This is a genomic window from Merdibacter massiliensis (assembly GCF_900155395.1).
Taxonomy (GTDB): domain Bacteria; phylum Bacillota_I; class Bacilli_A; order Erysipelotrichales; family Erysipelotrichaceae; genus Merdibacter; species Merdibacter massiliensis.
Genome location: NZ_LT699717.1, coordinates 115,343 through 173,013, shown reverse-complemented (window position 1 = coordinate 173,013; position 57,671 = coordinate 115,343). Strand labels below are relative to the sequence as shown.

Sequence of the window (57,671 nt, the reverse complement as noted above, 5' to 3'; positions counted from 1 at the left end):
CGCAACACCAGTCATGGAACAATATATCTTCTTTGAAGAAGTAGCAAAGATCCTGGATGAAAAAGGAATCAAGATCTATAAGTCATATGTAGGAAACTATTTCACATCATTAGAGATGAACGGAGTGACATTGACGATGATGAAGCTGGATGATGAGTTAAAAGAATGCATCGATGAAGAAGTAGAAACGATGGGACTAACACAGTTTGGAGGAAAATGATATGCAATATGTAGAAAATCAAGGAAACGCTGGCATTGTGATCAAAATCATTGAAGCGATCCATGAAAATGCGGCATATTTAAGTGAGATCGATGGTGCAACAGGGGATGGTGACCATGGTGTCAATATGAACAAAGGGTTCATGATGGCAAAAGACCGCATAGAAGAAAATGTTAGTTTTAGCGAGGCTTTAAAAATCTTGGGTAGAACACTTGTCATGGATATAGGAGGAAGCATGGGGCCTATCTATGGGACGATGTTTTCCAAGTTGAGCCGTTCTACAAAAAATGAAGAACAAATAACAGCGGAAGTATTTGCGACAGCTTTGCTGAATGCAAAAGAAGGTCTGATGGATCTGGCAGGAGCAAAAGAGGGAGACAAAACATTAGTGGATACGATTGCTCCAGCACAACGTCAGTTTAAAGAAGCATTAGATGCTGGCAAGAGTTTTTCAGAATGTCTGGAAGCAATGAAACAGGGAGCAGAAACTGGAAAAGAACATACAAAAGATCTAGTTGCAAAAATTGGCCGTGCAGCTCGTTTAGGAGAAAGAAGCAAAGGACATCTGGATGCAGGAGCTACTTCTTGTTGCATCATCTTAACAACGATGGCGGATGCCATGCTTGCTGTTATGAAAGAATAGAAACTATCATTGAATTAGATTGTATAATGAACCTGTCAGAAGACAGGTTCATTTTTATAAAAAAACAACTTCCATTGATAGGAAGTTGCTTTCTATATATCAGATCCATCCAAAGTGCTGACATGCTTTTTGAATACCATCATCAACATTTGCGGCTGTGACATAAGTGGCTTTTTCTTTTAACGCATCACAAGCATTTCCCATTGCAATGCTTGTCCAACGCGGGTCAAACATGATCATGTCATTGTAATCATCTCCGAAAACAACCACATCAGAGACGGGAGCATGCAGATGCTCCATCATTTGTTCGATGCCTTTATCTTTTTTATCATACTGGAACATTAAGTAATCTTTGACAAAACGCAGATGTCCAACTGTATCTTTTAACGTCAATAGATGTTCATCTTCTTGTGAAATAGAAACATACACTTTATAAATGGCTGGCAGTGTATCATAATCTAAACTTGGATCAATGATATACTCTGTAGGCTCTTTGCGTTCACCGACCTGCTCTCGAAATAAATCATTCTTGCTGTATACACGGATAGAATCATCTAACATTAGTAAGAGGCCGTATCCCAATGCTTCTGCCTGATGACAGATTGCTTTTGCTTTTTCTAAAGGCAGCGGTATATTATCTACCAATTGATCATCGATGACCAATGCGCCTCCGCCACTGGCAACCATATTATGCAAGCCTACTTCATCCATGAATGCACGAGCTTTATAGTGAGCACGACCTGTTGCTATCGCAACAAAATGACCATTTTCTTGTAATTTATGCAATGTATCTAAAGCAGAAGGAACAATTTTTTTGGTCTTCATATCTGTCAACGTTCCGTCGATGTCAAAAAAGAAATATTTCTTTTCCATGTGATTACCTCCAAACAATCGAATATATCTCTTCTATTATTTTAATGCAACGAAAAGTCCTTCGTCTAGGGGATTTCTCTCATATAACGGATTGAATATGTACAAGAAATGCACGAGCAAAACGTGCATAAAAATGAATATAAGAAAGGCTATCAGATCAAACTGATAGCCTAGACTATTAGATCTTAAATGCAACTGCAGCAGCCTCTTCAGTTGCTTTGTTGGCCTGTCCTGCTTTTGAAGCATCACCGATGACATATACTTCCTTCACACAATCTTTGATTTCTTTTTCTAAAGGATTATAAGATTTAGAACCAAGTGCAATAACGATGCTGTCAAATCCAGTAGCTTCTTTTTCTTCGCCGTTTTGTGTATATTTTACTCCATCTGGAGTGAATTCCTGGATACTGGCACCCATGATATACTGGGTATTATTTGAATCCAATCTTTGATGCAAATGTGTACCAACACCCAGCACACCATAATCTGGTGCAGGCAACATATCGATGATCGTACTGGTACGTCCGCCTCTTTCTCTTAAGAAGTCAGCTGTCTCAAGTCCGACTAATCCAGCACCGGCAATCAAAACATTTCTACCAACCTTTACTTTTCCTTCAATGACATCATTTGCCATGAATACATTTTCCATATCAATACCTTTGATTGGCGGTTTGGACTGTTTTGCACCTGTTGCTAAAATAACGACATCTGGTTTCTTCTCTTCAACGAGCTCTTTGGTTACAGCAGTGTTTAATACATATTGTACACCATTTTTCTTTCCTTCCTGGATCCAGAAACGAAGAGGTCCGGTTAACAAAGATTTAGCAGGAGGCAATGCAGCAATTCTAAATTGTCCTCCCAGTTTATCCTGTGCTTCATAAACGGTTACGTGATGTCCGCGCTTGCTGGCCACATATGCTGCATACAGACCGGCAGGACCAGAACCAACGATCATAACATTTTTACTTGTTTGTGCAGGATCAAAAGTATATTCTGCTTCATGGCCAACACGCGGATTGACCAAACAACAAGCCTGCAAATGATTTGGATCTGTCATATAGCCCATGCAGGATTGCAGACAATTGATACATGGAGTAATTTCAGAGATTTTTCCTTCTTTTGTTTTATTTGGAAATTCAGGTTCTGCCAGAGACTGACGAGAAATGGAAACAAAATCAGCTTTGCCTGTTTCTAAGATGTCCTCTGCAATTTCTGGCGTGTTGATTCGGTCAATGGAAATCACTGGAATGGAAACACCTTCTTTGATCTGTTTTGCATTATAAGCATTGAAACCCATTGGAACATCTTCAGGCGCACTCATCCAATCGAGGGAAGCATAGGTACAGATCGTAGCTTCAATTGCATCATAGCCGGCATCCTCAAAATACTTGGCGAAGATTTTGGTATCCGAAATCGTTAAACCTCCTGGTACTTTTTCTTCACTTGACAATTTAATGATTACTGGGAAATCATCACCACATTTGCGTTTGATATCTTTGCAGATCTCACAAGCAAATCTTGCACGATTTTCTAGTGAACCGCCAAATTCATCAAAACGTCGATTTGTAAATTGAGATAAGAATTGTTGAACAAGGTATCCATGCCCGGCATGTACTTCTACACCATCAAAGCCAGCTTTTTTCGCGCGTAGAGCGGCATCGCCAAATAAATGAATATTATCCCAGACTTCTTCTGTAGTTAACTCATGTGGAGTCTCATCAAATACAGGGCAAGCTAGAGGAGATGGAGCAGAAACTTCATGCCCTAGAATCGCTTTTGTATACTGTCTTCCAGGTTGATGCAGCTGCGGGAAGATATAGGCCCCTTCTGCATGAACAGCATCGGTCACTTTTTTCCATGCCGGAATATGCTTGTCATCTCCTAGGGATGGTTCGTAAGGTGTGCAGAATTCACTATCCTGTACACGAGTGACTTCTGTAATGATCAAAGCAAAACCACCTTTTGCTCTTGCTTTGTAATAGGCAACGGTACGATCAGTTGGAGTTCCTCCTAATTCAGCAAATCCAACACCCATTGCGCCGACGATAAAACGGTTTTTTAGAGTAAGTTTACCTATTTTTCCAGGTTCAAATAATTTGTTGTACTTCATGAATAAACCTCCTTGTATCCTTTCTATCCAACATTATAATAAAATTGATAAATTATTCACAATGTCAAAAAAGATAAAAACATGTTATGATGGTTGTGCAATATGCACAACATGGAAAGAAGGGAATAGTCATGGAGGATATCGGTATCCTTTTTCGCTTGATGACCCAAGGATCATCGATCAATAAGACAGTTTCGACATTGAAAGAACAATTTTTTCATAATCCGGTCATGATCACTAATCGTTATTTTCGCGTAATCGCAATGAATGATGAAATAGATTTTGACGATGCAGTATGGAATTATGCAAAACAATATCATTGTTGTTCGAAAGAGTCTATTGAAGCATTTCAAGTAGATGATGCTTCTAAAAAGTTATTTCATCATGGAACTTCCTTTTTATACAATACAAATTTAGGAGAAAAGATTCCTCGGATATTAGGAAGGATCATGCATAAAGGGGTCGTATACGGCTATTTGATCGTCTTTCAAGTGATGCATGTCTTTTCAAAAGAGGAAACTAAACGTGCAGATATGGTATGTGATGCGCTTGGTGTTTTGCTTGCCGATACAGTTGGCAGCATGCATCCATCTTATTCAAGGAAAGAGTATTTTTATCGTGAATTATTAGATATGACCTTGGAAAACCATTTAGATATTGAAAATGAGATCATGCAATTTAAATGGGAATTTCAACCAATGTATAAAGTATTGTCTTTAAAGGAACAGGATCAAAAAGGAAAAGCTTATGCGAATTATATCTGCAATTTGATCAATGATTTGTCCAAAGATACTACAGCGTTTGTTACGGAGAATCAAATATTGGTTGTCTGTAATTATGCAAGGGAAGAGCAGATCCAGGCAACGGTTGATCAAATTGAGAAAATATGTGTGCAATACGCGTATTCTTGTGGAATCAGCCGCTTATTTTTTGATTTATCTAAATTACGTCTTTATGCAAAACAGGCTTTGCAAGCCAGAGAAATTGGAAGGATCGTTGATCATGGACAGCCTATTTTTCCGTTTTCAAAATATGCTTTCTACGCATTGCTGCAGAGATATGATCAGGAAGAATTAAAAACGCTGATATGCAATGAATATGTTCGTTTAAAAGAGTATGATCGCAGAAAAAATACGGAACTGGTACAAACATGTCTGCAGTTTTATCAGCAAGGGCTTAACATATCTTTAACTGCTGAGAAATTACATGTGCATCGAAATACACTTTTTTATCGTTTAAACCAGATTGAAGAAATTGCACAATGCAATATACATGATATAGAATGCCTGGATCAAATATATCATTCTTCCATGATCGATCATTGGCGGAATAAATTGTTTTTTTAAATGAGAAAGGATGATTGTATGAAAAAAGTTTTGATTACCGGTGGAAATGGCGGGATTGGAAAATGCTTATGTGAAGGTTTTGCTAAAGCAGGTTATGAAGTATTTTCTTTGGATCTTGCATCAGGAGAGTTTGGTGATCCATGTATTCATTGCTATCAAGTGGATCTGAGAGATGAAAGGGAAGTACAGGAGTGTTTTTTATCGATTCAACAGCAATATGGAGTGTTGGATGTACTGATCAATAATGGTGGAATCAGTCAATTTCAAAAATCAATCCAAGAAATTACCATAGATGAATTTGATGATGTCATCAAAACAAATTTACGAGGTGCTTTTCTTTGTGCAAAAGCATATATTGCACAATCTTCAGTACGTACATATGGACGAATCATTAATATCGCATCTACCCGTTTCCATCAAAACGAACCACATTGGGAAGCATATGGCGCATCTAAAGGAGGAATCGTATCTTTTACAAACAGTTTGTGTGTTTCTCTAAGCAATACGCATATCACGGTCAATACTATTACACCGGGATGGATAGAAACAAAGCAATATGACAGCTTAACAAAAGAAGACCATGAACAGCATCCTTGCGGCAGGGTAGGAAAGCCACAGGATATATTACAGCTTTGCTTGTTTTTATGTGAAGAAGAAAATGATTTTATTGATGGAGCAAATATTGTTGTTGATGGAGGAATGAGCAAACGAATGATTTATAATGAATAGATTTGTATAACGATATGAAATTGCTAGATAATAAAATAATATTAATTGAATTAACCTATTAATCATTAAAATTAATATATGACTTTAAGGATTCTATAATTAAGGATCCTTTTTATGATAATTTTTCCTGCAAATAATAGCCAACTACATGATAAGCTTTAGCCTCAGAGATAAATACGTTTGGATCGATTGTTTGTACTTGTAGTGTGATGTTTTCAACTTCAAATTGATTACAAATCATAAACAAAATTGTTTTCTGATCTCCAGAGAATACCCCTTTTGCCTTAATTTCAGTTAATCCGTGATTTGCTATTTGAAGAATTAATTCAGATACTTCTTTTGGCTTACTCGTGATGATATGCAGAGAAAATAGTTGATATCTAGTATGAAGATGATTGATGATAAATGTAACAATAAATTGGTAAATAATAGAATAAAAAGAATTTTCAAATCCAAAAGAAAAACCGGCAAGGATCAGAATAATACTATTAAAGATCATGACTTCAGTCCAAGAGGAACGTTGAAACTTTGTAGAAAAAAATATAGCAATAAAATCAGTTCCTCCACTAGATGCATTAGCTTGTAAAGCAAGCCAACAAGAGATTCCGGCAAGAACTCCTCCAAAAATTGATAATAACATAACATCCTTCACTAATTGAAAAGAGGGAAGAATAGCGATGAATATAGATACTAGAAGATACTGCAATATTGAATATAAAATCAGTTTCTTACCAGCTACTTTTAATACTAAAAATGTAGAGAATATGTTTAGAAATAAAAATATTATATTATAAGAAAAAGATAAGTGAAGGTACGTATTTCCTAAATTTGCTAAATACACTGCAACACCCAGAAAACCGGCCGGATATAGATTAGCGGGCTCGACAAAACCTTTTACAGCAAGTGAAGAAAGAAGTGCAGATAAAATGATTAAAAAGATATTTTTTGCTTCTTTTGACATAGATTAACCTCCTCTATTTAAGAAAAGTAAAACATGAATTGCAATAAAAAACAACACGTTAAAGCAAAAAACACAAAACATGATATAACAAGATTAAAAACATGTGATATACTTATGATAGAGGTGATTACTTATGAATGATTATGATATGTTGCAAACCTTTATAGAAGGAAAATCTGTATTTAGTGAAAAATCTTTACCTAAATATATCTCGGCCAACGCAATGTTTTCTATGTTGAAAAAAATGAGAGAAGATGCAGAACAAAAAAAACAAAAAAAGCTAGAACTATTTTGTGCTGCTTATGAACTTGCTTTATTAGAGTCAGATTCACAATTAAAATATATAAAAAAAGATAAAATATGCTTAAATAAAGAAGAATACGAAAAAATACTTGATTTAGTCGAAAAAAGTAAAAAACAATATAAACTATTTGCTTATAAAAACCTATTGATCAGTGCTTTTTTATCAATCATTATCGGTGCGGCATTTTATTTTTTTATGCAATCTTCGTTATGGTTGTCTTTATTTGCCGGAGTACTTGTTTTTCTTGTAGAATTATATGCTGATGGAAAAACTAATGCACCTCGGTATAAGAAAAAATGGATACATTCAGTTGAAAAAGAAATTGATAAAAACTTTTTTATAATAATAACAAAATATTTCCGATAAAAGCATCCATATATTGACAACATGTTATAATAAGTATATCATGTAAGTATAACGAGAAGAAAGGAGAAGGTTACTATGATTATGTATGACGTTCACGGACATATGGGAAAAACAAGTTCTGGTGAACCATATGATGCCCATGCTTTAGTAAAAGATATGGATAAATATGGGATAACCAAAGTTGGAATTAGTAGTTTATCGGGAACAGTAAATCGCGTCCAAAATGATTTGGTTTATGAATGTTATAATCAATATCCAGATCGTATTTTACCATATGCTTTTATTAATCCGAAAGCGCCTGATGCTCATGATGAAATTGATTTATGCTTAGGGGAACGTAAGTACAGAGGTGTGAAGTTTCATTCGTGGAAACATGGATACTATGCAGATAATACACCACAATTAGATGAAATATTAACACACATCGAAAAATACGGAGTACATGTACAGACGCATGTTGGAACGAGTCCATTAAGTACACCATTTGTTTGGATGAGATTAGCAAAAAAACATCCAAAGATCAATTTTCTATTTACACATATGGGATGCAGAGAGTTTGGCTATAGTGTTATTGAAGCTGTAAGAGACATACCTAATATTTATCTAGAAACGTCAGTTATTTATGAAACAGATGTTTTAACGAGAGTAAAGGATTGTGTTGGTGCCAAACGTATCGTGTTTGGAACAGATTGGCCATATAAGTCAGTTGAATGTGAAATTGAAAAAATCTATCATATGGGTTTTACAGATGAAGAATTAGAATATGTTTTTCATAAGAATGCTGCAAAATTATGGAAAGAAGAGGAGGATTAAATGAATATTAATGTATGTCGTATTGATGATCGATTGATTCATGGACAAATTGTAACAAAATGGATCAAAGAAGCCAATGCAAAGATGATATTAGTTGCTGATGACAAAGCAGCAGGGGATAAAATGTTACAAACTATTTTAAAATTAGCTGTCCCTTCAGGTATTTCTTTGGAGATTTTGAATAAGGAAAGTACAATCAAAAGAATTATGGAAGACAATACTAATACTAATGTTTTAATGCTTGTAAGAAACCCAAAAGAGGCGAATGCTTTAGTGGAAATGGGATTGAAAGTCCCAAAAATTATTGTAGGTAATATTAGTAATTCAAAATCAAAAGTAGGACGAACACAATTGTTAGACTATATTTATGTGGAACCAGATGATGTAGAAGCTCTAAAGGCATTACATGAGAAAGGTATTGTTTTGGAAGTAAAAGCAGTTCCAGAAGAACGGGCAAAGGATCCAATGGAATTGATTGCAAAAAAAATTGGATAATATTTGGATAATAAAAAGATAGAAAAAGGAGGTAAAATATGAGTTTATTTCTACAAGCTTTATTAACATCTATCATTGTATGGATTGGTTTTTTGGATAAAGCTTTCTTGCATACATTCTTCTACCGACCTATTGTTATTGGTCCGATGGTTGGACTTGTATTTGGAGATTTAGGGACAGGTTTGGAAGTTGGAGCAGCTGTTGAACTAATGTTTCTTGCTGTAATATTCGTTGGAACGGCTATACCACCTGATGAAACAGTATCTGCTGGCTTAGCAGCTGCGTTGGCTTGTGCGACAGGTAGCGTTGAAGTTGGAATTGCTACAGCATTGCCTATTTCATTCGTAGGTCAGATATTCCGTCAGACCCGTAATTCTACGATATATGAATTTACGCAAAGACAGGTTGATAAAGCAGCAGCAGAGGCGAATCCAAAGAAAGTAGTATTGTGGACATCAATTATTCCTTCAATATTTGAATATTTATTCTTTGGTCTTCCTGTATTTGTTGGTGTATATTTTGGTGCTTCTTATGTACAGTCGTTTATCGATTTTATTCCTAGTTGGTTAATTGATGGTATCGCTGCTGGTACCGGATTATTAGGGGCAGTCGGTGTCGCATTGCTGTTAGGAAGCGTAAAAGATAAAAGTTCTTGGCCTTATTTCATCGTTGGATTTATTTTTGCATCGTATTTAGGCGTAAACATGATTGGTGTAGCACTAGTTGCGATTGTTTGTGTTGCAATGAATTATTATGGTGACAAGAAAAAAATGGATGCGGATACGGTTGAAAATGTGGATGAAGAAGCCAGAAGTTATAGTGTGGTGACAAAGAAAGATCTCTGGAGAACATTCCGATATGCGTTGGCTATTGAAAGTGGAAATAGTACTACTCGACAGGAGGCTGATGGTTTTTTACAAGGTATGATTCCTGTTTTAGATAAAGTATATGAAGATAAAGATGAAAGAGCAGAAGCATATCAGAGACATTGTGAATTATTTTTGACGGAAGGACGTATGGCTTCTTTCTGTATAGGTATATCGTGTGCAATGGAAGAAAGAAATGCAAAAGTAGGCGATATAGATGTTGATTCAATTAATTCAATTAAAGTTGCTTTGATGGGACCATTAGCAGGTGTTGGAGATTCATTGATTCATGGTACATTAAGACCTATTATGGCGGGATTGGCATGTTCCATGGCTGCAGCTAGTAATTATACAAGTGCGATTGGGCCAATTTTATTCTTGGTTGTAATGACAGTTGTTGGTATGACGGTGCGTTATTTAGGTATTTTTAAAGGATATGAAGGTGGTTTAGCATTAGTATCTAATTTGCAACAAGGTGGAATGTTGGATCGCTTGACCAAATATGCAGGAATTGCTGCATTTACAGTTTGCGGTGGCTTTATTTCATCATTGGTTTATGTTACTTTAAACGTCTCTTATACACAAGGAGAAACTGTTGTTGCCTTACAAGAAGTGTTGGATGGATTAATGCCAAATTTGATTCCACTACTTTATACTCTCTTGATGTATTACTTAATTGATAAAAAGAAAGCAAATATTATTTTATTGATGGTATTTACAATCTGTTTAGGTATTCTTGGTGTTTTAGCAGGAATCTTGTAAGGAGATAATTATGATTATTGATTTTCATGCTCACGTAGATCGTGATCCAATTACAAAAAAGTATCATGTAGAAGAATTGCTTCAGGATATGAAAGAAAATGGTATCGAAAAGCGTGTGATATCTACTTTCTTTGGATCTTCTATTGCTTCTGCAAATGATAAAATTATAGAGTTAGTGCGACAGTATCCAGAGCGATTAATAGGTTGTGCAGTGATTAATCCAAAGTTAGATGATGCAGTAGATGAAGTAAAGAGAGTATCTAAATTTTCCGAAATTCGTATGATTGAATTTAATTCTTTGGAACATGGATACCGACCTGAAAAATTCGCTTATAATATTTGCCCTATTTTGAAAGTCTGTGAAGAAAGGCATTTGGTTGTTAAAATGTTTACTGGACAAGGTTTCTATACCATGCCAGAGCAATGGGTATATTACACAAAACAGTTTTCAAATGTAAGATTTGTAATTGAACATTTGGGTGGATCTGATTATGCGTATGGAACTGTAGATCTATGCAAAGAAAAAGAAAATGAAAATTTGATGTTAGAAACGTCTTATGAAACGGAGATACCATCATTAAATAGAGCATTCTCAGAATTATCAGCTGATCGTTTCTTGTATGGCTCTAATTATCCTTCTAATTTTACTAAATTATCTATTATGAAGTTTAATACATTAAACCTTTCTGACGAGTTTAAAAATAAAATGTTTTATGAGAATGCAAAAAAAATATTAAATATTTAGGAGAGCATTCGCTCTCCTTTCGTGTAAAGGAGGTCAAAATGGATACAAAAATGGTAAGAAACCATGTTCCTGCTGTTTGTTTACAAGATTTTGATGATATTGTGACAGGACGTTCATTAGGTGCAAGCAACCATATCCGCATGATTTCTAATATGTTTAGAGAAACCGCTAAGGTGTACCCCATTGATAAAGCAAAAGAGATCATTAAGGAAATTGGAGATTTTTTTAAAGAAACTCGCGGAAACTCAAGTTATGCAATAATAACTGCTTTAAATCGAATTCAAAAGTTAATCGATCGTGGAGTAGAAACAGAATTTGACAAACGCGTTTCTTTAGCTATTGATCAGTACTTTCTAAATTCGGATGAAGATATAGCGCGAATTTTAAAATATACTGACCGTTTATTAAAAAATATTCAAACGATCATGATTTATGACTATTCCAGTACAGTCGAAAAAGCAGTAGCTCACTGTTCACATTTATTAAAAGTGTATATTCCGGAAAGCCGTGTTATTAATGGAGGGTACCCCTTTGTAAAGAAAATTGTTGAGGCAGGGCATCAAGTACACTTTATACCAGACGCTTCCATGCTTTCAGTTTTAAATGAAGTAGAAATGGCTTTCATTGGAGCAGAGACCTTTTATCCAGATGGAACAGCATTTAATACGATTGGTTCAGATATATTAGCAGAGCTTTGTTCATCTCATAATATTCCGTATTATGTTTTGACTCCGTTGTTAAAAAATGATATGCGTGCTCTGTATGGAATTTATAAACCTGTTTTAAAGAAGAATTTGAGTGAAACTATGGCAAAAGAATGGCCTGATGAATTAAAAGAGAAAGTAAGTTTCACCTCTATAGAATTAGTTGGTGTACAGCCAAAATTTATAACTGGATATGTCACTGAAAAAGGAATATTGAGACCAACAGATTTGATGAAGTTTGTGTATGAGGAGGATGCAGATGTTTAAAAAAGAAAATTATCCATTAGCCTTTGTGATGATTCAGCCCTCAGCGATGCCAGGTAGTTATTTAAATGAAGGTGAATCATTTGAAAGTATTACGGATAATGTTTTGAAAGAAGCAGAGATGATTGTTCAAATGGGATTTGATGGATTCATATTGCAAAATATGCATGATGGACCGATTGCGCAACAGGCTAGACCTGAAACTATTGCTTATATGACTTATCTTTCTGCTAAACTAAAGGAACTTTATCCTGATAAAATTTTAGGTATTTTGGTGAATTGGGATGGGGTAGCTTCTTTGGTGGTCGCAGCAGCAACCAAGGCAGATTTTGTTCGTGTCGAGCATTTGTATACAGGGGTTAGTGTGGACACAACAGGTTTTATGTTTGGACAATGTGATAAAATACTATCTATGAAAAAAAGATTAGGAAGTAAAATCCCTGTATTTGCAGATGTACAAGAAGTCAATGCAAATTATTTATGTCCTGATCCTAAACCGTTGGCAGCAAAAAGAATCGTTAAAAGTGCATTTGCGGATGGCATATTCATGAGTGGAAAAAATGCCGAAGAGAGTTTGTATTATGTTCAAGAAACTAGAAAACTTTTACCTGATGTACCAATATTTTTAGGTGGAGGTGCAACAGGTGAAAATGTCGGAGAACTTCTAAAATACTATGATGGTGTATCTGTAGCAACATGGATAAAAGATGGAGATATGCGTAATCCAATAAACCCTGAAAAAGCTAAACAATTTTTAGATGCATGCAAGCAGGCTAAAAAATGGAGATTACAGCAGGAAAAGGAGTAAAAGTATGTTTGGTGTGATTGTATGTACCCATTCTACATTAGCAGAAGGCTTAAAAAATGCTATTGATATGATTGTAGGGCCACAAGAAGATTTTGATGTTTTTTGCTTTATGAATGGGGATGATGTGGAAGAATTGTCAGGAAGATTAAATAAGGCAGTTGATGACTATATAGATAGGAATATTCCTTGCTGTATTATGGTTGATCTGTTTGCAGCAACACCATTTAATGCATCATTAGCAATTTCTATTCAAAAAGGGATTGACGTAATTACTGGTGTTAATTTACCATTATTATTAGAGGTACTATTAAGTCGTACAACGCTTGATTCAAAAGATATTCATGGATTTTTGGAAAAATCATTAAACAGTGTAAAAGAATCTATGAAAGTTTATAACGGTATAGAATTAGAAAGTGAAGGATAAAGGGTACTCTGTTGTTGACCATTATTGCAAATAAGGTCTGATTTGTAATGAGGGAGGTACTGTTATGACAAAACAAAAGCCTTTATATCAAACAATCTATGAAGAACTGTATCATAAAATTTCTTCATCTACCTATGAAGTTGGGAGTTATCTCCCTTCAGAGTCCGAATTGCAGAAGGCGTATGGAGTTTCGCGGATTACTGTGCGAAGAGTGTTAACAGATTTAGAGCAAGACGGATATATAAAAAAAATTAAAGGAAAAGGTTCTGTTGTTTTGCCAAAGAAAAAGTATTCTGATTTATACGAATTAACTGGGTTTAGTGAAGACGCAAAGCGCAATGGCTGCAAACCATCTTCAATTATTTTGAAAAGTGAGATGAGACCAGCTTCTGTAACAGTGGCTGAGTTTCTTCAAATTGAACCAGAAGAAGACGTATTTTATTTAGAAAGGCTTCGTTTGTTAAATGGTCGAATATCAGGTATTTTTATTACCTATATATCGACAAGGTTTCATTTACCTTTAGAAGCGGATCAATTTGACGCAGATACTTCATTATATGATTTTTATGAAAAAAATAATGTGCATTTAGGTGATGCCAGTGAAACTATAGAAGCAATAATGACAACGCCAGAAATTAGAAAATCAATGTTTTTAGATAAAGATGAACCTATTTTTTATCGAGAACGGATTACCTATAATGATATTAATCTCCCAATAGAATATTCTAAAAATTATTATCGAGCAAATGAATACAAATATGTTGTTAGAATGCATCGGGATCGTTAATGTCAAAATATAGAAAAATGTCAAGAAATCCTACTAATGTAGATAAAGTAACTTATTTAGTTTTGTTAAATCTACAGAGGTAGGATTTTATTATTAGATGTATGAATATTAAAAAAATTATGAGCCCACATAAGAGATTAGATCTTATTTTAATAATTTGATTGATGACCGTAGTAAAATGTTTAATAAGGTATCAAATTGATATTATATAGGCAAATAGAAAAGTAATATTTTATATTAAAATAAGCCATCAACATTAGGATAATATGATGGCTAGTTTAGATTCTTAAATTATTTACCATATAGTTTATAAGGAGCATTCATTTTATTCTATTCTTTTATAAATAATTGGTTCGTCAAAGCCAAAGGTACGTTTTCCATTTACTTCCATTGTTTCGCTGACTTCTAAACGATCTGTTGAAAAACGTTCAAATAAGGTGAATTTTACTACAGGAGAGAACATGCTGATGCTGCCTCCTTCCCACACATCTCCTTTTTTTGTATAAAGGGCTGGGGTGAATTTGTTAGATGGATGTAGATCATCATAACTAAGTTGGTGAAGACTCTCGTAGGTAAAGTTAGTTTTATCATATTCGTTTGGCAATTCATAAGAAGTTAACAGAATACCATCTTCCTCTTCTGTAAAAAGAAATAAATGAGGGCTGGCGTGGGTAGAACCGTTATTTGTATAATAGCTTTCTTCCACCATAAATATGCCGGTAAAATTTGCAGGCAGATTTTTTATTTTATCATTACATGCAGTATTTACATGCCGTGCATAAGGAAAATCCAATTGCATAGATTTCTTTTCTTCATATTGCTGTATATTATCAAATTGACCAGTTAATACTTGCATAAATTCTTTTAATTGATTCATCATAAATTACCTCCTTTATCATGGCTCGTTTGATGAACTAAATTATGCAGTTGATCGAGCAATTGCTGTCTTTGTTCTATCGTAAGATGAGATAATATTTGTTCATCCCATTCATAAAATAAATCACGGCTGCTCTCGACCACTTTTTTTCCTTGTTCAGTTAGTTCTAAGACATTTGCGCGCCGATCATTTTCATTCTTTTTTTGAATGATCAGATTTTTTTCGATCAGTTTCGATAATGTACGATTTAACTGTCCGGCATCAAAACGCAAATAAGAACTAATTTCCTTAGGTGCACATTTTTTCTTCTTACTAATATAAATTAAAATAAATAATTGTCCGTTGGTTACACCTAACTGAGCTACTCGATCGCTACAGTAAGATATAAAATATTTACGGAGAACAGCAATGTAAAAAGCAAGCGATTCTTTGTGCAAAATACCACCTCCATTAGTTGACAAAATCAAGTATATAGTTATTAGTTGATTTTGTCAACTAATAACTATATAAAAAGAAAAGCCGAATCATCGGCTTTCTATTAATGACCAAGCGGTTTCTTTTCTAATTTTTCTTTTTCCAGATAAAGATCGGCATATAATAGTTTGATTAGAATGAAGGCAAAGGGAATTAATGTTAACCAGATGGCTTTTCCTAATAGGATATGACAGAAATAAGCGCCAATCATGGCTCCGCATATGAAACAAATCAGCATCTTGGAATGTTGGAATAATTTTTTCCGGTGTGTTTTATTTTCTGTATGGAGATGGCGTACTTCTTTTGCCAGTCCAACGCCGATCTGACGTATATGATTGGTAGCGAATGTCGTTGCCATTGGTGTTCCTTCTGCTTGACGAAATGTATTATATTGCATAGAAGCAATAAAGTTGATCGCTACTTGGGAAATTTGAACAGGCGCAGATTCAGGAAGAAATCCTAAAAAGATGACTACAATGATTTCTAATAAGATTAGTAGTGTATCCCATCGAATTGCCAATGAGTGTTTGATCGGATTTGGCAATATCTCAGAGATAAAAGCACCTAGCAAGTATGCCGTGATAGGAATCAAATAATAAACCCCTTCAGAAATCTTGCCCGATCCAAAAGCAATTCCCATCAGTACGATATTTCCTGTTTGAGCATTGCAGAAAATATTGCCTCTTAAGACATAAGTGTAGGCACCGAAATAACCGGCAATACAGATTAGGATGTAAAAGACCCATTTTCTTTCACAAGTTAGAAATTGATCAGTATTTGTACTTGCTTTCTTCATTTGTAGTCTCCCCTTTATATGTGATTGCAAAGAGTAATGCATTCAAATCCATTTTAGTTTCTTTTCTGTGAATGTCAAATAAAAGTCTTTGTATATAGATAAATCTAAGACTATAGAATTACTGGTGTTTGGAAGGAAATAAGATACGGGTAACTTGTTTGGAAGTGAGACCGACAAATACTGCTGCTGCAGCAGTTCCTTCACGTACTCCCTCGATATTGTGTAGAGCAAAAAGTGAAATGAGAACCGCTAAGATGACCAGTGTACAGTCAAATCCAATTTTGGTTTGCGGAAATGGTCGATGAAATGCTTGGCAGACAGCTAAGACCAAACCTTCACCGGCAAGAGGGACCAATCGTGCATTGACTTCTAAACTGACACCGATACCAACAAATAAGATACCAATTATACAGTAAAGAATGGAGATGAAATAATTGTTTGCCTGTAATGGAGAAATTGCCCATACAGCAAAGTCAGTCATGTAACCAAATAAAAAGGCAATGGGAAGCTGCGCGAGTTGAAGCAGCTGGTAATGTTTTCTTAATAATACGATCTGCAATGTAATTAAGACACAATGCATTGCAATTGTTGCGGTTCCTACTGTTAAAGGGGAAATAAGGCTGATGACATAAGGCAGACTGGATATAGGTGAAGTTCCCAATGCTGCTTTTATTGAAAAAGCTACACCAAATGCCATGATAAAAAGACCGAAACAAAGAATCAAAATACGTTTGATAAGTGAATTAGTCAACGCTGCCACATCCTTTCTGATCATTGATAGATTGACAAAATTTTGTTAATAAACGTTTTAGCTCATCAATTTCCTCTTGTGACATATGTTTGCTGGCTTCTTTTTCACAAGAAGAAAAAATAGTATTCATTTGTATTGCTGCATCCATTCCTTTTTGGGTGAGCTTGACATATAAGGAACGGCGGTCACCTTCACGGTTAAATCGAGAAATAAGACCTTCCTGTTCCATGCGTAAAAGAATGGTTCCCACTGTTGCTTGTTCAATTTCACAATGTTCTGCAATCGCTTTTTGATTGTTTTCGCCGTGTAAAAATAAACATTCCAACACTTTGGGCTGACCGGGTGAAAGCGATATCGAAGCTGCGTTATATAATATTTTTTTATTCAACATCGTATGTGCTTTCATCAATAAATAATGTAACGAATACATTGTATTCACCTCCATATAATAAGTATTCTTATTATAACAATACTTATTTTAATCCGATGTTTTGATCTGTCAAGAACAGAAATAGATGAATTGGAATGACTTGTCTTAGATGACACTTGGATATATAATCTATAAAAAAGGAGAACCAATATGCTTATTCAAGAAGCCAGAGGGAAAGATGCTGCAGAAATTCATGATCTATATAAAGAAGTGATGCAGTATGATTATCCGATCGATGAAATGGAGAAGATGATCGAATTCGTATATCAGGATTTGGATAACTATGTGTTCATTGCAAAAGAACAGAATAAGATCGTTGGGGTAATGGAGATTGTCATAAAGTACAGTATTCATAAACCTTCTTATCTGATCATCAACTGTTTGGCAGTAGCTATGCATTATCAAGGAAAAGGAGTTGGCACACGGCTGGTACAGTATGTGGATCATTTTGCAAAGCAGCGCGGATTAGGGAGCATACAAGTAGGGTCGCAGTTTAAAAGACTGCAGGCACATCATTTTTATAAAAAGAATGGATTTCAAGAAATAAAAGAACATAAGATATTTCAAAAATCATGTCAATAAAAAAGAGCTGTTGTATGTTGATGTACAGATGCTATCTGTCAAAACATCCAGCTCTTTTTTTGTTCAGCGTTTGCTTTTTATTCATGTAAATCATCTGTAAAATGTATCATAGTGTTAAGCAAGTGATTGATAAAACTGCTGAAGGACTTCTGCTAATTGTTGTGGATCTTCTTCATTTACGATATGACCTATGCCTGGAAAAAACTTATATTCTGTTTGTTTGATATGCTCTTGAAAATAACAAAGAGAATGCATGCTGGTTTTATCCTTTTCACCGCATAAAAGCAAAGTGGGACAGGCTATTAGATGCAGTTTTGTGCGGAAATTGAAATCCTTGAGAGATTTCCCCAATGTCAATGTTTGTCTTTTATTAAATGCCATTTGTTGAAAGAAGGATGGCGGCAGTAAGGAAAAAATCAGCTTTTGAAAATAAAATTGAAACGTTGGAATCTGATGAGGTGTTGCAATTATCACAAGACTCTTGACTTTATCCGGATGTTCAATGGTATAATTCAGTGCTAAAATGCCGCCATGAGAAAGATTGCATAAATGGAAAGGGGAGGGAAGAAACGAACAGTAGTTAGAAAACGCATGATAAATATTAGGATAAGCGGCCGGCTTTTCCGCTAATAAATCTGCTAAGGAAGGAAATAAAAAATCTTCTTTATTTTCTATATAAGATAACATTTTATTCCAGCTGTCCGCTTTTTGGCCAGATCCGTGAATCAATACTTTTTTCATATCACTTATTTTTTCTTTTTGTCAAAACATTGCGCAATAACAATCACGCCTGGAAAGAGGACAGCGGCGATCACCCAGATGATCCAGCCATCTTTCCATTCTTTTGTCGGCAGGGTGACTGCTAAGAAAATGGCAGTTGTGGTCAACCAGTAGACGGTAGTAATGACAGTAATGATAGGACTTTTCTCTTTTTTTGCTTTTGTATAGTCGCCTTCTTGCAGCAATTTTTCATAAGTTGCCCAAATGACACCGACTTTTATGAATAAGATGACCGCAATACCGACAATAACAAAGGCGAGACATAAAAGCAGAACCAGTAATACTGCATTAGTCTGATCAAACATTGCACCGGAGAAAAATGGAATCATTGCTAAAATGCAAAGAGTTACCCCTATAATATTATTTTTTGTATAAGTCGAATGAAATTGCTCTTTTTTTTCTTTGACCATTCCAGTCACGCCATATTCAGTTTCGAAAACTTCTTTTTCTAAATACTCATAAGGTGCGCTTTTACTGTGACTGTAAATAAAGATAGCTACGGCAATGGCAACTAAAATCAAAAGTATGATCAGACCGATCATGCCCGCTGTATTTTCACTGATAGCAAATTGTTTTGATTCACTGAGGCTGCCTAATAAAAGCAAGCAGATGGGGGAAATGATACAGAGAAATACACCATAGGCAATCATATGTGCAGTTTCTTGTTTCACTTTAATAAATTGGTTGGCTTCTTCGATCGTGACCTTTCGGATAGCAGTTTCTTCTGTTGCTTGTATTGGTTGAGCTATTTCTTCCATATCTTCTAATTCGTCTTTTAAAAGATAATCCGTGCTTACCCCAAATAATTGAGAAAGGCGAATGATCTTATCCAAATCGGGAATGGATTGTGCACTTTCCCATTTAGATACAGATTGGCGGGATACATTCATCTGTGCAGCCAGCTCTTCTTGTGACCAACCCGCTTTCTTGCGTAATCGTATAAGTTTATCTGCAAAAATCATAATTTATCCTCCTGCTAGTTTACGATGAAATCATACCATTTGAACAAGTTGCATGCTATCAATACAGCTTTTCAATATGTCAACTGGCGGTTGCGATTCTTTAAAGTGTATATTGACCAGTGATTTCTATCACATTTCCATCAGGGTCAAGAACGTTAAAATAGTAGTAAGGATGAAAAATATTTATATACATGATTTCAGACATCTCGCCGATCTGTAATTGCTGGATGCGTTTGTATTCTTTCTTTAGATCCTGTACTACAAAGTTCAATATCATGCAGTTATTCTGTTTGTTTTCTTTACTGCATAACTGGTGTAGGTAAGCTTGATTGAACTGAATTGCAGCCTTCTTTTCTTTTATCAGCTCAATATCATATTTTTCATTGTAAAGAGCGAGTTGATTTCCGCAATCAAATGCAGCCCATCGATCATCATTCATATAGAGAGGCTCTTGTTGCAAGAGCTGTTTATAAAAATTCAGAGATCGTTGCATATCCTTTACACAAATATACGTTGTTGCTAATTTCATTTTCTTACCTCTCTTTTTTTGTTCACAAGAAAACCATACAGGATCAACAAGATGCCGATGATGGCAAATGGAATATAAATACTGTCAGGGATCGGATACAGGAATCGATGAAAACAGGTTAATAAAACATAGATTAGTATGCCGGTACGGATAAACCAATTATTGATCATAACAGCCTCCTTTTTTTGTAAAGCAGTCGTTTTCATTCACTATAACGCTGTTAACCACTTTGTATTGCAACATGATCTATAAGATAGAGATAGGAACAGCCTACAGACTCGTTGCTTATTTATAATGCGAAAATGATCTTTGTTTTATCATTATCTTTTTGTTCAGCAAATTAATGTTGAAAACATCTCTTTTTGAGAGAAGACCGCTTTTGATTGTCAGATAATAAATCGTATTTAGGAGATAAGAAAGTAAATATGTAATTTATATTATAATATAATAGATTATTTATATGATTCCTTTTTATTGCGGGAATTTATTGTTTAGAACAAACTGACAAAATTGATGAACAGCCGGAGGCAGACAGATATTGTTGTCATACACCATGAATAATTCTCGTTCACAAGCAGGAGAATTGATCTGCAGGATCTTAAGGTCAAGTTTCAACAGAAGATCCATATAAGGAACGACTGCAATACCAAATCCCTGCGCAACTAATCCGGCAATGACCTGATCTTCTTCTGTTTCATAGGCAATATGAGGTTCTATTCCAATCTGATCAAACATCTGTTCTACTACTGACCGCATGCCGGAACTTTCATCAAAGAAAATTTGAGGATAAGGGGCTGTCTGAGCTAAGTCAATGGAATGGTTTGAAGATAGCGGATGGTCTTTAGGGACGATTAAAACAAGATCTTGTTTTTGTACCGGAACTGCAGTGAGATTTAATTTAGCAGGTGGTTTTGAGCAAAATACTAGATCGAATTTTTTGGCAATTAATCCCTCTAACAGGTTTTGGGTCACTCCGGTATGAAAGGTAAATTGAATATCGGATCCAACATTTGCATTTAAAAAATCAGCAGCCAACTTTGGAACAAATTCTACACCTAATGTGCGCAGAAATCCCAATCGGATCAAACCTTCTCCCCGGGCACTGCGCTGAATGGAAGCAATTCCTGCATCTAATGTAGATAATGTCTGTTCAGCACAAACTAGAAATTCTTCGCCAAAACGGGTGAGGGTGGTCTTACGTCCGCTCTTTTCAAAAAGAGGAAGCCCTAATTCCTTTTCCATTTGCGAAATAGCATGACTCAAACTGGGCTGGGCAATACATAGTTTTTCGGCTGCTTTTGTATAATGCTGCATATGTGCTAATGTTACGAAGTAACGTAAATAATATAAATTCATTCTATATATCTCCTAATATACCCTTATTATACAGTAAACGATAGATTCAATCTATTATTTCATAAAAAATATTGATTTGCTTATCAGATGTGTTCTGCTTACACTTGAATATGTTATTTATAGTATGAAATGAGCCATTAGGGGGAAATCAATAGATGGAAGAAAAATGTATGGATGGAGAGAAACGTATTTTAAGAGGGGAACTTGCATTGGTCATTGCGGTTATGATCAACAGCTTTGGAGTCGTATTGATGTTATATTCCGGATCTGGGATATCTGCTATTTCCAGTGTACCCTTTGCATTTTCCCAGGTACTTCCGAGACTTTCGCTGGGTACATGGACTTATCTATTTCAAGGGTTGTTAGTCTTAAGTTTGATGCTGCTGCAAAAAAGATTTATTCCACAGTATCTGTTTAGTTTTGTCGTGGGATTCGCATTTGGTGAATTATTAGACATCTATGAGTCATGGATTTACATTTTACCGACCACCTTATGGATGAGAGTCATATATTTTATCATCAGTTATCTGCTGATCAGTTTTGGCATTGCCTTGTCCAATCGCTGCGGTTTGCCGATCATTCCTACTGATTTATTCCCACGGGAACTATCAAAGATCATAAGTGTAACTTATTCCAAAATAAAAATTTCTTTTGATGTGACTTGCTTAGCTGTTACTGCTGTATTAACGTTTGTTTTTTTAGGGTATTTAGATGGCCTTGGCATTGGTACGATCTTAGCAGCATTCACCATGGGAAAGGCTGTTGGCATGATGGGAGAAAGTATGGATCGCCATGTTCAATTTATATCTTTCTTATCTAAAAATAGCATCGATTAGATTTATCATTTAAAACAGAATGTTGTTAAGCAATCAGCAAGCTCTCATATAAGTATGTTAAAAATAGAAAAAGGTTGCAGGGAAATTAAATAAAAAGGAAGCGATGATAGCTTCCATGAAATGAACAAATATATTTATTTTGTATATAAGCGAAGTATGTTTGAAATAAATGTAGTGTCTTTGATCCTCTGATCTACATACTTATTAAAATTTTGAAGATCGATCGTATCGTTCGTTAAAAGATCTTTAAAATGGGGATCATTATTTTCAATTGCTTCACGCGTGACAGAATAAGTGCTGCCGCTGAAATTAAATCGGATATAGTTTAGATTATCTATCAAAGCAAAGGATGTAATGGAATTATATACGAGAGCTTTTTGTATATACATATTTTCATTATTGTACCTGTCAGTATGATGATAATCGATAATGATACCATTGTTTTCGGAATCAATCTCAAATACGAATCCATATTCAGACAGAGGCAGATTTTCTATCAGTTGTCCTGTATTGCTGTTATTGCCAACATATTTGTTTTGATACTGTAAGAGATTTTGTATCCCGCTTTTCTCTAGATTAAAGGGACTTGCCGGAACCGTATCTATTGTATATTGTTTTTCACGATCGATAAGATAATATTCATTTGGAGTATCAGCATTGATTCGATAAACATTGTAAAAAGGATTTTGATATTCGATTCGTTTTGAATCATTATAAATCGCAGTTACTTTATATCGATACGTAGGCGGCTGTTTCAGTTGTATGACCCGTATATAATCGATTATGAAAAACAGAGAGAGAATTAGAAAAAATACAGCAGCGGAAGCGGCTCCTTTTTTCCAATATGACGTAAACGGCAGTTCTCTATAAATCCCGGACACGATCAATAAGAGTCCAATGAGTGAATATATTTGTCCCCAGCTGTTTTCTGATGGCAATACCGCAAAGGCAAAGATACAGATAAAGATACCGCTGCCAATGAGAAAGGCAGATATTTTTTTATGTTCGTGATTGATTTTTTTCTTTGTGTAATCAATGGTCGTTTTGATATTTTGTTCGGAATATTCAATCATTTTTTCCTTTTCAATATATTCACCTGCTAAAAGTTCATTTAAAGATATTCCTAATTCCTTGCTAAGTGGCTCAAGCAAGGACAGGTCCGGCATATAATTGCCGTTTTCCCATCGAGATATGGTTTTATTGCTTACTCCTAATTTTTCTCCTAATTGTTCTTGTGTTAACCCTTTTTTCTTTCGATTTAGTGCAATGAATTTTCCTATTTTTTTGCTGTCCATAATTTTTCTCCTTTATGAGCAAATCGTATTTCTTTTCTTTGTGATTGTACACCTCACAAATAGCGAATTTCTATTTTAAGTACAGATTTCATGAAATCATAGCGATACGTATATTATCATATGAAAAATACAAAAAGAGAATATCACGAGAGAATAAAATAGTATCATTTTTTTGAAAAATGAAATGGGAAATATCATGGAATTATAGTTGCTTGTCCGACAGTGTGAATATACACGAAACATATAAGCAAAATAGGGATAAGGATTCATTTCAATATAAAATATGGTATATTGAAAGAAAGATATAAGGACAGGAGGTAAAAATATGTTAACTGTCGCAACAATTGGTACCAATTTTATCGTAGATGCTTTCTTGAGTGCTGTTGAAGCAAATGAAGGTATTCAGTGTGTGGCTATGTACACGCGAAAAAAGGAGCATGCACTTTCTTTAGCAGAAAAATTTCATATATCGACCATCTACACAGATTTAGATGCCATGTTAGAAGATCCTGCAATCGATATCGTGTATATTGCATCTCCAAATTCGCTGCATTACATTTATGCAAAACAAATTTTAAATAAGGGTAAACATGTCATTTGTGAAAAGCCTTTTACGTCAAATGTCAAACAATGTGAAGAACTGTTTGCATTAGCAGAGAAAAAACATCGCTTCATCTTTGAGGCGATTATTACAGCACATGCACCTAACTATCTGAAAATCAAAGAAGCATTGCCTCAGTTAGGAGAAATTAAGCTGGTTCACTCTAATTTTTCACAGTATTCCAGCCGCTATGATGCGTATGTCAATGGTGAAAATCCGAATGTTTTTAATCCTGCTTTTTCAGGAGGAGCGCTTGCAGATATCGGTATCTACTGCCTGCATTTTATCGTTGGTTTGTTTGGTAAACCAGAAAAGGTACAGTATTATCCAAATATTGGACCAAATGGAATTGATACAAGCGGAACTGCCATTTTGCAATATACAACGTTTGTCGCTTCATTTACATGTGCAAAAGATTGCAACAGTGAGTTGATTACGCAGATTCAGGGAACGAAAGGTACGTTTTCTGTTCACTCGCAGCCAAGCATTGTCGGTCAATTTACTTATCACGATATAAAAACCAAACAAAGCGAAGATTGCTCAGTTGAACAAAGCAGCTACAGTCTTTATCATGAAATTCACGATTTTGTTAAGATCATTGCAAATAATGATATGGAAGAATATCGTCAATTGAAAGAAGAAACTCGTCTGGTGATGCAAGTATTTGAACAGGTAAGGAAAAGTGCAGGCATTCGCTATGGCGATGATGCATAAACAAAAGAATAGTATTCTTTGCAAAAATCAGTGTCATGATTGATATAAAAAGAACCGGAGTCTTGATCAAGATCATCAAATACTCCGGTTCTTTTGGCAGGATTTTTAAATAGTTGATTATTCAGTTATACGGATTACAATATAATACTTATTGTTTTGGATGCTTTTTGCAATGACAGTGACCGCTGCCGCAGCAGCCGTTGCCTTTCAAGTGCCGAATGGCTTGTATGAATGCAAAGCCAAGCAAAAGGATGACGATCAAGAGAATGCATATATCTATCGGCTGCATAGAAACCGCTCCTTTCTATTTTTATCAGTTGTATGATGACAGGAATCAGGAGGAGGAAATAAAACATAGAATCAAGCACATTGCCCATATTCTTTCATCTGTATTTTTGCTGGTCAGATTGGCAGCTGCTGCATCCGCAATGGCTGCATCCGCTGCATCCCATGATCTTTCCCATGCGAGCCGCAAATTTTGCGTTTTTTCTCTGTCTCCATAGAAGATAAATGCAGTAACTAATGACAGCAGCTACAATCAATATATCACTCATAGGATATTCTCCTTTCGTGTTGTTTATTCTCTGACTGCTCTAGGAGCAAATTGCTTTTGATGCTTATATGGATCTGGACGAAACAGCATATATAGCATTCCAAGCAATAACACAAGGGCGATCAAGCTCCATATACCAAATGTTCCTCCCATCAATAAAGAACCGATTTGGTAGACAATCAAACAGATTGCATAAGCAAATAAATTTTGGAATAGAATAGCAAACCAGAACCATTTTTTAGATTGCATCTGCTGGGCCATGGTTGCAATAGCTGCTAGACATGGAGAATCGAGTAGATTAAATAATAAGAAGGAGAAAGCGGCTAAAGATGAGGAGAACCAAGCAGCAACCGCTGGTGCAACGATGACTGGCTGTTCTGCCAGATCCTCAGAAACATTTGCCAATACGCCCATCGTAGATACGATAGCTTCTTTGGCAGTGAAACCGGATAATGAAGCTGCTACAGGCTGCCATTCTCCAAATCCAAGAGGAGCAAAAATAGGAGCAATCGTTGTGCCGATGGCAGCCAATAAGCTGTCGGCACTATCTTCTACCATGCCGAAGCTGCCGTCCGTAAAACCAAAGCCGGACAAAAACCACATGACGACACATGCCAGGAACAGAATGGTTCCTGCTTTGATAATAAAACCTTTTAATCGTTCCCATACATGGAATAAAACAGTTTTTAATGACGGAATGTGATATTGTGGTAGTTCCATAACGAATGGGGCCGGCTTTCCTGCAAAAGGTTTTGTTTTCTTCAGCATGATAGCAGATAATAAAACAGCCAGGATGCCTATAAAATACATTAATGGGGCAATCCATCCGCCAGCTTCATAACTTCCGGTCGTAATATAACTGGTCATGACACCTCCCATCAGTGCAATCACAGGTAATTTTGCACCACATGGAATGAAGGTTGCTGTCATGATAGTTAACCGGCGATCGTTTTCTTGCTCAATGGTCTTGGAAGCCATGATACCTGGAATCCCGCATCCGGAAGAAATTAACAATGGGATAAAACTTTTTCCGGATAAACCAAAATGACGGAAAACACGGTCCATTACAAACGCAATACGTACCATGTAACCACAATCTTCCAAAATGGAAAGAAACAGGAATAAGATTGCCATTTGCGGAACAAACCCCAATACAGCGCCAACGCCACCGATGATACCGTTTACGACAAGGGACTGAATAATCGAACTTGTTCCTAATGTACTTAACCATTCACCTACTGTTGTCTGGATCATGACCACAAACTCATCATTTGTCCAGTCAGTTACCATCGTTCCAACCGTAGTAACGGAAATATAATAGACAACGAACATGACCGCAATAAAAATCGGAATACCTAAAATGCGGTTGGTGACGATACGGTCAATTCGATCAGACACGCTCATCTCATTTTTTGCTTTTTTTACAGCTTGTTTAACAATCTCTTGAATATAACGATACCGTTCATCTGTAATGATGCTTTCCATATCATTATCTGCTTCTTCTTCAAGTGCTTTTCTTTCTTTTTCTAAAGTTGCATTCAATTGAGAAGATATTTCAAGCTTTTCGAATACTTTTTGATCTCTTTCTAATAACTTGATGGCAAACCAGCGCTTTTTTTCTTTTTCAATCACGGAAGGCAGCAGGTCCTCAACTTTTGTAATTGCCGTTTCCAGATGTGAAGAAAAAATACCATGCTGTGTTCTTTTTTTATTTTCTTCCGCCAGTTTTATAGCTGTTTCCATCAGTTGATCTAAACCTTGTCCTTTTAAAGCCGATGTCTCTACGACAGGTACATGCAATAATGAAGCTAAACTGTTTTTATCAATATGGATATTTCTCTTTTCTAACAAGTCTGCCATGTTCAATGCTATGACAACAGGGATACCCATTTCCATCAATTGTGTACTCAAATACAGATTCCGCTCTATATTTGTCGCGTCAACCAAATTGATGATGACATCCGGCTGCTCATGTAATAAATAATCACGACTTACTACTTCTTCCAATGTATAAGGAGATAAAGAGTAAATACCGGGCAGATCGACGACCGTAATATCTTTATTCTTTTTCCACTTACCTTCTTTTTTTTCTACGGTTACGCCAGGCCAGTTTCCAACATACTGATTCGCTCCGGTCATTTGATTAAACATTGTTGTTTTACCGCAGTTTGGATTTCCTGCAAATGCAAATCTCATATGCATTTTTTCACCTTCCTTCTACAATGCTGACAAGTACACTGTCTGCATCCTGTTTTCTTACGGATAATTCATATCCGCGAACGGTTAATTCAATAGGATCACCTAATGGTGCATATTTACGCACATATAACTGTGTCCCTTTTGTGATCCCCATATCCATGATCCGTCGACGAAAAGCTCCGTCACCTTCGATTTTGGTAACAATTACGGTGCTTCCAACAACTGCTTCTCCTAAAGTCATATCGATAGCTCCTTTCTGTCATTCGCTGATTAGAATACATTTTGCCATCTCCTTGTTAATGGCAATACGTGTATTTCGAATATTTATGATCATATTTCCGCTGATCATAGACAAGACGATGATTTTTGTACCAGTTAAAAATCCTAGATTTTCTAAAAACCGTTTTGTTTCTTCGTTTCCATTCACTTTTTGAATCGTGCTTTCTTCTCCGATTTTTGCAAAAATCAGTGGCATCATTTTCATCCCCTCTCTTCTTCTACAATCGATTGTTATGGTGCGTAGTTAGCATAGCACAACTTTACAAACAGGTCAATAGAGTGACGTTAGCATATGCTAACGAATGAGTTGCTTTTCTATCTTTTTATTATCTATAAGTTTTTTTGACTTCTCACTTATCCTTGGCTATAATATATCTGTTTGAATGGACATAATTAAGATAAATGGAATGTCCTTTGTGAAGCATTTTGTCAAACCATCATTCAGATTGATCAGCCAATTATTTTATTCGTCTGCTTATTAAATATTGTTTATTTCATTGCTTAGGTGATTATCATATGAAATATTGACAATACTTTATAAAGAGAACATATTGATATCCTATAACATAATATCTGCCTTCTTAGTTAAATGGATATAACGAGCCCCTCCTAAGGGCTAATTGAGGGTTCGATTCCCCCAGAGGGCGCCATAGAGAAATACCGAAATAGTCGATAAATAAAGGCTATTTCGGTTTTTTGCTTCTTGGGGAGGAATCGGAAATTAGGGCGATTTTTGGGTGGCAACGGGTGGCAAGAGGCAAAAAAAGTGGCAAAATAACTAAGAACTTCAAGGTGTTAGTTATTTTGAGGGTGGGTGGCAGCATTTTTAGTGTTTTGCCACCCAACCAAAAAATAAGACATCAATTTTTGTCACCCAATCTTTCCAAAAAAAAACACCGATTAATTAAATGACAGCAGGGTATTATAGGGACATGAGATCGCATACTACTAAAATCTGTTATTAGTATTTATAATATTCCTGGGGTGGAAATTATGAGCATGTATAATATTATGGCAGCTATAAAAAACGAGGCTGATATGAATAGTATCAGCTACTACTATGAGATAGATAGTATAAGGTTTTCTAGAAAACGATCGGGAATATTTTCTATTGATCCTCCAGTGTTTAAAAAACTTCCTTGTGAAATTAAAGACTATAAAGGCTTTGTTATACAAAAGAATCTTGATTATGAAATAAGATTAATTAGACCTTGTGAAAATCCTTTTAATTTGGATGGACGTGTAGATTTATTTGGAATCATTATTGCAGGGTGCATTATCCACGATTATCAACAAAATGGTGTTATACCGAGAAAATTTTTTCATGTGTCAAATGATATATACAAAAATGATTGGCTCATACAATAAATCTTTTGGGAAAAGGGGAGTTTAAAGTAAATAAACATATAGAGGAGGTAATAAAGATGGTCTCGATATTAAAACTATATGTTTATTTGAGAATTGCAGGTTTAACACTTTATGATGCTTTAATGGTCATTGATCTTTATGAAGCATCAAAGAGTGAAGAATTACAATAACTTTAATAGTTTACAGTAAAAAGTACTCAAGTTTCTTCGATGTAAAACGAGGATCTTGAGTATTTTTTCAAAAACACCTTACGTTTTTGCTTCTCTGTCCATACAAGTGAAGGGAGTAATTTTTAAAACCTTCAGTTGTTATTTGAAAAGTGCATATTCCAGATCATCAAGACATTCTTTTATTGGTGAGCTATCTTAGCAGGTACGCCAAGATATTAAATGATGGAGCGAGAACTCCTGCTATAAATATAAGATCACAACTTGTATCGGCAATGACCCAATAAAAGGATAATGATACTTCTCTACAGAGCTGGCGGTGAAATCTGTAGAAGTGAGATTTCCATGAAGATAGAACCTTTCTGCTTAATAGTTTTCCAAGCCGGTGCGATTTGAACAAATACTGCAAATGAGTATCCTAAGCCAATTAACGATGATTGGTTGTAGCCATATCACGATATGGCTAATGTTGAAAGTAAACAAGAAAGTACTGAAGATTTTAGACGATAATGATGTCACAATGAGATCTTTAATTATTTCTTTTTCTACTTGACTAGGGATATATAAGTGTTGATTTGTGCCTTTATAATTTATTTGTTAATTAATTCCGATGTTATACTAACAAAAAATTCTTTAGACCAAATATTCAATAAATCAGTGTTTTTAATGAACGGGGTAATATCTTTTTTTGCTTCTTCAAAATCAATCTCATTAAAACGCTGAACGATCATTCTCTTTACATCCTCTAAGCAAATTTCAGTATTTGAATCGATAAAATTAGAATCAATCAATTTTTCTCTCAAATGAGGCAGATTAAATTTTGTTTTTCGTGCCAGATAAAAAACATAGTCATATAAATCGCGGCCTTTTACTCTCGATTTCCAAGAACGACAAATAATGGCGTGAATCTTACCGGAAAATAAAGATGATTCGTCATATAGTTTTACACTATACGGTATTGGTAATAATTTATATTTTACCTCATATGTCGCAAAATCCGCCGGCATAGTGTCAATTTCAAATTTTATTTTAACTTTTTCGTTTTTATTAATTCCTTGTACTAAATCATCGGGATAAAACAATAAAAAATGTTCAATTGTGTCCCCCTTTAAAAAAGCGGATTGTATATTAGAATCTTTTGTTTTTGCTTTTAATTCAATTTCAACATTTAATCCAAATGATTTTATGGTTTCTTTTAAAATAGGAAAATACCGTGTCAAATCAAATTCCTTATTTTTAGCTAATAGCGAAAAATCCAAATCTTCGGAAAAACGATCTAAACCATAGAATATTCTTAAAGCTGTACCCCCATAAAATGCTGCATCTTTGAAAAAACCTGCTTTACTAAGTCCGCATAAAACAATTTCTTGCATAACTTCTTTTATGGCATTTCTTTTATCTTCGTTGTTTTTAGTATGATATTCTTCTATCATTTGTTCAAGAATTGTTTTCACAGTAATCACCAATCACTTTCTTTAATATTTTAAGATTTGTACTATGATATAAATCACATAACGTAGATAAAGTTTCAAAATTTAAAGTTTTAAAGACATTTTCTTCTATTCTTAAATCATTAAATAATAAATCATACATACTCTTTTTATTATTCATTGGTTTAAGTGTATATAACTTATCACACAAAGCTTTTTCAGGGGTTGCAATTACATAAGAATAATTGCCCTCGTGAATAATATTCAGTTCGTATGGATAAGCTTTTGGCGGTACATCGCGATATGTAAAAGTGCCTAATGCATTTGTATACTGTTTCTTCTTTTTCTTATTGTATGTAGCACTTGTATAAGTGTATACTGTTTCAGGTATCATGTCATAATAAGCTAATGCATAATCAAATGATAAATAAGATGGAGAATAAATGGCATTCGCTACTAAATAACCGGGGGTATTTAACTCTGACACATATAAATTTTTAGTAAGTTTGATAATTTCACCATTATCGCTCATTCTTTTTATTTTTATATCTGGTGCTTTATATGGACTTAATGAGTTTCTCAATATTTCATAAGTAACTATCATATTATCACCTCTCACTTACATTATATGTTAGTATTCGGTGAAAATCAATGCTTTTATAGAGAAGAGGTGCCTGTTCGTGTTTAGACTGAAAACACTGTATTCTTTACTGGATCACATCTCAAATCCATATGTTGTGAGGAAACAAAAGCTTAAAGAAATGATCCATGGTGTAGAGACTAAGAATCTTAAAGATCGTTCAGCTATGATTATGGAACAGCAATTCTAGAATTTGCTGAGTTCTTTAATGTATCTTTGACCTCTGCCAAGATTACAGCAATTGAATTAGTGTTCACAAAAGCGATAGGGAAATGTAATTTGTCGATGGATAGAGAATACCGCCATTTTCTTTTAATGATCTTGAGATCGTAAAAACAAAACATTCTTGATCGATACTAGGATGTCCTGATGCTGTCGATTAATTATCCCGCTTTAAAAGATGATTTAAATAGTGGTCGATTTATCCATGTTCAAGTTTTTTTTTTGGGGGGGGGGTTCAGTACATTGTGTAGCGGCGGTTTTAATTTTCTGACAGTTTTCAATAAGTTTTTATGGTATTTTGTTGACATAAAAACTAACAAATTTTAGATGTTTTTTTGCCACTAAACTACTTAAAATCACCTAATTTTAATCGATATCAGCAGGTAAAATAATAACACTATAATATAGTGAAAAAGTCGATAAATAGGGCATATTTTAACAACTTAAGGAAAGAAAAAAAACAGGTATTTTTTTGAAAGGTCCGTCGCTCCTAAGGGCTAATTGAGGGTTCGATTCCCCCCCAGAGGGCGCCATAGAAAAAATACCGAAATAGTCGATGAATAAAGGCTATTTCGGGTTTTTTCTTCCTGGGTAAAAGTTGGAGATTAGAAAAGTTTTTGAATAACAAGAGCAAAAAAATTAGGAACTCCGAGTAATTAAGAGAAAGATTTAAATAGAAGGTGTCGGTAATGTATTGTTTTGTGGGAACTTATTTTTATTTGACCAATAAGTCTGGTTTTGGTATAGAGAGGGTAAAGAAAAGAGGGATATATTATGAACAAGGAGTATACGGTAATCCGCCATGTGCGATTGGTGGATGGCAGCGGAAAAGCAGCTGTAGAAGATGCAATAGTCGCTTTTGTCAATGATGTTGATGACATTACTAAGGATCATTTGGTATATTGTGGCAGCAGTGAAAATTTTGATGAGCAGATGCTGCAAGATGGAGAAGTCTTTACTCTGGATTTGGGAGATGATACATATACAATCTTACCAGGTCTGATCAACACACATGTGCACTTGGATTTGAATTTGCCATATTTAGATCATTATGATGATCCATGGGGTGACAGTTATCGGGCAATGGTCACTTATCGCCGTGCCTGTGAAGCATTGTTATGCGGAACGACAACTGTGCGTGGTGTAGGAACAGTCGATGTATCAGAGATTGCAGTACGTAATGCAATTAATAAAGGCATGTTAGGCGGACCGCGCATCATATCTTGTGGTTCTGCACTTTGTCCGCATGCAGGACATGGTCATACTGTACCGCGCAGCGTGCAATGCTCTGGTGCAGATGAATTTATTCGTGGGTTGCGGAGTCAATTAGCACGCGGTGTTGACCAGATCAAATTATTGTATACTGGTGGTTTGGCAGAAGCTTATGAAGGTACGATGGATATCCAGATGACAGAAGCAGAAGTCAAAGCATGCATCGAAGTGGCACACCAAAATTCTAAGAAAGTTACCGCACATCTTTCCAATGATAAAGCAATTGCTCAAGCAGTACGTCTGGGAATGGACGGGGTAGAACATGCTTATACTTTATCGGAAGAAACGTGCGCAATGATGGCAGAAAAAGGCACATATTTAACACCAACCTTGTCGGTATCGCATTGTAATGATTATTTGCGCAAGCATGGTTCACCGCCATGGCAATTACAGAAACAAGAAGCAGCAGCACAGGAGCACATTCGTTCTTGTCGAAAAGCTGTAAAAGCCGGTGTCAAGATTTGTACCGGTACGGATTTATTGCCAAGTGATCCGGTTGATGGTACAACAGCGACGATACGGGAAGTCGAATTGCTGGTTGAAGATGTAGGCATGACACCATTACAAGCTATTCATTCTGCTACTTATAATGGTGCCGAGCTATGTGATGTGTTGGATATAACGGGTACTTTGGAAGCGGGTAAAAGTGGTGATTTTATCATTGTTTCAGGTAAACCGGATCAAAATATTCGCGATTTACGCAATATTCGTTTAATATCAATGGGATGTCGCTTGATTAAAAGTGATCTTCCGATGCTAAACCGCCAAAACTTCAATCCAATGTTGGCTGGGATCTCTTGTGATGGAGGAACTTTCCGTCATTGGTAGAAGCTTGTTAAAAAAGGTCATGAAACAAGAATTTCTGTTTCATGACCTTTTTGTGTGTGCCGGGCATGGCATGAATTCAGTTGGGAATAAACCAACCACAGGTAGTTACCGCCAAGTGTAGTGAACCACAAGCCGTTGGCAGTGATGTCATGGGTGAAGGAAGTGGGGTAGCGATTCTTTCGAGCGTACGAACAGAAACCGGATATAAGGCTAAATGGTGGATAAGGTTGCACAACAAATCGAAGTCCAAAAGGTAAACGTAAAACCAAGACAGTAAATCAGGACGTTGTGAAAGAAATAGGATTCATGAATTACCCCGGGAGGTCTTGTGGACGAGGAAGTCTAGTAAACTTTAAAATCAGTGATAGTACCCTCGGTCGAAAAAGGTTTATCATAAGAAGTCAGATGAAGTCATAGTAGGTAGAAATACTGAAGGACTGAAACGTTTATAGAGTGCAAATCACTATAAGCAATGTCTGGACAGTCCGAATATGAGGATAGCCTAGAACTATGGAGCGTAACCATAGATGGTAAAGGTAATGGGGATGTTTCCAGATAGATTTACAAATGGAGGAGGAGCAGCAAATGAAATTAATGGAAAAGATTTTAAGTCAGGAGAACTTGGAGATAGCTATCAAAAAGGTCAAACAGAACAAAGGCGCACCGGGAGTAGACAAAATGACAGTGCAAGAAATTGAAGAGTGGTTTAAACAATATCAAGAGGAAATTATCTATAAGATAATGAATAAACAGTATCGACCAATGCCAGTCAAAAGAGTCTATATACCAAAGCCTAATGGTAAGCGAAGAGCATTAGGCATTCCAACGGTTGTAGACCGAGTTATACAACAAGCCATAGCACAAGTAATAGGTCAAATCTATGAGCCAATATTCAGTGAACATAGTTTTGGATTCCGACCAAGACGTAGTGCACATACGGCAATGGAAGAAGTGCTATATTATTTAAATGAAGGGTATGAATGGATAGTTGACTTGGATATTGAGAAGTTCTTTGATACGGTAAATCATGACAAGTTAATTTCAATCTTAAGAGAACATGTCAATGACGCAACAACGTTACATCTTATACGAGCATATCTAAGAGCCGGTGTATTAGATGAAGGACTTATTAAAAGTACAACAGTCGGAACCCCACAAGGCGGACCTATCAGTGTTGTATTATCAAATATCTATTTAGATAAATTTGATAAGGAACTAGAATCAAGAGGTCTAAGATTTGTAAGGTATGCAGATGATTGCATCATCTTCGTGAAGAGCGAAATGAGTGCAAATAGAGTGATGAAGTCAGTGACATCATGGCTAGAAAGGAAACTATTCTTGAAAGTTAGTGCCACGAAAACAAAAGTTGTACGTCCAATGAAAGGAGAGTTTCTAGGATTTTCCTTTTATAAGGATAGTCAGGGGTGGAAATGCAGACCTATTGAAAATAGAAAGAAACGTTTATATGAAAAGATAAAAGTAGTCTTATCAAGAAAACAAGCTGTTTCAAGACCTCTATCAATTACATTTACAAAGGTCAATCAAATAGTAAGAGGATGGATTAACTATTTTAAGATAGGAAGCATAAAGCTATTTCTTGAAAAATTTGGACAATGGTTACGCCATAAAATAAGATGTATTATCATCAAACAGTGGAAAAGACCTATGACTATCTATAGAAATCTAAAGGCATTGAATATTAAATATAAATGCAGATTTAACGAAGAAGATATCTATAAATGTGCAAATTCAAGATTAGGGTGGTACAGAAGAAGTGGATTAGATGTAGTCAACTTCATATTGTCACCAATAGTTCTAGGCAAAGAGAAAGGGGACAGACCAGGTCTGGTCCATCCCCTTAACTACTATCTTAAGAGTTTGTAATTTCGATATAAATGTAGAGCCAAATACGAGGCCCGTACGTTTGGTTCAATGGAAGGGGCAGTAAATCTAGAATTTACTCCTCTATCCTATTGGCATTACATGGTAATGTTGTCGTTTTTTAGGACAAGTCTTCACCGTTGCTGGCAATGACCTTTTTATACCAATAAAATGAATCTTTTTTTAAACGTTGATTGGTGCCTTTCCCATGATCATCACGATCAACATAAATGAATCCATAACGCTTGCTCATTTCTGAGGTTGAGTTGCTGACAATATCAATTGGTCCCCACATCGCATAGCCGAATACATCGACTCCATCTTTAATGGCCTCATGCAATTGTTCGATATGTGCACGATAGAAATCCACACGGTAAGGATCATGAATAGAACCATTTTCTTCTAAAATATCTTTGCAGCCGATACCATTTTCAGCAATAAAGATTGGTTTATGATAGCGATCATACAGATTGTTTAAAGTGGTGCGCAGACCCAAAGGATCAATTGGCCAGCCCCAGTCAGTATTTTGTAAATAGGGGTTTTTGATAGGAGCAATCAAACTGCCGGCATCGATTAGATCCAGTGTTGGATTATATTTACATACATATGTTTCATAGTAGCTGATGGAGATAAAATCGACGACGCCTTTTTTCAATACTTCTAAATCACCGGGTTCCATATCGATGTGAATCTTATTTTCTTGAAAAATACGTTTCATATAATATGGGTATTCTCCTAATACTTGCATATCGATATAGAAGTAGTTGAGATGACTTTCAAACATCGACTGATATACATCTTTTGGATCCGGTGTATTAGGATATTTTTCTAAACGACAGATCATACAACCAATTTTCATTTCAGGATTGATTTCATGAGCAGTTTGTACAACTAAAGCTGAGGCGACAAATTGATTGTGGGAGAGCTGATATTTAAAGTTTTTTTCATCTTTTAAACTCCTAGACATAAATGCTCCGCATCCACAATAAGGACTGCCTAAGGTGATATTGATTTCATTGAATGTCAACCAATATTTAACTTTGTTTTGATAACGTTCTAATACAGTTTTTGCATATTTGACAAAACAATCCACAGTTTTCCGACTTTCAAACCCATTATATTCTTCACTCAAATATAAAGGAATATCGTAATGCAGCAAGGTAACCAGTGGTTCAATTCCATATTTATGCAGTTCATCGAATACGTCGTCATAGAATTGCAGACCTTCTTCATTTGGTTTTTCTTCAATGCCGGTAGGGTAGATTCTTGGCCAGGAAATGGACATGCGAAATACTTTGAATCCCATTTCAGCAAACAATTTGATATCGTCTTTGTAGTGATGATAAAAATCGATACCATAACGTTTAGGAAAATAAAACTCATCTTCGTGTGTTTTGCGATATTGTAACTGTTCCCAGCTTAGTTCAATACCTTTTAAACCGCGCTTATCAGGCTCTTCAAAAGCGACCATGTCCGTCGTTGCCATTCCTCTGCCACCTTCATTCCAGCCACCTTCTAACTGGCAGGATGAAGTAGCGCCGCCCCATAGAAAATTCTTTGGAAAACTCATCTTAACAACCTCCTTATGATGTAAACAAAGAATTCAATGCTTGATAGAACTCATTAAAATCGTTAGTATTTATCAACTTTTGCAATGTGACTGGGTTATCTAGCAGTTTGATTAATTGATCGAAGAATTTGGTAAAAATACGTCTGGAATTATCATTGATGCCAATCATCGCCACAAAATGTACCGCTTTGTCATCAGTCCATTGAATACCGTTGGTGAAAACGGCAACATAGATAAAGCTCTTTTTGGTAGACACACTGGTTAGTGTATGTGGAACCGCAACATCATTAAATGCGGTGGTTGCAATTTTTTCACGATGTAGCACATCTTCTTTGAAAGGGTCATCAACATATCCTAGCGATTTCAGATGATCACACATGGCATTGACAGCGATATAACCATCAGCATAATCGGGATCTTTTAGATAGAGTGATTCATCAAAAAAGTTGAGAATGTATTCGCGCAATTCTAGTTTTTGTTTTTGTTCGGCAATTGCGTTAATAGCATGTTCCAAGCGATTAAAATCTTTTTGATCAGGGAAGAAACCAACTGAAATTGTCTGAATATTAAATGATGAAGTACAATTAGGCGGTAAAATGACCAAATCGATATCCTCGTTTACTAGAGCTTTGATATCACTGTTGATATTGGCCTCTATGATTGATGTGTTGTGAAAACGTGTTTGTAGTTTCTTTAAAGTGTTTTTATAAAAATCATAATAATCGTTGTAGATGTATAGACAATTTACACGTGCCATTTTTCCAAAGGCATTGTTTTCAAAATAAGATCCAATGTGAAAGCTGATAAAGGCAATTTCATCTTCATTTAGCTCTATATCATAGGAAACGTATAATTCGCGTGTGATAAATACTGCAATATCGTAGACCAGTGGGTAGGTAGTACGAATCATGCTCGCTAATGGGTTTTTAATCTGAAAATTATGGTGTGCACGATAAAATAAGTTTTGGATATGCAAGGTAAATTTCGTGATAAAACTATCTTTGAACAATTGTAAATAATAATTATCTTCTACTTTTTTTAGTAAGTCTTTGGTAATATCAATGAATCTTTGATCGACATAATCATGGATATTACGCATCGTGAGCTGTTCATAATTGATCTTTTTGGACGATGTGATCGTGTTGGCAATGAGTAAGTGCAAATTACTTAACTCGGCTTCATTGAACTCCACATTGTAATTTTTCTCACACCAGTTGGCGATTTCAATTGTGGCTTGGTAAAAGATCGATGTATCAATTTCCCTGCTGGTAGAAATGGTATCTAGCTGGTATCCGCTGTTAAGACGACTCAAGATGATAATAAGATGAATAGCAATATTATTGAGCAATAAGCTGTTATATCGTAAATCAAAGCGATCTAAAATATCTTTAATGGTTTTTTCAATCAGTTTGTAATCGTATTCTTCATTAAATAGGGAAAAATGTTCTTCATATAAATTGGAATCAAAGGTATAGTCTTGAATAAAATAATGCATCAAACGGCGTTTGTGTTCTTCGTCTCCATCCAGATGGACAATGTTCTTGTTGGTGGTAAAAGCCATATGACATTTTCTTAAGTATACACGTACATTTTGTAAATCTTTTTTTATGGAACTCTCAGACACGTATAATTCTTCCGCCAGATCGAAGATATCATAGCCATCGGGATTGGTTATTAGTTTTTGAATGATGTATTTTTGACGATATTCTTGTTCACTGGTGATATTGCGTTGTTTGAGGATAAATTCGCTGTATAGAGAGCGATTCAGCCGGTATCCTTGTCCGCTGGAAAGGATATATTTTTTATTTTTGTTGATGCTGGCGATGTATTTACGTACTTGTCGTGTCGAAATCCCTAAGAAATCTGACAGCTCACCGGCTTTGGTATATCCTTCTTTGCTTGATAAATACTCTACGATTTTTTGTGAATTATCCATTTTAACCTCCTATTATCATTGCGCTTTTAATCGTCTTTCCTAGAGCTTTCTTGAAAGCAAATAAAGACATAGAATTTTTATTTATATCAGTAACCTGATATTTAACAGTTTCCCCATTTTTTATCTTTCTTATAATTTCCTTTATGATAGAAATTTAAAATCTCGTTATCAAATAAATAAAAGTTCCTACCTGCGGAACCTTTTTAGGTTTGAATCAAATAATCTAAGCTTTTTATAATGACCTCAGATAGTATAAAGGAGGAACGTTATGAAAAAAGTACTGCTATGCTGCGGTTCTGGCGCATCAAGTGGTTTTATGGCCAATAATGCAATGACAGCCGCAAAAAAAAGGGGAATGGACATCAGTGTTCGTGCATGCAGTGAATCCGAAGTCGAAGATTATCTTGATGAAGTGGATTTGGTCATGGTTGGCCCACATTTTCAACATCGTTTGGCTGCCATCCAAGACATTGCGGAAGAATATGATGTTCCGGTCGTATTGATTGATGGCGAAGTCTATGGATCATTGAATGGAGAGGGGTTGTTAGATCAAGCATTGAAATCATTGAAATAATTACAACATAAAGAAGGGATATTTATAATAAGAAGGGAGATATGTTATGAAAAGATTTATGGATTTTGTGGAAAAGAGCATTGCGCCTATCATTGAAAAAATCGGACAAAATGTCTGGATCGGTGCAACACAGGAAGCCATTTTGGCAGCTGTTCCGGCAACATTGGTTGGTTCTGTTGCAACACTAGTTGGGGTATTTCGTGGATTTGGCTTAACCTTCTTGCCGGATTTGACAGAATTAAGTAATTTCTCATTTGGCTTGTTTGGCTTGTTCTTAGCTTATGAGTTGCCATGTATCATTATGGAAAAGAAAAGACAACGTCGTGTTGCCCGTCAAGCAGGGTTAGCCGGTTTAGGTTTGTTCTTGCTGTTAGTATTCCCGCACTATGATGAAGCTGGCAATTTAGTATTGGCTACTGCTAACTTGGGTGCTGGTGGTATGCTGAATGCTTTGGTATCTGGTTATATTACTGCAATCGTATTCAATATCTTTGCAAAGTTTGCTTTCTTCAAGAATAATACTTCATTGCCACCATTCATCGTTACATGGTTTAATTCCATTATTCCTTGGACATTGTGTCTATTGTTTGGTATTGTTTTGACCTTTGGCCTGAAATTCGATCTTATTGAATCAATCCGTGCATTGATCATGCCAATTTCAACATTCTCACAATCATTTGGTGGTTTCTTATTAGTTGTTGTAATGGTATTGTTTATGTATTCTTTTGGTATTTCGGCATGGATCTTATATCCGTTAATGTCTTTGATCTGGATGGAAGGGCAAAATGCGAACTTGGCATTAGTTGCACAAGGATTACCAGCAACAAATTTACATACGTATGAGATCTTCCAGATGTGTTTTATCGGTGGACAAGGTGCAACTTTAGCTTTGTGTTGTTTCATGGCTTTCTTGGCAAAATCTAAACGCTTGAAAACAGTTGGCCGTGCCGCTATCATACCTTCGATCTTCAATATCAATGAACCGGTCGTTTATGGTGCACCTGTTGCTTTCAACCCGGTACTGATGGTACCATTCTGGATTGCAGGTCTAGCAAACTGTTTGATTGTATGGTTTACTTTTGCATTAGGTTTGATTGCAGTTCCGGTAGAACCATTCCGTGTTACGATGCCTTCCATTCTTTATGCACCGCTTGCAACTGGTAACATCATCGGTGGTTTGTTGCTGCATATCGTTTGCTTCGCAGCAACAGCATTGATTTACTATCCATTCTTCAGAGTTTATGACAAACAATGTAAGTTAGAAGACGAAAAAGCAGCCGCAAAAGCAGCAAAAGGGGATATAGCTGCGCAAGAAGTGTAGTGAGGACAGCATTGAATGAGCGAATATACAGCACAAGAATTAAACGAATTAGCAATGAAGATCATCCTGCATGCTGGTGATTGCCGAACTCTTGTCAATGAGGCATTTCAAGCAGCCAAGCAAGACAAAGGATGGGATGAAATTCAAAAAAAATTAAAAGATGCGCGTAAAAAAATTACAGAAGCACATCGTTTACAAACAAAAGTTTTACAAGATACGGTCATGAATGACCAGCCAACTTTGACGATGTTGTTCATTCATGCTCAAGATACCTTGATGACAATCAATTCGGAATTATTCCTTGCAGAGAATACACTTGAATTGATTTGTACGAAATAATCACAAGGAGGAATAGAATGAGTAAATTTCCAGAGAACTTTTTTTGGGGTGGTGCCACTAGTTCCATGCAGATTGAAGGAGCTTATAATATTGATGGAAAAGGTTTGTCAAGTTCAGATTGTAAGACAGCCGGCTCCTTTGAAAAAAGAAGACAGTTGACATATATTGACAAGGACGGCAATCCTGGTGCGATTAACAGCAACCTTGGCGGTTCATTGCCGCCAGGTGCTAAATTAGCAGTCGTAGATGGATACTTTTATCCTAGTCATGAAGCAATCGATTTTTATCATACCTATAAAGAAGATATCAAACTGTTTGCTGAAATGGGATTCAAAATGTTCCGTTTGTCAATTTCCTGGCCGCGTATTTATCCAAATGGAGATGAAGAAGAACCTAATGCAAAGGGTATCGCATTTTACAAAGATGTATTCCGTGAATTGCATAAATACAATATTGAACCTTTGGTAACTATTTTCCATGGTGATGTTCCACTATATTTAGAAAATACTTTTGGCGGATGGACAAATCGAAAAATGATCGATTATTTCATGAAATTTGCAAAGACATGCCTGGAAGAATTCAAAGGTATGGTCAAATACTGGTTGCCATTCAATGAGATGAATGATTATTTGTTGATGCTAGATATGTTTGGCAATATCTCCAACAAAGAAACCCATCAAACAAGTTTTCAAATGATTCATAACATGTTGGTTTGCAATGCACGGACAGTCAAATTAGCCCATGAAATCGATCCGGAAAATAAAGTGGGTTCCATGATCTGCGGAATTCCTAATTACCCAAGTACTTGTGATCCAAATGATATTTTGGAAAATCGCTATCGTTGGGAAAAAGGCATCTTCTATACTGGTGATGCCCAAGTTTTCGGTGAGTATCCGGTATTTGCAAAACGTTTGTGGGATACTTATGATGTACATCTGGAAACACAACCTGATGATTTTACTGATTTGAAGCAAGGTACAGTGGACTTCTATACATTCTCCTACTACATGTCAAACTTAGTGACAACTCATGAAATTAAAGATATCGTACAAGGAAATTTCGCCAATGGGGCAAGAAATCCATATCTAAATTATTCGGAGTGGGGCTGGTCCTATGATCCAAAGGGACTTCGCTATTATTTGGAAGTTATGTATGATCGTTATAAATTGCCTATGATCATTACAGAAAATGGATTAGGAGCTAAAGATACATTAGTCGATGGTAAAGTTCATGATGATTACCGTATTTCATATCTGAAAGATCATTTGCATGAGTGCAAGGTTGCTATTGAACACGGAGTGAAACTGATTGGTTATACAATGTGGGGATGCATCGATTTGGTCAGTGCAAGTACTGGTGAAATGAGCAAACGTTATGGATTCATCTATGTTGACCGCGATGATCAAGGTCAAGGAAGCAATAAACGATATAAAAAAGACTCCTTCTATTGGTATCAGCACGTGATTGATACAGATGGGGAAGAACTCTAAAATTTAAACAGTAAAAAATAAGTCATGATCAGGGTATATCTATCCAATCATGGCTTATTTGCATTTGCAAGAATGTATTTTATCCTTATATATAATTAATATGCAATTATAGAGTCTTTCTTGTATGGCTATTACTATATCACTAAATAATTATTTGAGCATAGCCAAGAAGTGCCTATGTATCGCTTTGATGGATCAAAGTAAAACGAGAAATGTATAAAAGAAAAATACGACAGGAATTTGTACGGTCTTTTCATGCTTTCAAGCGCAGTTTTCGTTTTTTTTAGAAATTACATTTGTTTTCTTAAGCTATTGTATGAATAAATTCCCACTAAAATAGATAAATGAAGTAAAAAAAGAGTTTATAGTTATTTACTTTTCAAATTTATTGATATAATTCAGGATGCATTTAATGGTTCTTGCCTAAATATTTTTGATAAGACTTAAAGGAATATTTTTCTGCTAACACCATTATTTTGTGCAGCCCCTTATCTCATGAGAAAATAAATCGTTTTCCTTTTGTACATTGATTTAATTTTCCATAAATATTGTACTTTGTAACTTTCAAAGCCAGTGATTTTCTTTTTTATGACTGTCAATCAAAAATGAAAATATCTCAGAAAAAGTAATATCTGAGGTGTCCCCCTTAAAGTTAGACTTTTGAGAGACGACTTCTGTCGTCTCATTTTTTATGCAGCTAAAAGCTAGAATCTGTATTGGACAGGTCTCATCCATCATAACTTTTCTTTTATTCTTTGTTCGTTATAATACTTTATAAATCTTTCTATCTTTGATTTCAATAGAACAATAGGTTTTTGTGTTGAACCAAATGTACTTGTTAATCAGAGGGACAGCTATTATCCCACTCGATAAGATAGAAGTGATATTAGTCGTATTATCTTTCACGGCTATACAAATACTAAGCAAACAAAAAAAAGGGTTATGCCGTAATCCAGTTGATGATCTGGTAACAATTGGGCTATACACCGGACAGTATAAACATTTCCGGTTACAGCACACAAAAAGTGGCGAATAGCCCATCTATGGCGATGCTATCATTATCCACAGACTATCAAATAAAATAGAGGTGTAAAAGTGTGAATAAAAATGCGCAAAAAGGGCCGACTTAAAAACAGGAGGTAAAAGATATCGAAAAAATTTATAAGTTGACTGGAATAGAAGAAATATCAATGCCAGATTGTTTTAAAAAGTTCAATGCTTTTTCAACTGTAAGTGAAGGATTGGCGTTTGGTTTTGGATCCATAAAGGATTCATGGTCACATGGATTAAATTCTTCTCCTGTAAGGATCATGTGGTAGATGCTGACCAGCATCATGCGTGCGATCGCAATGATTGCTTTCTTATGACCTCGTCGTTTCTTGATATTGGAATACTTTCTTCCAAAATAAGATGTCTTATCTTTGATGGCCGATAAAGCACATTGGACAAGCAGAGGTTTGAGATACTGTCCAGCTTTTGAGATACGGACTGACTTTTTCTTGCCGGCACTCTCGTTGTTGGCAGGAGAAAGTCCGGCCCAACTGACAAGCTGTTTGTCGGATTCGAACTGAGACATATCAATTCCTATTTCAGAGATGATAAGAATAGCAGATAAAGCACTGATTCCTTTTATTTGTGTGATGTGCTGAAAAGATCTGCGAAAAGGATACGCACGCTTAATCAATTCCACTTCGCATGAATCAATGAGCTGATCTAAATATTCCATATGATCCAAAGATTTTTCCATCTTGAATCGTTGATCCGATTCAATGTGATAGCCATGAAGAGAGTCCAGTATCTTATCTTTGTTCTTACAGTTTTTGTGAACGAGCTTTAGGATCTTGTCATCATCGATCACATTGGATTTCATGACTTCTTTCATAATGTTGGAAGCCGTCTTGCCAAAAGGATCTGAAACAACAGAAGCCAGACCGACATTAGAAATGGTCATACAGTTTTGATAACGATTCCGTTCTGAAGAACGCATGCAGACCAGTTTGTATCTGTAACGTGCGATCTCACGCATCTCCCGAATTTCTTTGGGAGGGATAAACGAAAACTTGATCAGATCATGTTTGAAGAGATCACAGATCCATTTGGAATCTTTCTTATCTGTCTTCTTGCCTTTGATGGCTTTGACATACTTGGGGTGAGTTAAATGGACATTGGTCTCATCTTCAAGAATGTTAAAGATCGGGATCCAGTATTTACCGGTAGACTCCATACAGACATCAGAACAGTGATGAGATCGCAGCCAATCCTTTAAACGGTATAGGTCGGAGTTTAAAGTGGAGAAGGATCGTTGGAAGTATTCTGTAATGTTGGTCTTTCTATCGGTGATCCCAATAGTAGCGACAACCAGGTTTTTGTGAACATCCATGCCACAACAGTTGAAACGAACGATTTTCATTACCATAAAAAAACTCCTTTCATGCAAAAGGAGAGGTGGCATTGACTGTCATCAAAGCGAATCGACAACAGTTGATTGAACAATCATAAGTGTCCAGGCTCAAAGTCCTACTTATTTGTGCTTGAGATGATGACGGCAACTTATATATATACAGGATATTCAATTGAGTAGAATTCCTACTCACCTCCACGTGCTCTGTAGTGTACCACCTCTCTTATATGGTAACACGAAAAAATGAGACGTGTGAGATTTATTGATGAAATATTTGTGTCCGCGCGACCTTAGGCGCGGGGAAATGGAGGAATATATGATGAATCCAATTGTTTGGCGATGATAAATCGTTTTCAATCTCTTTCTACAAAGTAGCTATAACCTCTGTTATAATGTGTATAGGTGTTGTTATCGTATAGATATAGAAAAAGGTGATCATATGAGCAAGCGTGTAATAGTTACGATTTCCCGACAGTATGGAAGTGCAGGAAAGCTGATTGGTGAAAAATTGGCGGAGTCATTGGGCATCCAGTGTTACGATAAAGTGTTTTTAGAAGAAATATCAAAAAAATTAGGTGTTTCCAGTGCTTTTTTCCGTGATGAAAATAGAGGGGAAAACGGAATGTATGAAGTAGGCGGCCGCTCCGCATTATCTATGGTTACTTCATTGACTGTCAATAATGAAGTGTTTGAAAGTGCTGCACGTTTGATTCGTGAAATTGCCGCAAAAGAAAGTGCGGTGATCGTTGGCCGGTGCGGTGATTATGTATTAAAGGATGAAGCAAATGTATTATCGCTGTTTATTTATGCGGACAAACAGGAACGCATACAAAGAGGAATCGAATTGTATCATTTAAAACCAGAAAAGGCAGAAGAAACAATGCAGCGATTTGATCGAAAACGTGCGAATTTTTATGAATTCTATACGGATCGCAAATGGGGAGCGATCTCGAATTATTCCATGGTGATCAATACAAGCAAGGTTGGAATTGAACAATGTGTGCAGTATCTTAGTGCAGTAGTCAAAACCATGCAGCAGGAAGAAGGATAACAAAATTTCACATACTCTGCTGACAACTTGAAGCAAGATGGGTGTTATAGTGTACATATCGAAAGGATGATGAAGATGAAATCAAAATGGTCTCTAAAACATAATAAGAATCATTGTACGATCGTAAATGAAGGCGGAAAGAATATCGGCTATCAGCCTAATGCTGGCGTGCAGATCATGGAGGCTGACGGCTTTGGTTTTAAAGATCTCAATGGCAGCGGACAGCTAGAAGTTTTTGAAGATTGGCGTCTTCCAATGAAACAGCGTGTTTTGGACTTTTGCCAAAAATGTGATATCCATGAAGCAGAAGGAAAAATCTTGTATCACAACGGAAGTGTTGCTTTGCCAAGCCAAGTCTTGGAAGGGCTCGAGCAGAATCATTTTGTTGAAACAACGATTCAAGAGCAAGATAAAGATGATCAGCCGTTTTTGCAGGAACATCGTTTGCTGGTAGCTTTGATCTTGATCTTGGACGAAGGAAATCATGATTATGAGATTCAATTGATGATCGAAAGTGCAAAAGATGGCCTTTTGAACAGCGTCATCTATACTATAGCGAATACCTTTCATCAGTTTAATTTAAATAATGCATAAAAAATGACCATTTAGGTCATTTTTTAATATAGAGGTACAGGAATCATGCATTGCAGATAAAATGAGTAGATCCAGGTATGGATCAAATGGTGTGGATACAGCTGCTGCATAGCATCGGCGTATGTCTGTAATTGTGCTTGATATAGTTCAATGAAAGCAGCAGGAGCATCCAGATGATCGCTTTTATAGTCCAGTATGATGATTTCTTGTTCATTCATGGCAAAGAAATCAATATATCCATATAACAGTTGATCTTGGATCTGCACGCTGTAAGGTAATTCATGATAAACCGTTGGATACTGGCTCCACTCTATATACTGTGTATTTTTTCCTAAAGCAAGCAGCTGTGTCAGATCGATTGCCGTCATTTCCTGTTTTGTCTGCTCAAACAAATGGATAATTTCTTCCTTTTTGAATGGCGGGTGCAGCTGAGATACGATTTCATGCAACAAAGATCCTCTTTTTGCGCCTGCTTGCGTATCGTTTGGAAGAAACACAGGAAATTGTTTTCCTTTTTTTATTGCAGAAGCACTGGTGCTGTTGATGGCATATGTCTCTTTTGCGTAGAGCTTATGTTTTTCAGCTTGCTTTTTCTGGATGGACAATGGCTGCAAAGCAAAGGGTTCATGGACCCAGATTACTTGAAATAATGGAGAAGCAGTTTTAGCAAACGCACGCAATAACCATCCTGTATAGCCGCAACGGGAGAAGACTGCAGCACTGGTTAAGGGCTGTTCAAATTTTTGCGGAGAACGGATACAGTCAACAATATACATTTCATTTTGCGCCCTTGTGGTAGCAACGTATAAAATACGCATTTCTTCTTCTAATTGCTCGCGATCCTTTTTGTGCTGGATCGCTATGCGAGCGATAGTCGTACGTAAGAAACGGTTTGGATCCATATAGCGAATGCCGATGCCCATATCCGCATCAAATAAAAATGGAGAACGAAAATCTAAAGCATCTTGTGAATCATTGGACCATAGAAAGACAATGGGAAACTGCAGCCCCTTGGATTGGTGGATGCTCATTGCACGAATGACATCTTCATCAGGAGATATGGGGTTTGCTTCAGCGCTTTGTGCATCTTGTATCGAATCAATATAATCGATAAATGCATGCAGATCGCTGCTGTGTTCTTGTTCGAATTGAACGGCCTGCTGATATAGAAGATCTAAATTTGTTTTTTCCTGCAGAGAGGTACGATAAGAATAAAAGTCATTTTGATCATACATCTTGCTTAATAATGTGTGGATCGGCAATTCTTTCTGGTCTAGTATTTGTATCAATGCATCGATTCCTTTAAAAGGGTGCTCTAGAAAATAATGATAAAAAGAAGTATGTGGAGAACGGCGGCATTTTGCAAGTGCAAGCGTATTTTCATCCAGATCGAATAAAGGCGACAAAGCAATGGCGGCAAAAGCGATATCATCTTCTGGATCGCGGAGAAAGCGAAGATAAGATAGAATGAGCTCTACCGCACTTGATTGATAAAAACCGTGCTTGATCTCAATGAAATAAGGCAGATGCAAGCGGTCGAAGGCACTGCGCAGATCGTCTTTGGAATGATTGCTGCGAACCAAAACGACAAAATCTTTCCATGCCAGATTGCGTTCTTCCTTCATTTTCTGAATGGTAGAAGCTATCCATAAAGCTTTTAATTGATTGCGGCTGATGGTTCGAAACTCTTCACTGGCTGTTTTGAGCTCATCGATCAATAATCCGTAAAACTGGACAGGTACTTTGCTTTTCTTTTGCCAATCCCCGCCAATCTGGACATGATCGGCTTGGCGATAAGAACTGGCAAAATAATCGAGGTTCATCAGCTGTTCATAAAAAACATTGTTAAATTCCACTAATGTTTCGCTTGAACGATAATTGTTAGACAAATAGATCACCGTATCCTGCGGCTGGGGATGATCCATATAGGATTGCATGATCGAAGGACGTGCATGGCGAAAACCATAAATCGATTGTTTGATGTCGCCGACACGAAATACGTTGTTTTTACGGGCAATCAGTGAAATGATCGTATCCTGGATATCATTGGTATCTTGAAATTCATCGACCATGATGATCGAAAACTGCTTCTGATACTCCTTTGCAATCGCACGATCATTTGCTTGTAAGATCTGCAAAGCAAAATGTTCCATATCATCAAAATCAATCATCTGTGCTTCTTGTTTGAGAGATTGATAGGTTTCTTGATAAGTACGCGTACATTGGATAAGCGTAGAAACAAATGGTGCGGCTGATTGCATATCCTTTAATAAGGTTTCTTTCTCATAAAGAATAGCTGCTAAAGCATCTTCACTGTCTGTGATTTCTTTCTTATAGGCTGCAAAACGCATATCATCTTTGTTTGGTGTGCGGGGAAGCGATAGTCCGCTGCAGACAAGAAATGCACGGCGATAGTTTTCATAATCTTTCGTTTCTAAATAAAGGGATGCTTGTTGATAACGTTCTTTTTTTAAGAGGATCGTTTCGATCGGTTTTGCTTTATCGCTATATTCATCCACGAAAAGCTGCAGCATTTGTGATAATGCCTGCAGGATCTGTGTTTGCTTTAAAGACAGGTAAGCATAAAATGCTTCTTGTATATCATGGGGTAATTCGTCAAAAGAAGATATTTGATAAGCTTGCAGGCATTTTTCCAGCCAGGCATCCGGATCTGGACGGCTGGCGGATAATGCGGCAAGATCAATGATCGTTTTCTTCAAGTCTTTTGTTTCTTCGATACGAAACGAAAAAAGCTGAGCCAGGGCAGTCAGTGCTTCTCCCTGGTATTTTTCTAAGGTAGTCTCCATGGCCATGGCACGAAATCGTTCCATGCTGGCATTGTCCGCAATGTGATTGACTTGCTGCGCACTGCACCCGATGATGTAATAATAAGATTGTACAATGGATAAACAAAAAGAATGGATCGTGGAAATCTGTGCATTTTGCAATAAGGTAATTTGTTCCAGCAAAAATGCCTTTGTTTCCGGATCGGTGCACGTTTCGCTTTCTTTACGCAAGGCAGCGGATAAACGCTTTTTCATTTCATTGGCCGCTGCTTCTGTAAAGGTCATGGCTAAGATCTGATCGACGCGGATGCGGTCTTTGAGAACAAGATCCATGAGACGGCCTACTAATACAGTGGTCTTGCCGCTGCCGGCAGAAGCAGAAACGATGATATTTTGATTACGTAATTCAACGGCGCGACGTTGTTGTTCATTCCAATTTGGCATCTACTTCTTCCTCCTTTTCCTTTAGTGGATGAGGCAGATCGATACAGTATTCCATCTGTTCATCAATAATGGCTGCTTTTGGATAGGGCTGTCCATGAAAACGGCAGATACAATGAAAATCGCAATAGCTACAAGCGTTTTCGCTTGGTTCACAGACAATATTTCCTTGCAAGATGTTTTCTCCGATATAGGTCAGGATCTTTTGGATTCCTGCTTTTAATGAGGATAATGAACGGATCGCATTTTTATCTCTGCCTACAACGGCTCCCTTACTATCCATCTTTAAATTGGCGACGTGTGTGGCATCATCGTCAAAAAGATCGATCGATGTCGAGAAAATCCAGCCGTTTAATCGTTGTTTCTTTTGCAGTTCACGTATCATTTCTTCTTTTTCAACCGGTACACAGGTTTTCTTTTGACGCTGGATCTTTAAAGCCGGCTGCTGTATGCTTTCCATTTTCGTTGAGATGTAAAAGGCGCCAAGCACTTCCTTGATTTCTTCGAAATCAGGAATATCGCCTTCTTCCAGGACGATTGCATAGGTCAAAAGCTGTAATTGCAGACCGCTGTATACTTTTGCGGCACTGAGTGTTTTTTTGCTGCTTTTATAATCTAAGATCACACCCATATGATTGCTTGTATCGATACGGTCGATCACACCATGCATTTCCAAATCGGCCGCTGAAAGAGGCAGTGTATAGGTAAAAGGACGTTCAAAGCCGCGTGCTTGTAAATGATTGTGTTCTTCCAATGAAGAGAGTGTCGAAAACAGAACTTGCAATTGTTTTGTCAAACGTATCTGCCATTGTTTGATTTCCTGTTCTCTTTTTGGATAGAGCTGGTGTAACGGCAGAAATTCATTCTGGATGCGTTCGATCAACTCTTTTGCAGCAATCTGAACATAGGCTTTACCATGTTCTTCACACAATTGCTGTAACAGTGCGTGGATCAAAGAACCAATCTTGGCGTCATCCACTTCGCTTTTTTGTTTCTTTAAACGCAATCCATAACGTAAAAAATAAGAATAAGGACACTGGCGATAGCGTTCAAAAGCAGAAATGGAACCTTGTAATTTTCCATCTTGTAAATATAGCTGTTTAGCAATCGATGTATCCAGTGCAGGCAAATGGCGCTGTTGAATATGGACAGCTGATAGAGGCAATGCTTTTGCCTGTATATGATATGATTCCATGTATTGTTCCATCTCCAAGCTGGCTTCTTTTGTCTTCCCTTCATAAGTGCCTAGCGGGTATGTGACGATCAGCGTTTGCTGCGCATGATATAATTGTTCACACTGCATCAAATGTTGCTGATAGCGTTGTTCCATGGAAGGCAGAGCAAGATCGACACAATACTTCTCATCAAATATGCCTTTTCGGGGAACAAAGTTAGGCCATGCATCCATGGTTGCACCGCAAACATAACGAATCTTTCGTTCATGATGCAATTCTTTTATCGTATGGATCATCACACCCTGTAATTGATCATATCCAGTTGCAATTTGCTTCGCTTTTAATAATTGTTCTAGAAATCCAAGATCTTCTTTTACATGCAGATGATCATACACTTCATGGAAGAGATCTTGTATTTGCTTCATGCAGCGCAGCTGCTCTTCACTTGGCTTTGGATAGCGTTTTGCAAACTGGTCACAAAGGAAAGCAAGCACTTCTTGCGGTGAACAGGAGAGCGCTTCTTGCAAGACAGGCAGTAACTGTGTTTGCTGCTGTATCGCTTTCTCTTCTAACTTTTGAATCTGTTTGAGCGTATATTCATCGAAGAGCGCACCTGTTTGTATTTGATTGCTGTGTAGCTGGATAGGATCTGTGATCCTTTCATGAAACAATTGCGTATATTGAATGAGGGCGTTCGTCTCAAAAGCAAATGCGTGGGTATTCAACAGATCAATCAAGGTTTGTTGTGAAGGGTTTGCCAGATAGTGCAGCCAAGCTTGCATTTGCGCAGAAAGATCGACCTGCAAGCTGCTTGATACGATGGTGTAAGGAATATGATAACGATCAAAGATCTGTGCCGCTAACGGTTCGTAGAACGGATCCAGCACACAAAGCGAAATATCTTCTGCAAGTTGTCCCTTTTCAATGATCATTTGAGCAATGCCTTCTATTTCCTGACGCATATTTACAGCGTAATAGAATGCAGGTGTTTGTTCTTGCAATTCTGCTTGCAGCATCGCTGCTCCTTTTTCGAGAAGAAGCTGTATGATCGTTTGTTCGTAATAAGTAAAAAAAGAGGGATAAATGAAAATATGGGATGCATCCGTGATTGCCTGTATCTGCCGCAATGCTTTCTTTTTTTCATCTCCAGCACAAGGCAGGGGCAGTAAAAGAGAAAGAAGCTGCTTTCTTTCTCTTTCGCTTGGTGTTTGCGAAGGCAAGGAATCCAAAGGAACATCATATAATTTTAATTCCTGAACGAAATTTGCGCATTCTTTTAAAAATGCGCTATCAGAAAATTGTGAGCGAAAGATCGGGAACTGTTCTTTATGTTCTTCTAATAGTTGACGGTAGGCAAATAAAAGCGCATCATCATGGTTCTCGTTTGATTGAAATTGTTTGATCCAGTTTTTCAAGGAGAGAAAAGAGACGCCGAGCATTCCTCTTTTCTCTTTCAATAGGGATTGCTGCAAGGGCAAGCGCAATGCATCATCAACCAAAATGATGCTGCCAAAAGAAAATGATTGAAATGTATTCATGAAATCACCCGCTATTCAATTACGTAAATTTTATCAAAAATAGAAAGACAGTTCAAACTTGTTGTATACCGTTTTTTTGGCACATTGTTCATAAGATATTAGGAAATAAATGGATATTTAAGGTATAAAAAAGGACAAGTATACCTATACTTCAAATACGAGGTGAAAAGTGTGAATAAAAATGCGCAAAAAGGGCCGACTTAAAAACAGGAGGTAAAAGATATCGAAAAAATTTATAAGTTGACTGGAATAGAAGAAATATCAATGCCAGATTGTTTTAAAAAGTTCAATGCTTTTTCAACTGTAAGTGAAGGATTGGCGTTTGGTTTTGGATCCATAAAGGATTCATGGTCACATGGATTAAATTCTTCTCCTGTAAGGATCATGTGGTAGATGCTGACCAGCATCATGCGTGCGATCGCAATGATTGCTTTCTTATGACCTCGTCGTTTCTTGATATTGGAATACTTTCTTCCAAAATAAGATGTCTTATCTTTGATGGCCGATAAAGCACATTGGACAAGCAGAGGTTTGAGATACTGTCCAGCTTTTGAGATACGGACTGACTTTTTCTTGCCGGCACTCTCGTTGTTGGCAGGAGAAAGTCCGGCCCAACTGACAAGCTGTTTGTCGGATTCGAACTGAGACATATCAATTCCTATTTCAGAGATGATAAGAATAGCAGATAAAGCACTGATTCCTTTTATTTGTGTGATGTGCTGAAAAGATCTGCGAAAAGGATACGCACGCTTAATCAATTCCACTTCGCATGAATCAATGAGCTGATCTAAATATTCCATATGATCCAAAGATTTTTCCATCTTGAATCGTTGATCCGATTCAATGTGATAGCCATGAAGAGAGTCCAGTATCTTATCTTTGTTCTTACAGTTTTTGTGAACGAGCTTTAGGATCTTGTCATCATCGATCACATTGGATTTCATGACTTCTTTCATAATGTTGGAAGCCGTCTTGCCAAAAGGATCTGAAACAACAGAAGCCAGACCGACATTAGAAATGGTCATACAGTTTTGATAACGATTCCGTTCTGAAGAACGCATGCAGACCAGTTTGTATCTGTAACGTGCGATCTCACGCATCTCCCGAATTTCTTTGGGAGGGATAAACGAAAACTTGATCAGATCATGTTTGAAGAGATCACAGATCCATTTGGAATCTTTCTTATCTGTCTTCTTGCCTTTGATGGCTTTGACATACTTGGGGTGAGTTAAATGGACATTGGTCTCATCTTCAAGAATGTTAAAGATCGGGATCCAGTATTTACCGGTAGACTCCATACAGACATCAGAACAGTGATGAGATCGCAGCCAATCCTTTAAACGGTATAGGTCGGAGTTTAAAGTGGAGAAGGATCGTTGGAAGTATTCTGTAATGTTGGTCTTTCTATCGGTGATCCCAATAGTAGCGACAACCAGGTTTTTGTGAACATCCATGCCACAACAGTTGAAACGAACGATTTTCATTACCATAAAAAAACTCCTTTCATGCAAAAGGAGAGGTGGCATTGACTGTCATCAAAGCGAATCGACAACAGTTGATTGAACAATCATAAGTGTCCAGGCTCAAAGTCCTACTTATTTGTGCTTGAGATGATGACGGCAACTTATATATATACAGGATATTCAATTGAGTAGAATTCCTACTCACCTCCACGTGCTCTGTAGTGTACCACCTCTCTTATATGGTAACACGAAAAAATGAGACGTGTGAGATTTATTGATGAAATATTTGTGTCCGCGCGACCTTAGGCGCGGGAAAATGGAGGAATATATGTTGAAGAAAAAACAATTTGCTTTGTTTACAATCGTCTGGCTATGTTTGCTCAGCGGCGGAGTCGTGGCGAAAGACAAAGAAGGTGTTGCATATGAGATTCATTTTGATTCCGATACAAAAGAAACGTATCCATTGCAAAAAAAATTACAAGATACGTATGCGGATTTGATGATGGGAATACAAAAAGACAGCCGATATACCGTATTGGTACATAACTTGTCTCTGTTTGAAAGCCAGGATGTCAAAGCAGGTATGGAACAAGGGACCTTGCAGATCACGCAAGGAGATGGTGAGGGGGCTTTGGTGAAAGGGACCCTTGCAAAATGGAATTATTGTGTAGCGGAAGTAGAGCCTAAATCTTGGTTTGCCTCTCTTTTTTCATAAAACAGCGTTGCAGTTGCATGAAAAAAACTTAGAGGTGTAATAAAATGATGCGCTTTCTTTCTTATTTTTACATGCTATAATGGAAACAGATGGAAAGATAAGGAAGTGAGCAGATTGAAAAATAAAGAAGCATGGAAAGATCTTTTCTTTGTCATGATTGGAAATTTGGTGTTAGCAATCGGTGTTACGGTCTTTATCTTGCCAAATGATGTGCTGACCGGCGGAGTGGCTGGTATTGCTGTTGCGCTGCAGCCTTTGATTGATGTAGATCCGACGATCGTGATCAATGGATTGACGGTTGCTTTATTTTTTGTAGGATTGTTTTTTTTAGGAAAGCGCTTTGCTTTAAAAACGTTGGTTTCTACAATCTGTTACCCTTTATTGATTTCCTTTTTATCTTGGTTTGTTACTTTTTATTTTCCTACAGATTACTTTGTGATGGACCGTTATCTGGCAACGATCTACGGCGGTATCTTTATGGGATGCGGTGTTGGTTTGATCTTTCGCTTTGGGGCCAGCAGCGGCGGTATGGATATTCCTCCGCTAGTGGCGCATAAATATACGCATCTTCCTTTAGCGACGCTGGTATTGATCACAGATGCATTGACTGTATTGTTAGGTATTGCAACATATGGTTTCCAAGCGGCACTGGTAGGAATCTTATCAGTGTTTATCAGCAGTGTTTCCATAGATAAGATGTTGACATTAGGAGCTATCAAATCAAAAAATTGCATGATCATATCGGAACGTTATGAAGAAATGTTACAGTATATTCATCAGGAATTAGCCAGAGGTACGACGATCTTAAGCGGGCATGGAGGCTATACGCATGAACAGCGTCCGGTGATCATGGTGGTAGTTTCTAAAAAACAATACCCGATGCTGGAACATGAAGTGTTAAAAGTCGATCCGAATGCATTTATAATAGTGACAGATACAGATGAGGTGCACGGTTTAGGTTTTACATATGAAGAAGAAGATTTTTAAGAGGAGATATGATGAAACAGAGCTTTAATTACCATGGACATACGAAACGATGCGGACATGCTGTTGGGGAAGATGAGGAGTATGTGTTAGCTGCCATCAAAGCCGGCTACACCAAGATCGGATTCAGCGATCATGCTCCCTATCCTGGTCAATATCATCCAAGAGAACGTATGGATGTCAGTGAATTAGAGGACTATATTCGTTCTATTCAACATTTACAGGCAAAGTATAAGGATCAGATCGATATTTACATCGGTTTGGAAATTGAAAATTATCAAGCATATAAGAAAGAACTGCAAGTGTATCGAAACCAGATGGACTATTGTATCATCGGTCAGCATTCCATGGCTGTACGTGATGGAAAGGCATTGGGAGACTATTATGTAGAAACAGATGATGCACATATTTTGTTGTATGCAGGCCAGATCAAAGAGGCACTGGAAGAAGGCATGGCGGATATCGTTGCGCATCCGGATATGTTCATGTATGGACGTGCACAATGGAACAACGCATGCGATACGGCGGCGAAGATGATCTGTCTGGCGGCAAAAAAGGCAAATGTACCATTGGAAGTGAATTTAGGCGGCAGCCGATATGGATGGCGCATGTACGGGAAAGAAAAAAGGATCGCATATCCATATCGAAGATTTTGGGAAATAGCAGCGCAAATAGGGAATTCGGTTGTTTATGGGCTCGATGCACATACGCCGCAAGATTATTTGTCAACAGAGCGGTTTGCAATTGTGGATACGATCATACAGGGACTGTCTTTAGCTTTTCTTGATGATCTTGCATTTTCGCATAAGTTATAAAAAGAGAGGGGAAACAAAAGATGAGGGATAAAAAGAAATTGGGAATTGCTGCGGGGATAGCAGCAGCCGTGTTAATAGTTGTGATCGTTGCAGCAGTTATCTTAACACGCGCGACACCGCAAAAAAGCGTGCAGGCATTCGTTTCGCTGCTGCAAGAAGGAAAATATGAAGAAATGTATGATTATTTGAGCAGCGATGCAAAGGAAAGATGGAGCAAAGAGGATTTTGTGGCACGCAATCAAAATATTTATGCAGGTGTAGAGGCGGAAAATTTTGCATTTACAGAGTGGAAAAGCGAGGATGCAAATACAGGGACAAACGTATCTTTTCATGAAAGCATGGATACGGTCATCGGTACGTATGCATTTGATCAATCTGTGGTCGTCGTAGAGGAAGAAGACGGCTATAAGATCAATTGGGACAGTTCTTTCATCTT

The 57,671-nt window shown here is 36.7% G+C and carries 56 protein-coding genes and 1 tRNA gene (2 of these 57 running past the window's edge); 30 read left to right on the top strand and 27 right to left on the bottom strand.

What is annotated here, in order from left to right:
• On the top strand, nucleotides 1-220 hold the 3' portion of the coding sequence (locus BQ9859_RS03635) for a dihydroxyacetone kinase subunit DhaK (protein ID WP_075876916.1). Its footprint begins 791 nt before the window's first position; only the last 220 of its 1,011 coding nucleotides appear in the window; the start codon falls outside the window, past its left edge; its stop codon occupies nucleotides 218-220.
• A gap of 1 nt (nucleotide 221) precedes the next feature.
• The gene (gene dhaL / locus BQ9859_RS03630) at nucleotides 222-863 is read left to right on the top strand and encodes a dihydroxyacetone kinase subunit DhaL (protein ID WP_075876915.1); all 642 of its coding nucleotides are present in this window, start codon (nucleotides 222-224) and stop codon (nucleotides 861-863) included.
• A gap of 99 nt (nucleotides 864-962) precedes the next feature.
• Here the strand turns inward: dhaL and BQ9859_RS03625 are convergent, their stop codons facing one another.
• Together BQ9859_RS03625 and BQ9859_RS03620 are read right to left on the bottom strand one after the other, a co-directional pair.
• Complete coding sequence (locus BQ9859_RS03625) at nucleotides 963-1,736, bottom strand: HAD hydrolase family protein (protein WP_075876914.1); 774 nt, start codon at nucleotides 1,734-1,736, stop codon at nucleotides 963-965.
• A 178-nt stretch (nucleotides 1,737-1,914) separates the two neighbouring features.
• A complete protein-coding gene (locus BQ9859_RS03620) occupies nucleotides 1,915-3,846 on the bottom strand; it encodes an NAD(P)/FAD-dependent oxidoreductase (RefSeq protein ID WP_075876913.1) in 1,932 nt (643 codons plus the stop codon).
• A gap of 131 nt (nucleotides 3,847-3,977) precedes the next feature.
• Here BQ9859_RS03620 and BQ9859_RS03615 point away from each other — a divergent pair, with 131 nt between their 5' ends.
• Both BQ9859_RS03615 and BQ9859_RS03610 read left to right on the top strand, forming a co-directional pair.
• On the top strand, nucleotides 3,978-5,192 hold the full coding sequence (locus tag BQ9859_RS03615; protein WP_075876912.1) for a PucR family transcriptional regulator: 1,215 nt from the start codon (nucleotides 3,978-3,980) through the stop codon (nucleotides 5,190-5,192).
• 18 nt (nucleotides 5,193-5,210) lie between these two features.
• Nucleotides 5,211-5,921, top strand: a complete 711-nt coding sequence (locus tag BQ9859_RS03610; RefSeq protein WP_075876911.1) for an SDR family NAD(P)-dependent oxidoreductase — start codon at nucleotides 5,211-5,213, stop codon at nucleotides 5,919-5,921.
• 112 nt (nucleotides 5,922-6,033) lie between these two features.
• Here BQ9859_RS03610 and BQ9859_RS03605 read toward each other — a convergent pair whose 3' ends face one another.
• Nucleotides 6,034-6,882: a YitT family protein gene (locus BQ9859_RS03605; protein ID WP_075876910.1), complete on the bottom strand. Its 849-nt coding sequence runs from the start codon at nucleotides 6,880-6,882 to the stop codon at nucleotides 6,034-6,036.
• 133 nt (nucleotides 6,883-7,015) lie between these two features.
• Between BQ9859_RS03605 and BQ9859_RS03600 the strand changes: the two genes are divergently transcribed.
• From BQ9859_RS03600 to BQ9859_RS03555, 9 genes are all read left to right on the top strand, one after another.
• On the top strand, nucleotides 7,016-7,552 hold the full coding sequence (locus BQ9859_RS03600; RefSeq protein WP_075876909.1) for a hypothetical protein: 537 nt from the start codon (nucleotides 7,016-7,018) through the stop codon (nucleotides 7,550-7,552).
• A gap of 75 nt (nucleotides 7,553-7,627) precedes the next feature.
• On the top strand, nucleotides 7,628-8,365 hold the full coding sequence (locus BQ9859_RS03595; RefSeq protein WP_075876908.1) for an amidohydrolase family protein: 738 nt from the start codon (nucleotides 7,628-7,630) through the stop codon (nucleotides 8,363-8,365).
• Entirely contained in the window at nucleotides 8,366-8,860 is a 495-nt protein-coding gene (locus BQ9859_RS03590) for a PTS sugar transporter subunit IIB (RefSeq protein ID WP_075876907.1), read from the top strand.
• 38 nt (nucleotides 8,861-8,898) lie between these two features.
• Entirely contained in the window at nucleotides 8,899-10,488 is a 1,590-nt protein-coding gene (locus BQ9859_RS12180) for a PTS system mannose/fructose/sorbose family transporter subunit IID (RefSeq protein ID WP_083662632.1), read from the top strand.
• 10 nt (nucleotides 10,489-10,498) lie between these two features.
• Nucleotides 10,499-11,233 (top strand): amidohydrolase family protein, encoded by a 735-nt coding sequence (locus BQ9859_RS03575; RefSeq protein WP_075876906.1) that lies wholly within the window; start codon nucleotides 10,499-10,501, stop codon nucleotides 11,231-11,233.
• Nucleotides 11,234-11,271: 38 nt separating this feature from the next.
• Nucleotides 11,272-12,204 (top strand): IF-2B domain-containing protein, encoded by a 933-nt coding sequence (locus tag BQ9859_RS03570; RefSeq protein ID WP_075876905.1) that lies wholly within the window; start codon nucleotides 11,272-11,274, stop codon nucleotides 12,202-12,204.
• Entirely contained in the window at nucleotides 12,197-13,009 is an 813-nt protein-coding gene (locus tag BQ9859_RS03565) for a BtpA/SgcQ family protein (RefSeq protein WP_075876904.1), read from the top strand. The genes BQ9859_RS03570 and BQ9859_RS03565 overlap by 8 nt, the downstream gene beginning before the upstream one ends.
• A gap of 4 nt (nucleotides 13,010-13,013) precedes the next feature.
• Nucleotides 13,014-13,433: a PTS sugar transporter subunit IIA gene (locus BQ9859_RS03560; RefSeq protein ID WP_075876903.1), complete on the top strand. Its 420-nt coding sequence runs from the start codon at nucleotides 13,014-13,016 to the stop codon at nucleotides 13,431-13,433.
• Nucleotides 13,434-13,497: 64 nt separating this feature from the next.
• Nucleotides 13,498-14,220: a GntR family transcriptional regulator gene (locus BQ9859_RS03555; protein WP_075876902.1), complete on the top strand. Its 723-nt coding sequence runs from the start codon at nucleotides 13,498-13,500 to the stop codon at nucleotides 14,218-14,220.
• A gap of 325 nt (nucleotides 14,221-14,545) precedes the next feature.
• Here BQ9859_RS03555 and BQ9859_RS03550 read toward each other — a convergent pair whose 3' ends face one another.
• The 5 genes from BQ9859_RS03550 to BQ9859_RS03530 form a co-directional block, all read right to left on the bottom strand.
• Nucleotides 14,546-15,100, bottom strand: a complete 555-nt coding sequence (locus BQ9859_RS03550; protein ID WP_235846383.1) for a hypothetical protein — start codon at nucleotides 15,098-15,100, stop codon at nucleotides 14,546-14,548.
• Nucleotides 15,097-15,534 carry a bilirubin utilization transcriptional regulator BilQ gene (bilQ, locus tag BQ9859_RS03545; RefSeq protein ID WP_075876901.1) on the bottom strand — a complete coding sequence of 146 codons (438 nt, stop codon included), beginning with the start codon at nucleotides 15,532-15,534 and terminating at the stop codon, nucleotides 15,097-15,099. The genes BQ9859_RS03550 and bilQ overlap by 4 nt, the downstream gene beginning before the upstream one ends.
• Before the next feature lie 101 nt (nucleotides 15,535-15,635).
• Complete coding sequence (locus tag BQ9859_RS03540) at nucleotides 15,636-16,367, bottom strand: YoaK family protein (protein ID WP_075876900.1); 732 nt, start codon at nucleotides 16,365-16,367, stop codon at nucleotides 15,636-15,638.
• A 118-nt stretch (nucleotides 16,368-16,485) separates the two neighbouring features.
• Nucleotides 16,486-17,118, bottom strand: coding sequence for a YczE/YyaS/YitT family protein (locus BQ9859_RS03535; protein WP_235846382.1), 633 nt, complete (start codon nucleotides 17,116-17,118; stop codon nucleotides 16,486-16,488).
• Nucleotides 17,111-17,548: a MarR family winged helix-turn-helix transcriptional regulator gene (locus BQ9859_RS03530; RefSeq protein WP_083662627.1), complete on the bottom strand. Its 438-nt coding sequence runs from the start codon at nucleotides 17,546-17,548 to the stop codon at nucleotides 17,111-17,113. The genes BQ9859_RS03535 and BQ9859_RS03530 overlap by 8 nt, the downstream gene beginning before the upstream one ends.
• Before the next feature lie 150 nt (nucleotides 17,549-17,698).
• Here BQ9859_RS03530 and BQ9859_RS03525 point away from each other — a divergent pair, with 150 nt between their 5' ends.
• Nucleotides 17,699-18,130, top strand: a complete 432-nt coding sequence (locus tag BQ9859_RS03525) for a GNAT family N-acetyltransferase (RefSeq protein ID WP_075876898.1) — start codon at nucleotides 17,699-17,701, stop codon at nucleotides 18,128-18,130.
• Nucleotides 18,131-18,244: 114 nt separating this feature from the next.
• Here the strand turns inward: BQ9859_RS03525 and BQ9859_RS03520 are convergent, their stop codons facing one another.
• The 5 genes from BQ9859_RS03520 to BQ9859_RS03505 all read right to left on the bottom strand — a co-directional run bounded on the left by BQ9859_RS03520 (nucleotide 18,245) and on the right by BQ9859_RS03505 (nucleotide 21,757).
• Nucleotides 18,245-18,871 carry an alpha/beta fold hydrolase gene (locus BQ9859_RS03520; RefSeq protein ID WP_075876897.1) on the bottom strand — a complete coding sequence of 209 codons (627 nt, stop codon included), beginning with the start codon at nucleotides 18,869-18,871 and terminating at the stop codon, nucleotides 18,245-18,247.
• 5 nt (nucleotides 18,872-18,876) lie between these two features.
• Complete coding sequence (locus BQ9859_RS03515; RefSeq protein WP_075876896.1) at nucleotides 18,877-19,872, bottom strand: helix-turn-helix domain-containing protein; 996 nt, start codon at nucleotides 19,870-19,872, stop codon at nucleotides 18,877-18,879.
• A 100-nt stretch (nucleotides 19,873-19,972) separates the two neighbouring features.
• Nucleotides 19,973-20,401: a VOC family protein gene (locus BQ9859_RS03510; RefSeq protein ID WP_075876895.1), complete on the bottom strand. Its 429-nt coding sequence runs from the start codon at nucleotides 20,399-20,401 to the stop codon at nucleotides 19,973-19,975.
• The gene (locus BQ9859_RS12580; RefSeq protein WP_202613442.1) at nucleotides 20,398-20,571 is read right to left on the bottom strand and encodes a hypothetical protein; all 174 of its coding nucleotides are present in this window, start codon (nucleotides 20,569-20,571) and stop codon (nucleotides 20,398-20,400) included. Before BQ9859_RS12580 ends, BQ9859_RS03510 begins: the two co-directional genes overlap by 4 nt.
• A gap of 301 nt (nucleotides 20,572-20,872) precedes the next feature.
• On the bottom strand, nucleotides 20,873-21,757 hold the full coding sequence (locus tag BQ9859_RS03505) for a LysR family transcriptional regulator (protein WP_075876894.1): 885 nt from the start codon (nucleotides 21,755-21,757) through the stop codon (nucleotides 20,873-20,875).
• A 155-nt stretch (nucleotides 21,758-21,912) separates the two neighbouring features.
• Between BQ9859_RS03505 and BQ9859_RS03500 the strand changes: the two genes are divergently transcribed.
• A complete protein-coding gene (locus tag BQ9859_RS03500; RefSeq protein WP_075876893.1) occupies nucleotides 21,913-22,593 on the top strand; it encodes a DUF6198 family protein in 681 nt (226 codons plus the stop codon).
• A 134-nt stretch (nucleotides 22,594-22,727) separates the two neighbouring features.
• Here the strand turns inward: BQ9859_RS03500 and BQ9859_RS12505 are convergent, their stop codons facing one another.
• On the bottom strand, nucleotides 22,728-23,888 hold the full coding sequence (locus BQ9859_RS12505; RefSeq protein ID WP_075876892.1) for a helix-turn-helix domain-containing protein: 1,161 nt from the start codon (nucleotides 23,886-23,888) through the stop codon (nucleotides 22,728-22,730).
• A gap of 325 nt (nucleotides 23,889-24,213) precedes the next feature.
• Between BQ9859_RS12505 and BQ9859_RS03490 the strand changes: the two genes are divergently transcribed.
• Nucleotides 24,214-25,203: a Gfo/Idh/MocA family protein gene (locus BQ9859_RS03490; protein ID WP_075876891.1), complete on the top strand. Its 990-nt coding sequence runs from the start codon at nucleotides 24,214-24,216 to the stop codon at nucleotides 25,201-25,203.
• A gap of 148 nt (nucleotides 25,204-25,351) precedes the next feature.
• Here BQ9859_RS03490 and BQ9859_RS12405 read toward each other — a convergent pair whose 3' ends face one another.
• The 5 genes from BQ9859_RS12405 to BQ9859_RS03475 form a co-directional block, all read right to left on the bottom strand.
• On the bottom strand, nucleotides 25,352-25,492 hold the full coding sequence (locus tag BQ9859_RS12405) for a hypothetical protein (protein WP_154666051.1): 141 nt from the start codon (nucleotides 25,490-25,492) through the stop codon (nucleotides 25,352-25,354).
• Nucleotides 25,493-25,586: 94 nt separating this feature from the next.
• Nucleotides 25,587-25,757, bottom strand: a complete 171-nt coding sequence (locus tag BQ9859_RS12285; RefSeq protein WP_143404367.1) for a FeoB-associated Cys-rich membrane protein — start codon at nucleotides 25,755-25,757, stop codon at nucleotides 25,587-25,589.
• Nucleotides 25,758-25,780: 23 nt separating this feature from the next.
• Nucleotides 25,781-27,958: a ferrous iron transport protein B gene (gene feoB, locus BQ9859_RS03485; protein ID WP_075876890.1), complete on the bottom strand. Its 2,178-nt coding sequence runs from the start codon at nucleotides 27,956-27,958 to the stop codon at nucleotides 25,781-25,783.
• Between the two features lie 4 nt (nucleotides 27,959-27,962).
• Entirely contained in the window at nucleotides 27,963-28,196 is a 234-nt protein-coding gene (locus tag BQ9859_RS03480) for a FeoA family protein (RefSeq protein WP_075876889.1), read from the bottom strand.
• Between the two features lie 18 nt (nucleotides 28,197-28,214).
• Nucleotides 28,215-28,430 (bottom strand): FeoA family protein, encoded by a 216-nt coding sequence (locus BQ9859_RS03475; RefSeq protein ID WP_235846381.1) that lies wholly within the window; start codon nucleotides 28,428-28,430, stop codon nucleotides 28,215-28,217.
• A gap of 379 nt (nucleotides 28,431-28,809) precedes the next feature.
• On the opposite strand from BQ9859_RS03475, the gene BQ9859_RS03470 reads away from it, so the two are divergent.
• Both BQ9859_RS03470 and BQ9859_RS03465 read left to right on the top strand, forming a co-directional pair.
• A tRNA-Arg gene (locus tag BQ9859_RS03470) sits at nucleotides 28,810-28,884 on the top strand.
• 343 nt (nucleotides 28,885-29,227) lie between these two features.
• A complete protein-coding gene (locus tag BQ9859_RS03465; RefSeq protein ID WP_075876887.1) occupies nucleotides 29,228-29,602 on the top strand; it encodes a hypothetical protein in 375 nt (124 codons plus the stop codon).
• Between the two features lie 757 nt (nucleotides 29,603-30,359).
• On the opposite strand, the gene BQ9859_RS03460 is transcribed toward BQ9859_RS03465, so the two are convergent.
• Both BQ9859_RS03460 and BQ9859_RS03455 read right to left on the bottom strand, forming a co-directional pair.
• On the bottom strand, nucleotides 30,360-31,223 hold the full coding sequence (locus BQ9859_RS03460; protein ID WP_075876886.1) for a nucleotidyl transferase AbiEii/AbiGii toxin family protein: 864 nt from the start codon (nucleotides 31,221-31,223) through the stop codon (nucleotides 30,360-30,362).
• Nucleotides 31,207-31,803 (bottom strand): type IV toxin-antitoxin system AbiEi family antitoxin domain-containing protein, encoded by a 597-nt coding sequence (locus BQ9859_RS03455; protein ID WP_075876885.1) that lies wholly within the window; start codon nucleotides 31,801-31,803, stop codon nucleotides 31,207-31,209. The genes BQ9859_RS03460 and BQ9859_RS03455 overlap by 17 nt, the downstream gene beginning before the upstream one ends.
• Nucleotides 31,804-32,835: 1,032 nt before the next feature.
• On the opposite strand from BQ9859_RS03455, the gene BQ9859_RS03445 reads away from it, so the two are divergent.
• Entirely contained in the window at nucleotides 32,836-34,161 is a 1,326-nt protein-coding gene (locus BQ9859_RS03445; RefSeq protein WP_075876883.1) for a metal-dependent hydrolase family protein, read from the top strand.
• A gap of 585 nt (nucleotides 34,162-34,746) precedes the next feature.
• Nucleotides 34,747-36,045, top strand: a complete 1,299-nt coding sequence (gene ltrA, locus BQ9859_RS03440) for a group II intron reverse transcriptase/maturase (RefSeq protein WP_075876882.1) — start codon at nucleotides 34,747-34,749, stop codon at nucleotides 36,043-36,045.
• A 118-nt stretch (nucleotides 36,046-36,163) separates the two neighbouring features.
• Here ltrA and BQ9859_RS03435 read toward each other — a convergent pair whose 3' ends face one another.
• Together BQ9859_RS03435 and BQ9859_RS03430 are read right to left on the bottom strand one after the other, a co-directional pair.
• Entirely contained in the window at nucleotides 36,164-37,612 is a 1,449-nt protein-coding gene (locus BQ9859_RS03435) for a glycoside hydrolase family 1 protein (RefSeq protein WP_075876881.1), read from the bottom strand.
• Nucleotides 37,613-37,625: 13 nt separating this feature from the next.
• Complete coding sequence (locus tag BQ9859_RS03430) at nucleotides 37,626-39,548, bottom strand: BglG family transcription antiterminator (protein WP_075876880.1); 1,923 nt, start codon at nucleotides 39,546-39,548, stop codon at nucleotides 37,626-37,628.
• A 268-nt stretch (nucleotides 39,549-39,816) separates the two neighbouring features.
• Between BQ9859_RS03430 and BQ9859_RS03425 the strand changes: the two genes are divergently transcribed.
• The 4 genes from BQ9859_RS03425 to BQ9859_RS03410 are packed head-to-tail and all read left to right on the top strand — an operon-like array spanning nucleotide 39,817 to nucleotide 43,272.
• Nucleotides 39,817-40,122, top strand: a complete 306-nt coding sequence (locus BQ9859_RS03425) for a PTS sugar transporter subunit IIB (RefSeq protein WP_075876879.1) — start codon at nucleotides 39,817-39,819, stop codon at nucleotides 40,120-40,122.
• Between the two features lie 46 nt (nucleotides 40,123-40,168).
• Entirely contained in the window at nucleotides 40,169-41,443 is a 1,275-nt protein-coding gene (locus tag BQ9859_RS03420; RefSeq protein WP_075876878.1) for a PTS sugar transporter subunit IIC, read from the top strand.
• A 15-nt stretch (nucleotides 41,444-41,458) separates the two neighbouring features.
• Nucleotides 41,459-41,782 (top strand): PTS sugar transporter subunit IIA, encoded by a 324-nt coding sequence (locus tag BQ9859_RS03415; RefSeq protein WP_075876877.1) that lies wholly within the window; start codon nucleotides 41,459-41,461, stop codon nucleotides 41,780-41,782.
• Nucleotides 41,783-41,799: 17 nt separating this feature from the next.
• On the top strand, nucleotides 41,800-43,272 hold the full coding sequence (locus BQ9859_RS03410; RefSeq protein ID WP_075876876.1) for a glycoside hydrolase family 1 protein: 1,473 nt from the start codon (nucleotides 41,800-41,802) through the stop codon (nucleotides 43,270-43,272).
• Between the two features lie 1,159 nt (nucleotides 43,273-44,431).
• On the opposite strand, the gene BQ9859_RS03405 is transcribed toward BQ9859_RS03410, so the two are convergent.
• Entirely contained in the window at nucleotides 44,432-45,688 is a 1,257-nt protein-coding gene (locus BQ9859_RS03405; RefSeq protein WP_075876229.1) for an IS110 family RNA-guided transposase, read from the bottom strand.
• Nucleotides 45,689-46,112: 424 nt separating this feature from the next.
• On the opposite strand from BQ9859_RS03405, the gene BQ9859_RS03400 reads away from it, so the two are divergent.
• Both BQ9859_RS03400 and BQ9859_RS03395 read left to right on the top strand, forming a co-directional pair.
• Nucleotides 46,113-46,724 carry a cytidylate kinase-like family protein gene (locus tag BQ9859_RS03400; RefSeq protein ID WP_075876875.1) on the top strand — a complete coding sequence of 204 codons (612 nt, stop codon included), beginning with the start codon at nucleotides 46,113-46,115 and terminating at the stop codon, nucleotides 46,722-46,724.
• A 75-nt stretch (nucleotides 46,725-46,799) separates the two neighbouring features.
• On the top strand, nucleotides 46,800-47,318 hold the full coding sequence (locus BQ9859_RS03395; protein ID WP_075876874.1) for a hypothetical protein: 519 nt from the start codon (nucleotides 46,800-46,802) through the stop codon (nucleotides 47,316-47,318).
• Nucleotides 47,319-47,341: 23 nt separating this feature from the next.
• Here the strand turns inward: BQ9859_RS03395 and BQ9859_RS03390 are convergent, their stop codons facing one another.
• The 3 genes from BQ9859_RS03390 to BQ9859_RS03380 form a co-directional block, all read right to left on the bottom strand.
• A complete protein-coding gene (locus BQ9859_RS03390) occupies nucleotides 47,342-50,548 on the bottom strand; it encodes a UvrD-helicase domain-containing protein (protein WP_075876873.1) in 3,207 nt (1,068 codons plus the stop codon).
• Complete coding sequence (locus BQ9859_RS03385) at nucleotides 50,532-53,258, bottom strand: PD-(D/E)XK nuclease family protein (protein ID WP_075876872.1); 2,727 nt, start codon at nucleotides 53,256-53,258, stop codon at nucleotides 50,532-50,534. The genes BQ9859_RS03390 and BQ9859_RS03385 overlap by 17 nt, the downstream gene beginning before the upstream one ends.
• A 233-nt stretch (nucleotides 53,259-53,491) precedes the next feature.
• A complete protein-coding gene (locus BQ9859_RS03380; RefSeq protein ID WP_075876229.1) occupies nucleotides 53,492-54,748 on the bottom strand; it encodes an IS110 family RNA-guided transposase in 1,257 nt (418 codons plus the stop codon).
• A gap of 250 nt (nucleotides 54,749-54,998) precedes the next feature.
• On the opposite strand from BQ9859_RS03380, the gene BQ9859_RS03375 reads away from it, so the two are divergent.
• The 4 genes from BQ9859_RS03375 to BQ9859_RS03360 form a co-directional block, all read left to right on the top strand.
• A complete protein-coding gene (locus tag BQ9859_RS03375; protein WP_143404366.1) occupies nucleotides 54,999-55,436 on the top strand; it encodes a hypothetical protein in 438 nt (145 codons plus the stop codon).
• Nucleotides 55,437-55,589: 153 nt separating this feature from the next.
• Entirely contained in the window at nucleotides 55,590-56,423 is an 834-nt protein-coding gene (locus BQ9859_RS03370) for a YitT family protein (RefSeq protein WP_075876943.1), read from the top strand.
• 11 nt (nucleotides 56,424-56,434) lie between these two features.
• Nucleotides 56,435-57,235: a histidinol-phosphatase gene (locus BQ9859_RS03365; protein WP_235846380.1), complete on the top strand. Its 801-nt coding sequence runs from the start codon at nucleotides 56,435-56,437 to the stop codon at nucleotides 57,233-57,235.
• A 20-nt stretch (nucleotides 57,236-57,255) separates the two neighbouring features.
• Nucleotides 57,256-57,671: the start of a penicillin-binding transpeptidase domain-containing protein gene (locus BQ9859_RS03360; protein ID WP_075876869.1), read on the top strand. 1,543 nt of this gene lie beyond the right edge of the window; only the first 416 of its 1,959 coding nucleotides appear in the window; its start codon is at nucleotides 57,256-57,258; the stop codon falls past the right edge of the window.

Excerpts from the sequence above, each read along its gene's own strand:
- dhaL (WP_075876915.1), top strand. The coding sequence starts at position 222 with ATGCAATATGTAGAAAATCAAGGAAACGCTGGCATTGTGATCAAAATC.
- BQ9859_RS03625 (WP_075876914.1), bottom strand. The coding sequence starts at position 1,736 with ATGGAAAAGAAATATTTCTTTTTTGACATCGACGGAACGTTGACAGAT.
- BQ9859_RS03620 (WP_075876913.1), bottom strand. The coding sequence starts at position 3,846 with ATGAAGTACAACAAATTATTTGAACCTGGAAAAATAGGTAAACTTACT.
- BQ9859_RS03615 (WP_075876912.1), top strand. The coding sequence starts at position 3,978 with ATGGAGGATATCGGTATCCTTTTTCGCTTGATGACCCAAGGATCATCG.
- BQ9859_RS03610 (WP_075876911.1), top strand. The coding sequence starts at position 5,211 with ATGAAAAAAGTTTTGATTACCGGTGGAAATGGCGGGATTGGAAAATGC.
- BQ9859_RS03605 (WP_075876910.1), bottom strand. The coding sequence starts at position 6,882 with ATGTCAAAAGAAGCAAAAAATATCTTTTTAATCATTTTATCTGCACTT.
- BQ9859_RS03600 (WP_075876909.1), top strand. The coding sequence starts at position 7,016 with ATGAATGATTATGATATGTTGCAAACCTTTATAGAAGGAAAATCTGTA.
- BQ9859_RS03595 (WP_075876908.1), top strand. The coding sequence starts at position 7,628 with ATGATTATGTATGACGTTCACGGACATATGGGAAAAACAAGTTCTGGT.
- BQ9859_RS03590 (WP_075876907.1), top strand. The coding sequence starts at position 8,366 with ATGAATATTAATGTATGTCGTATTGATGATCGATTGATTCATGGACAA.
- BQ9859_RS12180 (WP_083662632.1), top strand. The coding sequence starts at position 8,899 with ATGAGTTTATTTCTACAAGCTTTATTAACATCTATCATTGTATGGATT.
- BQ9859_RS03575 (WP_075876906.1), top strand. The coding sequence starts at position 10,499 with ATGATTATTGATTTTCATGCTCACGTAGATCGTGATCCAATTACAAAA.
- BQ9859_RS03570 (WP_075876905.1), top strand. The coding sequence starts at position 11,272 with ATGGATACAAAAATGGTAAGAAACCATGTTCCTGCTGTTTGTTTACAA.
- BQ9859_RS03565 (WP_075876904.1), top strand. The coding sequence starts at position 12,197 with ATGTTTAAAAAAGAAAATTATCCATTAGCCTTTGTGATGATTCAGCCC.
- BQ9859_RS03560 (WP_075876903.1), top strand. The coding sequence starts at position 13,014 with ATGTTTGGTGTGATTGTATGTACCCATTCTACATTAGCAGAAGGCTTA.
- BQ9859_RS03555 (WP_075876902.1), top strand. The coding sequence starts at position 13,498 with ATGACAAAACAAAAGCCTTTATATCAAACAATCTATGAAGAACTGTAT.
- BQ9859_RS03550 (WP_235846383.1), bottom strand. The coding sequence starts at position 15,100 with ATGATGAATCAATTAAAAGAATTTATGCAAGTATTAACTGGTCAATTT.
- BQ9859_RS03540 (WP_075876900.1), bottom strand. The coding sequence starts at position 16,367 with ATGAAGAAAGCAAGTACAAATACTGATCAATTTCTAACTTGTGAAAGA.
- BQ9859_RS03530 (WP_083662627.1), bottom strand. The coding sequence starts at position 17,548 with ATGTATTCGTTACATTATTTATTGATGAAAGCACATACGATGTTGAAT.
- BQ9859_RS03525 (WP_075876898.1), top strand. The coding sequence starts at position 17,699 with ATGCTTATTCAAGAAGCCAGAGGGAAAGATGCTGCAGAAATTCATGAT.
- BQ9859_RS03520 (WP_075876897.1), bottom strand. The coding sequence starts at position 18,871 with ATGAAAAAAGTATTGATTCACGGATCTGGCCAAAAAGCGGACAGCTGG.
- BQ9859_RS03515 (WP_075876896.1), bottom strand. The coding sequence starts at position 19,872 with ATGATTTTTGCAGATAAACTTATACGATTACGCAAGAAAGCGGGTTGG.
- BQ9859_RS03510 (WP_075876895.1), bottom strand. The coding sequence starts at position 20,401 with ATGAAATTAGCAACAACGTATATTTGTGTAAAGGATATGCAACGATCT.
- BQ9859_RS12580 (WP_202613442.1), bottom strand. The coding sequence starts at position 20,571 with ATGATCAATAATTGGTTTATCCGTACCGGCATACTAATCTATGTTTTA.
- BQ9859_RS03505 (WP_075876894.1), bottom strand. The coding sequence starts at position 21,757 with ATGAATTTATATTATTTACGTTACTTCGTAACATTAGCACATATGCAG.
- BQ9859_RS03500 (WP_075876893.1), top strand. The coding sequence starts at position 21,913 with ATGGAAGAAAAATGTATGGATGGAGAGAAACGTATTTTAAGAGGGGAA.
- BQ9859_RS12505 (WP_075876892.1), bottom strand. The coding sequence starts at position 23,888 with ATGGACAGCAAAAAAATAGGAAAATTCATTGCACTAAATCGAAAGAAA.
- BQ9859_RS03490 (WP_075876891.1), top strand. The coding sequence starts at position 24,214 with ATGTTAACTGTCGCAACAATTGGTACCAATTTTATCGTAGATGCTTTC.
- BQ9859_RS12405 (WP_154666051.1), bottom strand. The coding sequence starts at position 25,492 with ATGCAGCCGATAGATATATGCATTCTCTTGATCGTCATCCTTTTGCTT.
- BQ9859_RS12285 (WP_143404367.1), bottom strand. The coding sequence starts at position 25,757 with ATGAGTGATATATTGATTGTAGCTGCTGTCATTAGTTACTGCATTTAT.
- feoB (WP_075876890.1), bottom strand. The coding sequence starts at position 27,958 with ATGCATATGAGATTTGCATTTGCAGGAAATCCAAACTGCGGTAAAACA.
- BQ9859_RS03480 (WP_075876889.1), bottom strand. The coding sequence starts at position 28,196 with ATGACTTTAGGAGAAGCAGTTGTTGGAAGCACCGTAATTGTTACCAAA.
- BQ9859_RS03475 (WP_235846381.1), bottom strand. The coding sequence starts at position 28,430 with ATGCCACTGATTTTTGCAAAAATCGGAGAAGAAAGCACGATTCAAAAA.
- BQ9859_RS03465 (WP_075876887.1), top strand. The coding sequence starts at position 29,228 with ATGAGCATGTATAATATTATGGCAGCTATAAAAAACGAGGCTGATATG.
- BQ9859_RS03455 (WP_075876885.1), bottom strand. The coding sequence starts at position 31,803 with ATGATAGTTACTTATGAAATATTGAGAAACTCATTAAGTCCATATAAA.
- BQ9859_RS03445 (WP_075876883.1), top strand. The coding sequence starts at position 32,836 with ATGAACAAGGAGTATACGGTAATCCGCCATGTGCGATTGGTGGATGGC.
- ltrA (WP_075876882.1), top strand. The coding sequence starts at position 34,747 with ATGAAATTAATGGAAAAGATTTTAAGTCAGGAGAACTTGGAGATAGCT.
- BQ9859_RS03435 (WP_075876881.1), bottom strand. The coding sequence starts at position 37,612 with ATGAGTTTTCCAAAGAATTTTCTATGGGGCGGCGCTACTTCATCCTGC.
- BQ9859_RS03430 (WP_075876880.1), bottom strand. The coding sequence starts at position 39,548 with ATGGATAATTCACAAAAAATCGTAGAGTATTTATCAAGCAAAGAAGGA.
- BQ9859_RS03425 (WP_075876879.1), top strand. The coding sequence starts at position 39,817 with ATGAAAAAAGTACTGCTATGCTGCGGTTCTGGCGCATCAAGTGGTTTT.
- BQ9859_RS03420 (WP_075876878.1), top strand. The coding sequence starts at position 40,169 with ATGAAAAGATTTATGGATTTTGTGGAAAAGAGCATTGCGCCTATCATT.
- BQ9859_RS03415 (WP_075876877.1), top strand. The coding sequence starts at position 41,459 with ATGAGCGAATATACAGCACAAGAATTAAACGAATTAGCAATGAAGATC.
- BQ9859_RS03410 (WP_075876876.1), top strand. The coding sequence starts at position 41,800 with ATGAGTAAATTTCCAGAGAACTTTTTTTGGGGTGGTGCCACTAGTTCC.
- BQ9859_RS03405 (WP_075876229.1), bottom strand. The coding sequence starts at position 45,688 with ATGGTAATGAAAATCGTTCGTTTCAACTGTTGTGGCATGGATGTTCAC.
- BQ9859_RS03400 (WP_075876875.1), top strand. The coding sequence starts at position 46,113 with ATGAGCAAGCGTGTAATAGTTACGATTTCCCGACAGTATGGAAGTGCA.
- BQ9859_RS03395 (WP_075876874.1), top strand. The coding sequence starts at position 46,800 with ATGAAATCAAAATGGTCTCTAAAACATAATAAGAATCATTGTACGATC.
- BQ9859_RS03390 (WP_075876873.1), bottom strand. The coding sequence starts at position 50,548 with ATGCCAAATTGGAATGAACAACAACGTCGCGCCGTTGAATTACGTAAT.
- BQ9859_RS03385 (WP_075876872.1), bottom strand. The coding sequence starts at position 53,258 with ATGAATACATTTCAATCATTTTCTTTTGGCAGCATCATTTTGGTTGAT.
- BQ9859_RS03380 (WP_075876229.1), bottom strand. The coding sequence starts at position 54,748 with ATGGTAATGAAAATCGTTCGTTTCAACTGTTGTGGCATGGATGTTCAC.
- BQ9859_RS03375 (WP_143404366.1), top strand. The coding sequence starts at position 54,999 with ATGAAATATTTGTGTCCGCGCGACCTTAGGCGCGGGAAAATGGAGGAA.
- BQ9859_RS03370 (WP_075876943.1), top strand. The coding sequence starts at position 55,590 with ATGATTGGAAATTTGGTGTTAGCAATCGGTGTTACGGTCTTTATCTTG.
- BQ9859_RS03365 (WP_235846380.1), top strand. The coding sequence starts at position 56,435 with ATGAAACAGAGCTTTAATTACCATGGACATACGAAACGATGCGGACAT.